Origin of the sequence: Ectopseudomonas guguanensis (assembly GCF_900104265.1) — a bacterium.
Classification (GTDB): Bacteria; Pseudomonadota; Gammaproteobacteria; order Pseudomonadales; family Pseudomonadaceae; genus Aquipseudomonas; species Aquipseudomonas guguanensis.
In genome coordinates this window covers 113593-171263 of sequence record NZ_FNJJ01000011.1, presented here as the reverse complement: position 1 = coordinate 171263, position 57671 = coordinate 113593, and the positions used below count along the sequence as shown (strand labels likewise).

Genomic DNA, 57671 nt, shown 5'->3' with positions numbered 1-57671 from the left:
TCTTTGGGGTCATCGTCCGCTCACTTGTTTGGCCTGCCGTTCAGGGTTCATTCGCTGGGGTCGACGCTGTTGGCCAGGGTTATCGCGCGGTAGCCGTTCGCCGCGGGTAGCAGGGCATAGCTGTAGGAGCGGCCCTTTTTCAGGAACAGCTCGTCGAAGCCGATCAGCTGCTGGTTGTCGGCGTAGGCGGCGAAGGCGATCTTCAGCTCGTTGACCATGCGGCTGCCGGTCTGGTCGCGCTGGATGGTGTCGACCACCACGTGCTGCCCGTCGAGGGTCTTCAACGCCGCCGGCTTGTCGGTGAAGTTGTAGAAGGCGATCTGCGCCTTGCGCGGTTCGTTGACGAACTGGTCGGCGATCAGCAGCAGTTGGCCGTCACGGTAGATCACCGTACTCGCGGTGTTGGCCTTCAGCTCGTGTTCCACCGCCTGGTTGGCCACGGCGATGCGCTGCTTGCCCGGTGCGACGAAGCGATAGCCGCCGAACTGTCCGCTGGTGACCACCTGAGGCTTGTTCTTGCCGCTGAGGGTGACCTCGATGTTGCGTTCGCTGAGGTTGAGCACCCGCACGAAGGCCGAGTTGGCCGGGGCTACCGGGTCATAGAGATCGGCATTGGCATCCTGGGCCTGGGCGGCGGCGCTGGCGACCGTCAGCAGGATGAGCAGTACGCGGGAAAGAAAGGCAGGCATACGACGGGTACCTCTTTTATTGAAGTTGGGCTGTTTCTGGCGTGGCCAGGGCTGAGGGAATCTGGCGTTGAGCGAGCAGGGTGCGCAGGGGGAACTCCCAGATCACCGTCTGCAGCTCACCGCTTTGAGCGGCCGGGCCTGCGAGAAATTCAGTCATTGACTGGAACGGGCCGCGGGCCTCCAGTGCGACGCTGACCAGATCACGCTGCAGGGCCTCCTTGAGAAAGCCGACGAAGTTCCAGTCATCGATACGGGTGTAGCTGGTACCCACCAGCGCCAGCGACACGGCCTCGTCGCCAAACAGGCTGGCAGCCAGGTCGTCGCGGCTCTGCTGCAGGGTTTCGTAGAGCTGGATATGCACCGGCTCGAAATAGCTGGGCGCCAGCCTGGGGTCGAACTTGAGGTAGTTGAGCAGATCGCCGGTCACCGTTTTCTCGCTGACGGCCTGAGTCAGGTAGGGGGTTTCGCCGATCAGTTCGGGAAACTGCCTTGCCAGGGTCCGCGCGGCCAGTTCAGCGCCCCTTGGGCTCCAGTGGGTGTCGTTACGCAGGAACAGCGGTTCATCGGCTGCGGCGCTCAGGTAGGCGCTGCGCAGGTCCACCGCATCGATGCCGTGCTCGCTCAGGCGCTGGCGGAACTGCTCGTACAGGCCACTGATCCGTGGCGAAGGCGCATAGGTGGAGTGGGCGGCGTAGGTGTCCAGCTTCATCGGGACCGGCAGGACGATCAGCCGCGCACCCTGTTGCGCCAACTGCGCGCGCACCTTGTCGATCAGCTCCAGCTGCCGCTCCAGGTTGCCGTCCAGGTCCCTGGGCTGCAGGTATTCCTGGTTGGTGAACAGCCAGCCGTCACGGCCCAGCACCACACCGCTGGCGCCTTCGCGAAAGATCGCGTGCTGGATATTGGCCCACAGCTCGACGGACGGGTCGCGCAGGAACAGTTGCTTGTCATAGAACTGCTCGAACTTGCGCACCAGCTTGCCGTCGAGAAACAGCGACAGGGCCTGGGTCTGGGTACCGGCGAAGGCGAACACCGCCGGCAGCGAGTACAGGAACATGCCGCACAGCATCACGCAGAAGAGAATCCCGTTGATCTTGCTGGCCGAGTTCATCACCGGAAACATGCAGGCATCCTCAGAACTGGAAATACAGGAAGGGTGAGAAGGAGTTCGCCGCCAGGCGGGTCAGCGTCAGCAGGAAGCCGACCCACAGCAGCAGGGCACTGAAACCGCCGACGTGCTGCATGAAGTACCGGTCCTTGCCGGTGCCGGCGTAGTAGCGGATGTTGATGCCGCCGGCGATGACGATCCACAGCAGGGCGATCAGGGTGAAGGTCATGGTCATGGCCGAGGTGCCGAACCAGTAGAGATCCAGCGAGCCGATGCCGTTGAGGCCGATCAGCGCCTGGTAGACCTGCAGGGCGTGCGGCAGGTTGCCGGTGAAGAACAGCGGCATGCAGGACGCCAGCAGGAACATGCAGCGGGCGTTGCGCCAGAAGTTGTAGGGCGTACTGACCTTGGTGGCGATGTCCAGCTTGCGCTCGATCACCATGGCGATGCCGAAGAACAGTCCCCAGAAGATGAAGGCGAAGCTCGGTCCGTGCCAGAGTCCCGACAGCACCATGGTGATGACCAGTCCGACCAGCATGCCGACCAGGCGCTTGCGCACCAGCGGCATGTACACGTAGTCGCGCAGGAAGTCGGCCAGGGTCATGTGCCAGCGTTGCCAGAACTCGGTGATGCTCTGCGCGATATAGGGCTGGTTGAAGTTCTCGGCGAAGCGAAAGCCCATCATCATGCCCAGGCCGATGGCCATGTCGCTGTAGCCGGAGAAGTCGAAGTACAGCTGCAGCGCCGAGATGAACAGGCCGAACCAGGCGTCGGCCATCTGCAGGTCGCCGCCGCCGCTGATGAACAGGGTGTTCATCGGCGCCAGGGAGTCGGCGATCAGCACCTTCTTGATGAAGCCGAGCATGAAGCGGCAGGCGCCGAGGGAGAACAGCTCCAGCGAGTGGGTGCGGTTCTTCAGCTGCTTGTCGATCAGGCTGTAGCGCAGGATCGGCCCGGCGATCAGTTGCGGGAACAGGGCGATATAGGCGGCGAAATCGACGAAGCGATGGGTGGGTTCGGCATTGCGTCGATAGATGTCGACGATGTAGCTCAGCGCCTGGAACACATAGAAGGAGATGCCCAGCGGCAGGATGATGTGTTCCAGGGTGAAGGTATTGATGCCCAGCGGTTCCAGCACCGCCACCAGCACGTCGGCACCGAAGTTGGCGTACTTGAAGTAGCCGAGGGTGGCCAGGTTGCCGATCACGCCGACGGTCAGCAGGCGAAAGGCGATCTTCTTCTCCCCGGCATCGACCCGCGCCTTGATGCGCAGGCCGAACCAGTAGTTCCAGTACGAGATGGCGACGAACAGCAGGAGGAAGTCCGGACGCCACCAGGCGTAGAACAGGTAGCTGCCGAGCACGATCACGTACGAGCGCCAGTGGTCCCTGGCCAGGTAGTAACAGAGCAGGAATACCGGCAGGAACAGGAACAGGAAGACGTTGGAGGCGAAGATCATGCTAGCGCTGCTCTCGGTCAGTAAGTCAGGGTTATGCCCAGCGTCAGTTGGTAGTCATCACCGATTTCCAGCGCACTGCCGGCCTTGAAGTAGCTCAGGCTGGTCAGGGTGTTGAGCTGCACACGCTTGCCGTCGTAGGCCAGCGGGAACATGCGCCAGTAGTGGTTGATGTCGAGCACCTGGCCCAGCCGGGACGAGCCGGTATCGCGCACCACGCCTTCGTCCGTGGTGCGCAGCGGCAACTGCGCCGTGCGGTTGCGCAGGCGCAGATCGCTGACGCGCAGATCCAGGGCGCTGCGGTCGGTGGGCTGGGTTTCCAGCACGATGCCGTAGAAGGCCAGGTTGCTCAGGTTGACGCTGACCAGGTTGCTGACCAGGCGGCTGCTGTAGCCCAGCGGGTCGTTGCGCCGGTCGGACTGGATGCGGTTGAGGGTGAAACCGTCGGTGCCGCTGTCGTCCGGTTTATCGGTGAGGCCGGCGCTGATGCCCACGCGTGGCGTCCAGGGCAGCGTTTCGAAGCGCTTGCCGACATCCGCCACCACGGCCCAGCCGGTCTTGTCGCCGCTGTCGCGCAGGCCGTTGCGCTGGGTGGTTTCCAGGCGGCCATCGAGGGCCGCGAATTCCAGGTGGTAGTCGCTGACCAGCGGTGTCAGATGGCGGGTATCGCCGTGCAGGAACACACCGTAGCGCAGGCCGTCGAAGTCCTGGCGATCATCGGGCGAGCTGCCCGAGTAGTCGTCCTCGTGCAGCAGGCGCGCACCGACCCAGTGATCGGCGTGCCAGCGCCAAGCGTACTCGGCCATCAGGTAGCGGATCTTCTTGTCGCGCGGGTCGAGGCGGTTGTCGTCGGAGTTATAGTAGTAGAACTTCTCGGCCACGGCGACGAAGCCGCTGGCGAAGCTGTCGTTGTAGTCCAGACGCAGGGCTTCGATGCTGTCGTCCCACCAGATGCCGAAGCGATCGCTGAAGCGCTGGCGGCCGAAGGTGGCGGAGAACCTCGGGTCGTCGCCCAGCAGGTTGCGCCGCACGTAGAACTCGCGGGCCTCGCTGTAGGCGTGGCGCCGTCTCGCCAGGGTCTCGTCGTTGCCCTCGTCGCTTTGCAGGGCATTGGGATCGGTGTCGTAGTTGAGCCACAGACGGCCGAAGGCCTCCCACTTGGCCCAGCGCTGCTCGGGCGAATACCAGCGGTAGGACGGCTCGTAGCGCAGGCTGAAGAAGGTACGGCGGTCTTCGCCCAGGCGCGTTTCATCCGGCCCGTAGCCGGTGCGCAGGAACAGCTTGTGCGTCAGCAGCGAAGTGACCGGCTCCAGCTCGGGCGAGGTGACGCTGGTTTCTTCCGCGTGCAGCAGTCCGAGCGGCAGGCAGGCGAGCAGCAGCGCTGCACGGCCAAGGGTATTGGGGGCACTCACAGTGTGGATTCCTCGATAAGACGGTTGCCTTCGGCAGCGGCTATATCGCGCTGTTCGGGCGTGAGCCGGGTGCTGAGCGAGTGCATCAGGTCGGTAGCGCGCTGGTCGCCCAGCTCGTGGGCGGCATAGGCGAAGGCGTAGGCCTTGCCGTTATCGCGGCAGATGGCGCGACCGTAGGTGTAGAGGCGGGCGATGCGCAGCAGGGCGTTCACCGAACCCCGGCGGGCCTCTTCCATGTACAGGGCCAGGGCGCGATCCTGATCGGGCTCGTCGAGCCCGCCCTGGCTGTACAGGTCGCCCTCGAGCAACAGCGCCTCGGGGTACTGCTCGGCCTGCAGCTCGGCGATCAGGCGTTGGCTCAACTGCGGATCGAGGGTGCGCCACAGGACCATGTGCAGGCTGGCGCGCAGTGCCTTGATGCGCTGCGGGGTGATCGGGTTTTCGCGCTCGACCATGCTCAGCGACTGGGTGTCGCCCTGGCGTTGTTCCAGGCGCTGGATCAGGGCCAGCACGGGCTCCGGGTTGTAGCGGTCCGGCGCGGTCATGAGGAAACTGGCCTTGCTCAGCATGGCCGGGCCGAAATCGCGGTCGACGGCGTTGTCCAGCCACTGCAGCACTTCCCGGTCGAGCTGTTCGACCTTGCTGGCATGGGCCTTGGCCTGGAGTTCGCGGGCTTCCTTCTCTTCGTCGGTCTGTGCGCGGGTGGTCGGGCGGTTGTTGTTGAAGGTGCTGATCTCGATGTTGCGGATGTTCGCCACCTGCTGGGCGATGCGGTGCACCAGGTCGACCGGCAGGGCGTTCATGCGCGGCGCCAGGCCTTCGGCGAAGGCGCGAAACTGCACGTTGCGCTGCTCGCCGAGAAACTCGTAATAGCGCTGCACGGCGCGCGGGTCGCTTTCCACGGCCAGCTGGAACCATTTCTCGGCTTCGCTTCGTTCACCATAGCGGGCCGCCGCCACGGCTCTGTACAGCGGCGCGTGGCAGTAGACCAGGCAGGCGCGGTCATAGAGTTCGACCAGGCGGGTGACCTCGTCCTCGGTGAACAGCTCGGGGTAGACCAGGAACACTTCCAGGCGCGTGTCGACGGCGACGAAATCGCGCCCGGGCGTGAACCGACCGAGCGCCTGGCGCATGAAGGCGCGGTTGGCTTCACGCCAGCGCGGCTTGTTGTCCACCAGGCGGGCCAGGGGAATCAGCGCGCCGACGTCCCCGCGGCCATCGGCAAAGGCCTGCTTGAACAGGTCGATGGCCTGCGAGGTGTTCGCCGGGCTGCGGCTGGCCAGCACCTCGCCGAGCAGGCGCGTGGCAGCCAGGTCGCCGCGCGCGGACAGATGGCGCAGGTCTTCCTCGACTTGCGCCTGGCCGTCCTGGAACAGCGCATAACGGACCTGCTCGAGGCTGCGCGCGGCGTGGGCCGAGCTGGCGAGTGCCAGCGTCAGTGCGGTTGTGCAAAGAAGATGTCTGACCGGCATGGCGACCTCAGAACGTCCAGCGCAGGGGCAGGCCGAGTTTGAAGTCGACGGCAGTGGGCAACTGGTAGGCGCTGCGCGGCAACTCCTGCTCCGGCTTGATGGTCAGCTCGACCATCTGGCGCTGGTCGTCGACGCGGCTGCCGACGATCTCGCCGGCGTAGATGTCGTCGCTGCCCAGCACGCGCATCTCGACCGCACGCACGCGCTCGATCTTGTCCATGCGATCGAAGGGTACGCTGGCCTTGACGTGCAGCGGCTGCTCCTGCGGCAGCAGATGCATCAGTTGCTCCTGCTTGTAGGCGAAGCCGTCCATGCGCGGGCGGGGGAAGTACAGGCTGCAGTCGCAGGGGCTGGCGATCACCGTTTCCACGGTGACGCGGCCGAGCAGGGCGGCGGCATCCTGCTCGGACAGGTTGGCCAGGGCGGCGATGTCGGACGGGCTGGTGAGGCTGCTGGCCAGCTGCGTGGACACGCTGGCCAGCGGCTGGCCGGTGCTCACGCTGGTCTGCTCGGGGCCGATCAGGTAGGTGAGGTTGCCGTTCTCCGGCATGCTGAGCACGTAGGCCTCGGCGCTGACCACCGCCTGGGCGGCCGTCATGTGGAAGAACAGCAGGTAGCTCTTGTAGACGATCAGGCTCAGCGCCGCCAGGCCAGCGCCGAGGAACAGCATCGAACCCAGCGCCGCCTTCAGGCGTTCGGTGGGCGTGCGCGAGCTGGCGTGCTTGGTCTTGCGCTCCTTGATGTAGTTCTCGCGCTGCATCACGTTGAACAGGCCGTTGATGTCGGCGATGTCGCCGGACATGTAGGCCGAGATGATGTAGCGCAGGATGTCGCGCTTCTGCCGATCGAGCTCGACGAACTCGGCGCCTACTTCATGGCCGCGCTGGGAGACGATCTTCAGCTTGGTGTCGATGTGCAGGTCGACGGTGTTGAGCTTGAGCTTGATCGAGCCGTGGAGCAGGCTGCCGAGTTTCAGCGGCTGCTCCAGGGACAGGCCGATGCCGCCCAGGGAAATGTCCAGGATCTCGCACTCCACGCCCTTGAGGCCGTGGCCGTCCAGGGTGATGCGGGCGGGAATCTTGGCGCGGACGAACTGGCGCTCGTCGATCGCTTCGTGAACAACGTTTACAGGTAAGACAGTGGTGCTACTCATAGCATTCGCGCCTTTACTTAAGGTTGCGTGAGTTCTAGCAGGACCGAAATGACCCCGAAGAAGATGGCGATGGAGGACAACAGCATCGTCTTCGACGTCCATCGGTTAAGGGCCGCATCGAAGCTGACGCTGCCATTGCTGAGCGTGGTCTTTTGCCGGGTCCAGCTCTGCTGATCCATGTGGAACATGGTGTAAACCTTCATCACCGAGCCGACGATCTGGTTGTAATACAGAACGAAGGGGTACATCGGATGCACCGGGTGCTTGGCGAAGAAGAACAACAGCGTTACCAGCGTGCGCGACAACAGCACCCAGAACAGGTACAGCAGCAGGTACTGGATGCCGAACAGCAGGCCGGCCACCACCGAGGCGCTCAGGCCCATCAGGCAGGTCCACATGGACACGCGCTGGTCGTACAGCACGTACATGGTGAACAGGCCCAGGCGCCCGAAGCCCAGCAGCCGGGTGGCGCGGAAGTTCTGCCGCAGCGAGTTGCCATACCAGCGGTACATCAGTTGCCGGGTCGCGCGCAGGAAGCTGTTGTCTGGTGGATGCTCCACCGTCAGGGTGTGGCTGTCGGGCACGTAGAAGGTGTCCCAGCCGGCGCGCATCAGGCTGAACCAGGACGACTTGTCGTCACCGGTGAGGAACTGGAAGCGCCCCAGCCGCCAGTGATCGAGGAAGTCGGCTTCCACATCCTTGATGAATTCCGGGTTGGTCATCACGCTGGCGCGGAAGAACGACAGGCGCCCGGTCATGGTCAGCACGCGTTTGCTCAGTGCCATCGAGCACATGTTGATGTGCCGCTGGACGAAGCGCATGGTGTGCCACTCCTGCATCAGCTTGCTGCCTTCCACCTCGCAGAACTCGTTGGTGGTGATGCCGCCGACGCTGGGCAGGTAGGCGAACATGCTGACGGCGCGTTCGACGCAGCCGGGCAGCATCATGGTGTCGCCATCGACCACGCCCACCACGGCATTTTCCAGCGGCATCTGCCGCGACAATGCGCGGAAGGCATGCGCCAGGCCGTCGCGTTTGCCGGTGCCGCGGGCGCGCACGATGATCAGCTTGATGTCGTCGCGATCACGGACCTCCTGACGCATGATGTCCTTGATGAAGTTCTCGTCGCCTTTCTCCACGATCGAGGCGATGACGGTGCAGGGCACCGGCATGCGCTGCACTTCCTGGAACACCGACTGGTACACCTTGAAGGTGGTGTGGGTCGGGATGCGGAAGCTGGTGACCACCATGAACATGTGCTCGGGCAGCGCCGCAGCCCCCATGCGCTCGACCGCCTTGCGCATCTGCGGGAAACGCCAGTGCAGGAAGTACATGCCGCGCAGGTAGTGCATGGCGGCGTTGCCGTAACGCCACATGCCCAGCGCGCCGATCAGGAAAATGAATTTCTGATGCGACGGGTCGAGGTAGCTCGGGTCGACCGCTTCCGAGGCAAGGGCGATCAAGGCGATCAGGCACAGCCAACCGCACAGCTTGCCGAAACCGGGTGAGGTTTCGACCCACGTGAATAACCTAGGCATGTGACATGCTTCCTCCAGTGAAGCCGTGTACGAACGTCAGGGGGGTGGCGCTGCAGGCCGTCAGCTGACCGTGGCGTCGGTGCGACCGTAGACATCCTCGAAGCGCTCGATGTCGTCCTCGCCCAGGTAGCTGCCGGACTGGACCTCGATGATCTCCAGCGGGATCTTGCCGGGGTTGGCCAGGCGGTGGACGGCGGCGATGGGGATGTAGGTCGACTGGTTCTCCCAGAGCAGGAAAGACTTGTCGTCACAGGTCACCCGGGCCGTGCCGGAGACCACGATCCAGTGCTCGGCGCGGTGGTGGTGCTTCTGCAGCGACAGGCTGGCGCCCGGCTTGACCACGATGCGCTTGACCTGGAAGCGGCTGCCACTGTCGATGGAGTCGTAGCTGCCCCATGGCCGGTAGACCTGGCAGTGGTTGTGCGCCTCGACGCGGCCCTCGCGGTTGAGGGTGTTGACCACGTGCTTGACGTCCTGCACGCGGTCCTTGTGGGCGACCATCACGGCGTCCTTGGTCTCGACCACCACCACGTCCTTCAGCCCGACCAGGGTCACCAGCTTATTCTCGCTGTGGGCCAGGCAGTCCTGGCTGTCATGGATCATCACGTCGCCGGAGCGGCAATTGCCCTGGTCGTCCTTGTCCTGAACGTCCCACAGCGCGGACCAGGAGCCGACGTCGTTCCAGCCGGCGGCGAGCGGTACCACGCAGGCGCGATCGGTCTTTTCCATCACCGCGTAGTCGATGGAGTTGTCCGGGCAGCAGGCGAAGGCGCTGGGGTCGATACGGATGAATTGCAGGTCGCCCTTGCTGCGGCTCAGCGCCAGCTGGCAGGTGTCGTAGATGTCCGGGTCGTGCCGTTGCAGCTCTTCCAGGTAGCGGCTGCAGCGGAACAGGAACATGCCGCTGTTCCAGACATAGCCGCCTTGCGCCACGAACTCGCTGGCGGTGGCCAGGTCGGGTTTCTCGACGAACTGCTGCACTGCCAGAACGCCGCCAGGCAGCCCGGCGCGGGCGCCGGTCCTGATATAGCCGTAGCCGGTTTCCGGGCGCTCGGCAGGCACGCCGAACAGCACCATCTCGCCCTGCTCGGCGGCCTTGCGTGCCACGCCCAGCGCGCTGTGGAACACCTGCATGTCTTCGATCACGTGATCGGCCGGCAGGACCAGCAGCAGCTCGTCGCGCCCGCTGGCGAGCAGGTGCATGGCGGCGATGGCCACGGCCGGTGCGGTGTTGCGACCGAACGGCTCCAGCAGGATGGTCTGCGCCTCGCCGCCGATGGCGGCGAGTTGCTCGTTGACGATGAAACGATGTTCCTCGTTGCACACCACGATGGGTTTTTCGATGCCCTCGATGGCCAGGCGGCCGAGCGTCTGCTGGAACAGGGTCTGGTTGCCGGTGAGGGCGAGGAACTGCTTGGGATACTGCTTGCGCGAGAGCGGCCAGAGCCTGGAACCGCTGCCGCCGGACAAAATCAGAGGAATCATGCTGTCTCTCCTTGTAAACATCGATTCGGATCGTATGGGCAGTGAACTGGCGACACGCCATAACCAACCGAGCGGCACTCGACCGGTGCCGCCTCTGTTTTTTGTTAGTTGTTTGCTACCAGCAGATACCTTCCCGATTGGCCTGGGTGGGATGCGCCATGAACCCCACCAGGTCGACGATCTGCTTGTCTTCGCCAACGCTTTCCATGACTTCGGCGAAGCGCCGTTCGCCGTTGCCGATGATCAGGACATCGGATTGCGCGACCACCTCGTCGAGCTCCTTGCACAGCAGCGAGGAAACGTGAGGGATCTTCGACTCGATGTATTCCTTGTTGGCACCGAAAACACGGGCGTACTCGACGTTGCTGTCGAAAATGCGCAGTTCGTAGCCCTTGCCGATCAGCATTTCGGCCAGCTCCACCAACGGGCTCTCACGCAGGTCGTCGGTGCCGGCCTTGAAGCTCAGACCCAGCAGGCCGATGCGGCGCTTGTCGTAGTTGGTGACGATGTCGAAGGCTTTCTTCACCTGGGCGGCGTTGCTGCGCATCAGCGAGCTGATCAGCGGCGCTTCCACATCCAGGCTGCCGGCACGGTAGGAGAGGGCACGCACGTCCTTGGGCAGGCAGGAACCGCCGAAGGCGAAGCCGGGCTTCATGTAGTACTTGGAGAGGTTGAGCTTGTGGTCCTGGCAGACCACGTCCATCACCTCGCGGCCATCGACACCGGCTGCCTTGGCGATGTTGCCGATCTCGTTGGCGAAGGTGACCTTGGCCGCGTGCCAGACGTTGCAGGTGTACTTGATCATCTCCGCCACTTCGATGGACTTGCGGATGATCGGCGCGTCCAGTTCGCTGTACAGCTCCTGCAACAGGTCGCCGGACTGTTGATCCAGTTCCCCGATCACGGTCATGGCCGGGAAGTCGTAGTCCTTGATCGCGGTGCTTTCGCGCAAGAATTCGGGGTTGGTGGCCACGCCGAAATCGACGCCGGCCTTCTTGCCCGATGCCGCTTCGATCAGCGGAATCACCACGTTCTTCACGGTGCCGGGCAGCACGGTGCTGCGCACCACCACGGTGTGGCGCTCCTGCTTGTCGCGCAGGGCGGCACCGATCTGCTTGCACACCGATTCCATGTAGCCGAGATCGAGGTCGCCATTGCGCTTGCTCGGCGTGCCGACGGCAATGAAGGACAGCTCGCTGGCCAGAACGGCTGCCGCCACATCGGTGGTGCCGCGCAGCCGGCCGGATTTGACGCCGGCTTCGAGCAGTTCGGCGAGGCCGGGTTCGACGATGGGGGATTTGCCCTGGTTGATCAGGTCGATCTTGGTTTGCGACACGTCGACGCCGATGACCTCATGGCCACGAGCCGACAAGCAACCGGCGCACACGGCGCCCACATAACCCAATCCAAAGATGGTGATTCGCATAGGTCCCTCTCTCATATAGTTGAGTCGGTCGGTTTGGACTGACCAACATCCGTGTTCATTAAGTACGCTCTAAAGATTGCGTAATCGTTACTGCAATCGAATCGGCTGCACTCAATTGGCGCGGATACTAAGTTGGCTGTTTTTGTATTTCAAGCAAAACGTGAACCAAAAGTTCGTGCTTCTTGATGAATTTCTTTTGCTAATTTTTTTATCAATAAAAACAATAACTTAAGTTTCGATATTTTTTAGGCGCCAAAAAATAGTTGTCGCTTTTCGCGCTATTTTTATGGCGTCAGAAAAATATTGCGCATTCTGCTTACTTCTATGGCACCCAGGCGGCGCCTTGCTCGGAAGTTGTGCATGAATTCCGTGCAGGAGTTTCAAGGTATTCGAGAAAGATGCTGCTAATTTGCCATTATCGTAACTATTACATTGCCATTAGTTGATGCTGTTAATTCGCTAGCATTTGACCCACGATGTGACTTGCCAGATTTGCGAGAAGTTCAAGGTCTTTTCAAAACTGTGATTCACGTCAATGTAATGCGCGCTTGGCACAATGCCATTGCCTGGATTAATCTCCAGTCACCGGGCTAACGAAGTGGCCAACAGGCAGGACGCCGACCCCATACACTTCGTTAGCTCGGTATCCCATTCCCTTCGGGCGCAGGCATGCGCTCGGAAGCGACAAAGCCCTCCAGGAGAGGGCTTTGTCGTTTCTGCAGGTCGCATTGCGCGCCTGGTTCGTTGAAGGCACCACCTGCACCGCCCTGGACCGTCACGGCTGAGCGGCCAGACGCTGGCGCCAGGGTTCATATCCGCTGGCGCGGGTGTGGCCTGTGCATCAGTCGGTGCGCTGCAGCTGCGCTTTATCCGGCCGAGGGGCAATGAGGTGCTCCGGCAGGTCGAGCAGGTCGGTATCGTAGGTTTCCAGCGGCGGCGGACGACGCTCGAAGCGGGCGCCGAGCACCAGCAGGCAGGGCGTCAGCAGCAGGGTCAGCACGGTAGCGAAGGCCAGCCCGCCGGCGATGGCGCTGGACAGCTGGGTCCACCACTGCGTCGAGGGCGCGCCGAAGCCGAGGCTCGGCGTGACCAGGTCGACGTTGATGCTGAGTACCATCGGCATCAGGCCGAGGATGGTGGTCACCGCGGTGAGCAGCACCGGGCGCAAGCGCAGGCTGCCGGTTTCCAGGGCCGCCTCGCGCGGCTCCAGGCCCTGGCGGCGCAGCTGGTTGTAGGTGTCGATCAGGATGATGTTGTTGTTCACCACGATACCGGCCAGGGCGATCAGGCCCATGCCGACCATGACGATGCCGAACGACTGGCCGTTGACCAGCAGGCCCATCAAGACTCCGGCGGTGGACAGGACGATGGCCGACAGCACCAGCGCCGCCTGGTAGAGGCTGTTGAACTGGGTCACCAGGATGATCGCCATGAGGAAGATGGCGACGACGAAGGCGGTCATCAGGAAGGTGGCCGCTTCACGCTGGTCGGCATCTTCGCCGGCGAACTTCACCTTGACCTCGGCCGGCACCTCACCGAGCGCTTCGCGCAGTGCCTTGAGGCGTTCGTCCAGGCGCGCACCTTCGGCCAGGTCGGCCTGCAGGGTGATGGTGCGGTCGCCGTCGACGCGGCGCAGGGTGCCGACCTTGGGCGCCGGCTGCAGGTCGACGAAGTTGCTCAGCGGCACCTGGCCGGCCGGCGTATTGAGGGTCAGGCGGCCGAGCTGATCGAGCGAGCGCCAGTTGCCGGGCAGGCGCACGCGGATGTCCACCTCATCGGTGGCATCCTCGGGGCGGTAGGTGGCCAGCTTCAGGCCGTTGGTGATCATCTGCACCGCGTTGCCGACGCTGAGCACGTCGGCGCCGAAGCGCGCGGCGGCCTCGCGGTCGACCTTGATGCGCCATTCGATACCGGGCAGGGCGCGGTCGTCCTCGATGTCGACGAAGCCGCCGAGGTTCTGCATCTCGCCGCGAATGCGCTCGACCCACTGCTCGCCCAGTGCTGGATCCAGCGCGCTGATCTGCAGCTTCACCGGCTTGCCGTCGGTGGGGCCCTGTTCCTGCTTGCGGAACTCCAGCACCACGCCGGGAATGCCGGCGGTGCGCTGGCTCATGTCGGCGAGGATGTCCTTGGCCGGGCGACGCTGGTGCCAGTCGACGAACTGGAACTGCAATGTGCCGATCACGTCGGCGCCGAGTTGGCCTTGCTGGCCTTCCGGCTGGGCCAGGGAGCGCGCATACAGCGCCTTGACCCCGCGCATGCCGAGCACCTGCTTTTCCACCTGCTGGAGCAGGGCGTCCTTCTCCTGCACCGACAGGTCGCCACGGGCGCGCAGCCAGATCTGTGCGCTTTCCGGCTCGACGTCGGGGAAGAACTCCACGCCATGGTTGAAGCGCCCGTAGCCGACATAGATCAGCGCGATCAGCCCGAGCATGCCGAGCAGGGTCAGGCCGGGGCGCTTGAGCAGTGTTGCCAGCAGGTTGCGGTAGGCGTTGCCGGCGCGGTTGGCGCTGGGTGCCTGCGGGCGTGCGCGGCCACCGGTGACGGCGCCGAGTACCGGCAGGAATACCAGCGCCATGGCCAGCGAGGCCAGCAGGCAGAGAATCACGGTGGCCGGCAGGTACTTCATGAACTGACCGACCACGCCGGGCCAGAACAGCAGCGGCAGGAACACCACCAATGTGGTGGCGGTGGAGGCGATCACCGGCCAGGCCATCCGCGTGGCCGCGTTGGCCCAGGCCTGGCGCGGGCTCTGGCCCTGCTGCAGGTAGCGGTCGGCCAGCTCGGAGACGACGATGGCGCCGTCCACCAGCATGCCGGCCACCAGGATCAGGCTGAACAGTACGACGATATTGAGGGTGAAGCCGAGCATCCAGATCAGCAGGATGCCGCTCAGGAAGGCGCCGGGAATGGTCAGGCCGACCAGCAGCGCCGAGCGCATGCCCATGCTCGCCACCACCAGGATCAGCACCAGGACGATGGCGGTCAGCACGTTGTTGAGGAGGTCGCCGAGCATGTTCTGCACCTCCTGCGACTGGTCCATGATGTAGCTGACTTCAACGCCCGGCGGTAGCAGGGGCCTGGCCTGCTCCATCAGCGCCTTGACCTGATCGATGGTCTCGATGATGTTGGCGCCGCTGCGTTTGGACACCTCCAGCACGATGGCCGGCTGGCCGTTGATGCGGGCGAAGCCGGTGGGGTCCTTGAAGGTACGGCGGATGGTGGCGACATCGGCGAAGGTGACCACGCTGTTGCCGACCACCTTGATCGGCATGCGCATCACGTCTTCGAGGTCTTCGATGACGCCTGGCACCTTCATGCTCATGCGCCCGGCGCCGGTATCCAGGCTGCCGGCAGCGACCAGGCGGTTGTTGCGGCTGACCAGGTTGAACAGCTCGTTGTAGTCGATGCCGTAGCTGTCCAGTACCTGCGGGTCGACGACGATTTCCAGCAGGTCTTCGCGGTCGCCGCCGATTTCCACCGAGAGCACCTCGGCGATGCCTTCGATGTTCTCCTTCAGGCGCCTGGCGATGTACACCAGCTCGGTCTCGGCAATCGGCCCGGACAGGCCCACCGACAGCACCGGGAACAGCGCCACGTTGACCTCGTTGACGGTCGGCTCCTCGGCTTCTTCCGGCAGCTTGCTGCGGGCGGTGTCGACCTTTTCGCGCACGTCGGCCAGCGCCACCTTGGCGTCGAAGCCGGCATCGAACTCCAGGGTCACCGAAGCGTGGCCCTCGCTGGAGACCGAGCGCATTTCCTTGACGCCCTCGAGGCTTCGCAGCTCCTGCTCCAGCGGCCGCACCAGCAAGCGTTCGCCATCTTCGGGGCTGATGCCTTCGAGGGTCACCGAAACATAGATGATGGGAATGACCACGTCCGGGTTGGATTCCTTGGGCATGGCGATGTAGGCCACCAGCCCGCCGCAGAGCAGGAACAGCAGGACCAGGATGGTGGTACGGCTACGGTCGAGTGCGGCAGCGATCAGTGCGTGCATCTCAGCTGCCCTCGGTCGCGAGTTGTGTCGTCACCTGCTGGCCGGGCTGGACGAAGCCCTGGCCGAGGGTGATCAGCGCCACCTTTGGCGGCAGGCCGCTGACCCAGGCGCCCTGGTTGTCGACGCTGATCAGCTGTACCTGCGTGAACTCAACGCGCTGCGCATCGTTGACCCACTTGACGCCGTGGCGGCCATTCTCGTCCAGGCTGAGCAGGGCGGGAGACAGGCGATGGGCCATGGCCTCGCCGGTCTGGATATGCAGGGTGGCGCTGGCGCCGGCCAGACGCAGGCCATCCGGGTTGTCCACCTTGACCTCGATGCGGAAGCTGCGCGAGCCGGGGTCGGCTGCGGCAGCGATAAAGTGCAATTCACCGTTCAGCTTACGGCCGTCGAGCAGTTCCACCTTCACCGGCTGGCCCAGCTCGAGCTGGGTCACCTGCTGCTGGGCGATCTGCGCACTGACCTTGAGGCGGTCGATGTCCACCAGGGTCAGCAGGCTCTGGCCGGGCTGAACGAAGTCGCCCAGCTCGACCGCGCGCTGGTCGTAGATACCGGCGAACGGTGCTTTTATCCTGGTGTTGCGCAGTTGCAGGCGGGCGCTGTCGAGCTCGGCGCGGGCCTTGGCCAGCTCGCTTTCCAGGCGCATCAGCTCGTTGGCGGAAATCAGATTGCGCTCACGCAGGCGTTTGGCCGCGGTGACGTCGCTTTGCCGTTGCCGCACATCGGCCTCGCTGCGTGCGACCTGGGCCGGGCGGTCGTCCGGCGAAAGGCTGAGCAGCAACTGGTCGGCGGCGACGCGGTTGCCCTTGTCCTGATCCAGGTTCTGCACGCTGCCGCTGACCTGGGCGCGCAGTTCTACGCGGCGCCAGGCCTCGATCTGCCCCTGCACCACGTGCTGGCGCTGCATGGGCTGCGCTTCCAGCCAGGTCACCTCGACCCGCGCTAACTCTGCGCTCGTGGCCGGTCTGTCGGGTTCGGCTTGGGTGTCGTCGCGGGCGACGAAGCGGTCGCCGCTGAGCAGCCAGAGCAGCAACAGGGTGGCGATGACGACGGCGATGATCCAGGGGCGTTTGCTGAGTTGCGCGAACATGGCGATGGCTTACTCGTTGGTGGCGGGCGCTGCCAGCAGCGCGGCGGCCTGGCCGTGCAGGCCGGCGATGATGAAGTCGGTGACGCGGTCGAAGTAGGCGTCCAGCTCGATGTATTCGGCCCAGGGCGCGAAACCGCCGGAGGCGATGCGCGTCATGACGCCGTTGACGCAGGCCTCCACGCCCCAGATCAGATGCTGGCAGTGGTCCGGGGAGAGCTGCAGGTCGCGGAAGCTGCTCTGCAGCAGGTCGCCGAACAGGCTTATGTACTGACCTTCGAGTTCGATGAACTGCTCGCGGTAGGGTGGCTCCAGGCGCTCCTGAAAGGCCGGGCGGTCACACAGCAGGCAAAGCTGCGCCTGCAGCGGGTCGGCCTGCAGCAGTTCGAAGGCGCGGCGAATGACGCGGCGCATGGCTTGATCCGCAGGCGCGCAGCGGGCGATTTGCTGCAGTTCGGCCAGGTGCTGGCGCGAGCAATCCAGCACCAGGCGCGCGTAGAGCGCTTCCTTGCTGGAGAAGTGCTTGTACACGGTGCCCTTGCCAATGCCGGCATGACGCGCCACCTCGGCGATGGTTACGCGGTCCCAGGAATCATCCTGAAACAGCTGGCGGGCGGCATCGAGCAGGGCGCTTTCGCGTTGCTGGAAGAGTTGATCCTGGTAGCGCATGAGCATTCCACGGAGAGTTGTGACCGGAGGTCATATTATGACTGTCGGTCACGATGCGGCAAGCGGGTAGTTGTAACAAGGCAATTGCTGTGGATGAGCGTCCGCCATGGCGTTGACGATGCGGTCGTGGGGTGCGGTGGTGAATAGTTGGTGCGCACGGCGCACCCTACGCGCGCCAGGCTGACGCCTTCGAGGTTGGCGAAGGTCCTTATGTAGGGTGCGCCCTGCGCACCAGGGGCGCGGCGGTGAATGGTTGGTGCGCATGGCGCACCCTGCGTGCGCCACGCTGACGCCTTCGAGGCTGGCGAAGGTCTTATGTAGGGTGCGCCGTGCGCACCGGAAGCACGGCGGTGAATGATTGATGTGCACAGCGCACGCGCGGCCGTCAGCGCACCACGCTGACGCCTTCGAGGCTGGCGAAGGTCCTTATGTAGGGTGCGCCGTGCGCACCAAGGGCACGGCGGTGAATGATTGGTGCGCACAGCGCACGCAGCCGTCAGCGCGCCAAGCTGACGCCTTCGAGGCTGGAAGGTGTCCTTATGTAGGGTGTGCCGTGCGCACCGGAAGCACGGCGGTGAATGATTGATGTGCACAGCGCATGCGCGGCCGTCAGCGCGCCACGCTGACGCCTTCCAGGCTGGCGAAGGAGGTGTCCTTGGCGGTGAGCAGGAAGTCACGCATGAAGGGGGCGTCGAGCATGTCGCTGCGGATCGCGGCATACAGGGTGCAATACAAGCCTTTTTCGCCCAGGCGCTTGGCGCTGACGTAACCCCGCGAACTGTATTCGTGCAGCGCCCAGTTGGGCAGGCCGCAGACGCCGCGGCCGCTGGCCACCAGCTGCATCATCATCACCGTCAGCTCGGAGGTGCGTACCTGCGCCGGCTCGACGTCGGCCGGTTCGAGGAAGCGGGTGAAGATATCCAGGCGGTCGCGCTCCACCGGATAGGTGATCAGGGTTTCCCTGGCCAGATCCTCGGGCTGGATATAGGCCTTGGAGGCCAGGCGATGCTGGTTGGCGACCGCCAGCTGGGCTTCGTAGGTGAACAGCGGCACGTAGGTGATACCCGCCAGGTCGACCGGGTCTGACGTCACCACCAGGTCCAGGTCGCCGCGGGCCAGCGCCGGCAACGGGGCGAAGGAGAAGCCCGAGGCCAGATCCAGCTCCACCTCCGGCCAGGCATCGCGGAACTGGTCGATGGTCGGCATCAGCCACTGGAAGCAGCTGTGGCATTCGATCGCCATGTGCAGGCGACCCGCAGTGCCGCCGGCCAGGCGCGCCAGGTCACGTTCGGCGCTGCGCAGCAGGGGCAGGGTGGCGTCGGCCAGTTGCAGCAGGCGCAGGCCGGCGCTGGTGAAGCGCACCGGCTTGGTCTTGCGTACGAACAGCTGCAGGCCCAGGCGTTCTTCCAGTTCCTTGAACTGGTGCGACAGCGCCGACTGGGTCAGATGCAGGCGCTCGGCGGCCTCCACCAGGCTGTCGGTTTCGCGCAGGGCGTGCAGGGTTTTCAGGTGGCGTAGCTCGAGCATGGCGGGTCTCTGCGAAGGTTTCAGTCATCCAGATCCGGTGCTGGATGAAAATGCTTCATACAGCCTACATGAGTAAATCTTTAGATCAAGGCGAAAATCTTGAGTTTGTCTCACTCATGGCCGATGCCGAGAATGGCGCCATCTCGATTCATAGTGGAGCGTAAAGTCATGGCCCTGTCCCATTCCCTCGGTTTCCCGCGCATCGGTCGCGACCGCGAACTGAAAAAAGCGCTCGAAGCGCATTGGCGAGGTGAGCTGGATGAAGCCGGGCTGCGTGCGGTCGGCCAGCGTTTGCGCGCCGAGCACTGGCAGTTGCAGAAGGACGCCGGCATCGACCTGCTGCCGGTGGGCGACTTTGCCTGGTACGACCAGGTGCTGGGCCATTCGCTGGCCTGCGGCGTGATTCCCGAGCGCTTTCGCCCGACCGGCGGCAAGCCGACGCTGGAGACGCTGTTCGCCATGGCCCGTGGGGCCGTTGCAAACAAGAGCAGCGGCAACTGCTGCAGCGGCGCGCATGCGCAGGAGCTGACCAAGTGGTTCGACACCAACTATCACTACCTGGTACCGGAATTTGGCGTTGACCAGCAGTTCGCCCTCTGCTGGGAGCAGTTGTTCGAGGAGGTGGAGGAGGCGCACGCCCTTGGTCACCAGGTCAAACCGGTGCTGCTCGGCCCGCTGACCTATTTGTGGCTGGGCAAGGCCAAAGGCGCCGATTTCGACAGGCTGGAGCTGCTCGAGCGCCTGCTGCCGGTGTATGGCGAAATTCTCCAGCGCCTGGCTGGGCAAGGTGTGGAGTGGGTGCAGATCGACGAGCCGATCCTGGTACTGGACCTGCCGCAGGATTGGAAGAACGCCTTCGAGCGCGCCTACAACCTGATCCAGCGCGAACCCTGCAGGAAGCTGATCGCCACCTATTTCGGTGGCCTGGAAGACAACCTCGGTCTGGCCGTCAATCTACCGGTGGATGGCCTGCATATCGATCTGGTGCGGGCGCCGGAGCAGTATCCGACCATTCTCGATCGGCTGCCTGCTTATAAGGTGTTGTCGCTGGGTGTGGTCAACGGGCGCAACGTCTGGCGCTGCGATCTGGACAAGGCCCTCGAAGTATTGCGTCATGCTCACGAACGCCTGGGGGAGCGCTTGTGGGTGGCGCCGTCCTGCTCGCTGCTGCACAGCCCGGTGGACCTGGCCCGTGAAGATCTGCTCGATGCCGAACTGAAGAGCTGGCTCGCCTTCGCCGTGCAGAAGTGCCAGGAGGTCGCCGTGCTCGGTCGGGCACTGGAGGCGCCGGGCGACGCCGCTGTGCAGGCGGCGCTGGAAGCCAGCCGTGCGGTACAGGCCGCACGTGCTGCATCGACGCGCATTCACAAACCTGAGGTGCAGGCGCGTCTGGCAGCGATCCTTCCGCGTCATGCCCAGCGCCAGTCGCCCTTCGCCGAGCGCATCGGCAAACAGCGCGAGCGCCTGCAGTTGCCGCTGCTGCCGACTACCAGCATCGGCTCTTTCCCACAGACTTCGGCCATTCGCCTGGCACGCCAGGCGTTCAAGCAGGGCAAGCTCAGCGCGGCCGAGTACACCGAGGCCATGCACGGCGAAATTCGCCATGCGGTGCAGGTGCAGGAGTGCCTCGGCCTGGATGTGCTGGTGCACGGCGAGGCCGAGCGCAACGACATGGTCGAGTACTTCGCCGAGCAGCTCGACGGCTATGCCTTCACCCGCTTCGGCTGGGTGCAGAGCTATGGTTCGCGCTGCGTCAAACCGGCGGTGATAGTCGGCGACCTGAGTCGCCCGCAGGCCATGAGCGTGGAGTGGATCAAATACGCCCAGAGCCTGACCGACAAGGTGGTGAAGGGCATGCTGACCGGCCCGGTGACCATGCTGATGTGGTCCTTCCCGCGCGAGGACGTTGCCCGCGAAGTACAGGCCAGGCAACTGGCGATGGCGATTCGCGACGAGGTGATGGATCTGGAGGCGGCCGGCATCAGGATCATCCAGATCGACGAGGCGGCGTTTCGCGAAGGGCTGCCGCTGCGTCGGGCCGCCTGGCAGCATTACCTGGACTGGGCCACCGAGGCCTTCCGCCTGACCGCCAGCGGCGTGCGTGACGAAACCCAGATCCACACTCATATGTGCTACAGCGAGTTCAACGATGTGATCGAGGCCATCGCGGCGATGGATGCCGACGTGATCACCATCGAAACCTCGCGTTCGGACATGCAGTTGCTGGAGGCCTTCGAGCGCTTCGATTATCCCAACGAGATCGGCCCGGGCGTCTACGACATCCACTCGCCACGGGTGCCGGACAGCGCCGAGATGGCCAACCTGCTGCGCAAGGCGGCGCGGCGTATCCCGCTTCAGCGGCTGTGGGTCAACCCTGATTGCGGCCTGAAAACCCGCGCCTGGCCGGAGACCGAGGCAGCGCTGGTGAACATGGTCGCAGCGGCCCGGCAGTTGCGTGCCGAGCTGGCCTGATGCTCCGGACTGTCGCGGCTGAAACCCCCGAGGGGCTTCATGGCGCGACGCTCTGCACGGGGCTTCTCGTCACCGTGCGGCTGACCGTTCGTCCTCCTTCATCAAACTGTCATGCTTGTGTGGCAGCGCCGTCGAACGACTTTCACCAGAATCGCGCTCCACTGGGGGTTTGCGTTTCTGGTGTTTTTCATGCGTGCATTCATTTTTGTGGTCGCCATGCTGTGCGGCCTGCCGTCTTTTGCGGCCAACCGTTGTGATCTTTCCGAATCGACGCGATACGCCGATGTCGGCGACGTGCGCCTGGCCTACCAGAGCGTCGGCAGCGAGCATGACCCGGCTCTGCTGTTGGTCATGGGCCTGGGCGGGCAACTGATCCATTGGCCTGACGAGGTGGTCGAGCGCCTCTGCCAGCAGGGCTTTCGCGTGGTGCGTTTCGACAATCGCGATGTCGGCCTGAGCACCTGGCGCAAGCCGGCGCCGAGCATCAATCTGCCTTATGAGGTGCTGCGCTACCGGCTGGGCCTGTCGCTCGGTGCGCCTTATCACCTGCGCGACATGGCCGGCGATGCCCTGGGGCTGATGGACAGTCTCGGTGTCGATGCCTTCCATGTGCTGGGCGCGAGTATGGGCGGGATGATCGCCCAGCATCTGGCGGATCTGGCGCCGCAGCGGGTATTGAGCCTGACGCTGGTGATGACCAGTTCGGGCGCGCAAGGCTTGCCAGCGCCCAGCGATGCCCTGGTTGCCCTGTTGGCGCGCCGCGAGGCCGGCAGCCGTGAAGCAGCCCTGCAGCAGCAGGCCGATCTGCTCGCGGCGCTGGGCAGCCCGTCGGTGCATGATGACCGCGCCTTGCTCCTGCATCAGGCCGAGGTGGCCTACGACCGTGCCTTCAACCCCGAGGGGGTGCAGCGCCAGTTGCTGGCGATTCTTGCCGAATCGAGTCGGGTCGAGCTGCTCAATCGCCTGACAGTGCCGACCCTGGTGGTACACGGCACGGCCGACCCGCTATTGCCGGTGATGCACGGCGTGCATGTGGCCGCGCATATCAAGGGCGCCGAACTCAAGCTGATTCCGGGGCTGGCGCATCGTTTTCAGGATGCCTTCAAGGAACCGCTGCTGGCCGCGGTGTTGCCGCATCTTGCAGCGCATCGGGGCGATCTGGGGCTGGCGCGCTTGTAGTTCACAGCTCCTGGTTGTGCTTGATCGCTTCGCGGCGCTGCAGGTTGTCGATGTGCTCGCTGCTGTGGCGCAGCAGCTTGTCGGCCATGGCCATGCGCTCGATGTAGCGCGTGATGCTCTGCTCGGCATCGTGGCGGGAGAGGAAGGGGCCTTCCAGCGTGCCTTCGCGGGTGGCGAAGAAGTACTGGCCGTTGACGGCGCTCAGTCGTGAACTGCGGTAGTGCGTGCCGGGATGCGGGTCGACGGTACGTTGGCCGAACATGGCGAAAGCTCCATCTGAAGGGGCTGGATGATCTGAGTCTACTGCGAGCGAAGCGGCGCGTTTGGCAAAACGACAGATGGTCGATTTTGTCGGCCTGTTATCGTTTTTTAGCCGATTTTATGGATTTTTGGCGCCGGTCGATTGGCGGGTTGCGCGCATCGAACGGTACAGTTGCGTGCGACTACCAGGCTGAACTGTTGCTGTGTCGGTGTCCTGACCTCTCCTAGAATGGCCTGCTGCGGTCGACCTGCTCTGTCGACCGCCTGCCAGAGGTCGCCATGCACATTTCCTCCGGCCGTTGGGTATACGGCCTGCTGCTCGCCCTGATCACTTCGCTGCTCTGGGGCATCCTGCCAATCAAGCTCAAGGAAGTTCTCCAGGTCATGGACCCGGTCACGGTCACCTGGTATCGCCTGGCCGTAGCCGGTTCGCTGTTGCTGGCCTATCTCGCCGCGAGCCGCCGCCTGCCGAGCTTTCGCCCGCTCGGGCGCAAGGGTGGCTGGCTGCTGGCCCTGGCCATCGGCGGGTTGACGGCCAACTACGTGCTGTACCTGGTCGGGCTCAATCTGCTCAGCCCCGGGACCACGCAACTGGTGATCCAGGTGGCGCCGATCCTGTTGCTGATTAGCAGCCTGTTCGTCTTTCGCGAACGCTTCAGCCTGGGCCAGGCACTCGGCCTGATGGTGATGTTGCTGGGCTTCGGCCTGTTCTTCAATCAGCGCCTGGGCGAGTTGCTGACGTCGCTCACCGCCTACACCACCGGCGTGCTGACCGTGCTGGCCGCTGCCTTCGTCTGGACTTTCTACGGTCTGGCGCAGAAGCAACTGCTGACCTCGTGGAGTTCGATGCAGGTGATGATGGTCATCTACCTGGCCTGCGCGCTGCTGCTGACACCTTGGGCGCATCCCTTGCAAGTGCTGCAGCTGAGCCCGCTACAAGGCTGGCTGCTGCTGGCCTGTTGCCTGAATACCCTGGTGGCTTATGGCGCCTTCGCCGAGGCACTGGCGCACTGGGAGGCCTCAAGAGTGAGCGCGACCCTGGCGCTGACGCCGCTGGTGACCTTCGTCTCCGTGGCCCTGGCCTCGACCTGGTGGCCGGACCACGTGCTGCCCGAGCAGGTCAACTGGATCGCCTACGCGGGCGCCGTGGTGGTGGTGCTGGGCTCGGCGCTCACCGCGCTTGGCCCATCGCTGATGGCCGCAATGCGGGCGCGCAAGGGCAGGCGCCTGGCCTGATGCCGATCATTTAAGGCTGTGCGTCTCTTGTAGGGTGCGCCGTGCGCACCTGTGACGCTGGCGCCGGTATCCCGGTGCGCGCGGCGCACCCTACGCATGTATTTCCTGCAGGGCAGGGTTCAATCCAGCGGCAGCTCGGTGGTGCGTTTGACCTCGCTCATGGCGATGTGCGAGTGCGCTTCGTGCACGTGCGGGCGTTGCAGCAGGTGGTCGCGCAGGAAACGCTCGTAATCGGCGATGTCCTTGGCTACCACCTTCAGCAGGTAGTCCGAGCCGCCGGCCATGCTGTAGCACTCCAGCACCTGCGGGTAGCCGACCACGGCCTGCTCGAATTCGTCCAGATTGCCGCGGCCGTGGGCCGACAGCTTGATGTCGACGAAGATGGTGATGCCGAAGCCCAGGCGTTTGTGATTGAGCAGGGCGACCTTGCGCTCGATCAGCCCTTCTTCCTGCATGCGATGGATGCGGCGCCAGCATGGCGATTGCGACAGCTCGACTTTCTCGGCCACCTCGGCGGCGGAGAGGTCGGCATTGTGCTGCAGCAGGCGGAGAATCCGCCGGTCGATGGGACTGAGCTTGTCCTGCATGATTGTTTCCATTTTCTTGTGATTGTTGGAAGGATCATGCGAAGTATTGTCTCGGCTACCCGAAAATAGAAAGAAAAAAGCGGAACCCTCCGGTCATGCTTTAGGCAAATCCGGCGCAGCGATCCTGCGACCGGATTCAACGGAGCGTGTCTACCGTCGCGCTCCCCGTGCTCGCCATAAGAATAAAAGGAGCGCTCCATGTCACTGGCCGAAATCCGCCTGGATGACAAATACCGCCTCGCGACTGGTCACCTCTACCTGACCGGCACTCAGGCGCTCACCCGCCTGCCCATGCTGCAGAAGCAGCGTGATGCCGCCTTCGGACTCAATACCGCCTGCTTCATCTCCGGCTATCGCGGCTCGCCCCTGGGCGGCCTGGACAAGAGCCTGTGGGACGCGCGCGAGTACCTCAAGCAGAACCACATCCACTTCCAGCCCGGCGTCAACGAAGAGCTGGGCGCCACCGCAGTGTGGGGCAGCCAGCAGGCCAACCTGTTCCCCGGCGCCCGCTATGACGGCGTGTTCGCCATGTGGTACGGCAAGGGCCCGGGCGTCGACCGCAGTGGTGATGTGTTCAAGCACGGCAACTCGGCCGGGGTTTCCAAGCATGGCGGCGTGTTGCTGCTGGCCGGCGACGACCATGGCTGCAAGTCCTCGACCATTGCCCACCAGAGCGAGCACGCCTTCATCGCCGCCTCGATTCCGGTGCTCAACCCGGCCAACGTCCAGGAAATTCTCGACTACGGCATCATCGGCTGGGAGCTGTCGCGCTACAGCGGCTGCTGGGTGGCGCTGAAGACCATCGCCGAGAACGTTGATTCCTCGGCCGTGGTGGATGTCGATCCGCTGCGCATTCAGGTGAAGATTCCCGAGGATTTCCAGCTGCCGGAAGACGGCGTGCACATCCGCTGGCCCGATCCGCCCCTGGCGCAGGAAAAGCGCCTGAACATGTACAAGATCTACGCCGCGCGCGCCTTCGCCCTGGCCAACAACCTCAACCAGATCAAGCTGGATTCGCCCAACCCGCGTCTGGGCATCATCACCACCGGCAAGTCCTACCTCGACGTGCGCCAGGCCCTGGATGACCTAGGCCTGGACGAAGCACTGTGCGCCAGGGTCGGCCTGCGCGTGCTCAAGGTCGGCATGAGCTGGCCGCTGGAGCCGGTTTCGGTGCACCAGTTCGCCGAGGGGCTGGACGAAATCCTGGTGGTGGAAGAGAAGCGCAGCGTCATCGAGGACCAACTGACCGGCCAGCTCTACAACTGGCCGGTAGGCAAGCGTCCACGGGTGGTCGGCGAGTTCGATGAACAGGGTAATTCGCTGCTGCCGAACCTGGGCGAACTGACTCCGGCGATGATCGCCCGGGTGATCGCCAAGCGCCTTGCGCCGATCTATAGCAGCCCCACCATCGAGGAGCGCCTGGCCTTCCTCGACGCCAAGGAAAAGGCCCTGGCTGCGCCCAAGCACAAGACCGTACGCACCCCGCATTTCTGCTCCGGCTGCCCGCACAACAGCTCGACCAAGGTGCCGCAAGGCAGCCGCGCCCTCGGTGGTATCGGCTGCCACTACATGACCCAGTGGATGGATCGCAGCACCGACACCTTCACCCAGATGGGCGGCGAGGGCGCCACCTGGATCGGCCAGGCGCCATTCACCGACACGCCGCACGTGTTCCAGAACCTCGGTGACGGCACCTACTTCCACTCCGGCCATCTGGCCCTGCGCGCGGCCGTGGCCGCCGGGGTCAACATCACCTACAAGATCCTCTACAACGACGCGGTGGCCATGACTGGCGGCCAGCCCATCGACGGCGAGCTGCGTATCGACCAGCTCAGCCAGCAGGTGCACGCCGAGGGCGTCAAGCGCATCGCCCTGGTCAGCGACGAGCCGGACAAGTACCCGACCCGCGCCACCTTCGCGCCGGGCGTGACCTTCCATCACCGCCGCGAGCTGGACGCCGTGCAGCGCGAGCTGCGCGAGTTCAAGGGCGTATCGGTGATCCTCTACGACCAGACCTGCGCCACCGAGAAACGGCGTCGGCGCAAGCGCGGCAAGATGGTCGACCCGGCCAAGCGCGCCTTCATCAACCCGGCGGTGTGCGAAGGCTGCGGCGACTGCAGCGTGAAATCCAACTGCCTGTCCGTGCTGCCGCTGGAAACCGAACTGGGGCGCAAGCGCGAGATCGACCAGAGCGCCTGCAACAAGGACTTCAGCTGCCTGGAAGGCTTCTGCCCGAGCTTCGTCACCGTGCATGGCGGCAGCCTGCGCAAGCCCGAGGCCGTTGGCCTGGGCGCGCTGTTCATCGCCCTGCCGGAGCCGAAACAACCGGCCCTGAGCCGACCCTGGAACATCCTCCTGCCCGGTGTCGGCGGCAGCGGCGTGACCACCGTCGGTGCCCTGCTGGGCATGGCCGCGCACATCGAAGGCAAGGGCTGCACCGTGCTCGATCAGGCCGGCCTGGCGCAGAAGTTCGGCCCGGTGATCACCCACATTCGCATCGCCGCACGGCAGAGCGACATCTACGCGGTGCGCATCGCCGCTGGGGAAACCGATCTGTTGCTGGGTTGCGATCTGGTGGTGTCTGCCAGTGAAGAGGCACTGGCCAAGCTCAACGACAAGATTGCCCATGCGGTGATCAACAGCCATGAGGCGCCTACCGCCGAGTTCACCCGCAACCCGGATGCCCAGGTGCCCGGCGCTGCGATGCGCGAGGCGATCAGCGAGGCAGTGGGCGAGGGCAAGACCCGCTTCGTCGATGCCACGCGCCTGGCCACCCGCCTGCTCGGCGACAGCATCGCCACCAACCTGTTCATGCTCGGCTACGCCTACCAGAAAGGGTTGGTACCGGTATCGGCCGAGGCGATCAACAAGGCCATCGAACTCAATGGCGTGGCCATCGAACTCAATCAGCAGGCGTTTCTCTGGGGCCGTCGCGCTGCGCACGATCTGGCCGCGGTGGAGAAAGTCGCCGCGCCCAAGGTGGTCGAGGCGCCGCATTGCAGCACGCTGGAGGAAATCGTCAGGGACCGCATGCAGCGCCTGACCGCCTACCAGAACGCCGCCTATGCCGAGCGCTATCGCGAACTGGTCGAGCGCGTGCGCAAGGTCGACTCCGATGCCGAGCAGCGCCTGAGCAAGGCCGTGGCGCGCTACTACTTCAAGCTGCTGGCCTACAAGGACGAGTACGAAGTGGCGCGGCTGTACAGCGATGCGACCTTCCGCAAGCAGCTCGAAGCCCAGTTCGAAGGCGGCTACCGCCTGCAGTTCCACCTGGCACCGAGCTGGCTGAGCAAGCCGGACGCCGCCACCGGCGAGCCGCGCAAGCGCAGCTTCGGGCCCTGGATGCTCAAGGCCTTCGGCGTACTGGCACGCTTCAAGTTCCTGCGTGGCAGCGTGCTCGATCCGTTCGGCCACAGCGCCGAGCGCCGTCTGGAACGCGAGCTGATCGAGGAGTACGAGGCCAACGTGGCCTACCTGCTCGCCGAGCTCAATGCCGGCAACTACCGCACCGCGGTGGCGCTGGCCGAGATTCCCGAGCAGATCCGCGGCTACGGTCACGTCAAGGAAGCGGCGCTGGCCAAGGCGCGCGAACAGGCGACGCAGCTCAAGGCGCGCCTGACCGTCAGCGAAATCGCCGCGGTGCAGCTGTTCGAACCAGCTGCCTGACGAATCACCCCTTGCCGTCCTCTTCCTTTCCCCTGAGGGGAGAGGGCGGCCTTTTACATGATCACGGAGCGCTTTTTGTGGGAGCGGCTTTAGCCGCGAATGGCCTGTGAAACCCCTAAAAAGCATCGCGGCTAAAGCCGCTCCCACGGGGTAACCGTGCGTACAACACCAGTAAGGGCAGCCGTTTGGCGTGCCCAGATTTGAGGAAACAGCATGTCCGTCTTCGCCCACGTCGACTTCGATCAGCACGAGCAGGTGGTCTACGGCCACGACAAGGCCAGCGGCCTGAAAGCCATCATCGCCATCCACGACAGCACGCTCGGCCCGGCGCTGGGCGGCTGCCGCATGTGGAACTACGCCACCGACGAGGAGGCGCTGCGCGACGTGCTGCGCCTGTCGCGCGGCATGACCTACAAGTCCGCCCTGGCGCGCCTGCCGCTGGGCGGCGGCAAGGCGGTGATCATCGGCGACCCGCACACCGGCAAGAGCGAGGCGCTGTTCCAGGCCATGGGCGATTTCGTCGACAGCCTCGGCGGGCGCTACATCACCGCGGCGGACTCCGGCACCGGCGTGGCCGAGATGCGCATCATGGCCGAGCGCACCCGCCACGTCGCCGGCGCCGGCCAGCGCGAGGCCTTCGGTGGCGGCAGTCGTGACGGCGATCCATCGCCGTCCACCGCCTATGGCGTGTTCATCGGTATCCAGGCGGCGGTGGCGCATCGCCTGGGGCGTCAGGATCTCTCCGGCATCCGTGTGGCCATCCAGGGCGTGGGGCAGGTCGGCTTCGGCCTGGCCAAGCTGCTCAAGGAGGCCGGCGCGCAGCTATGGGTGACCGATATCCAGGCCGCCAACGTGCAGCGCGCGGTCGCCCAGCTCGGCGCCACCGCCGTCGGCCAGCACGACATCTACGGTCTCGACGTGGATGTGTTCGCGCCCTGCGCGCTTGGCGCCATCGTCAACCTGCAGACGCTGGAAGCGCTGCGCGCGCCGATCATCGCCGGCGCTGCCAACAACCAGCTTGCCGACGCCAGCCTGGCCGAGGTGCTGCGGCGCCGCGAGTGCCTGTACGCGCCTGATTACGCGATCAACGCCGGCGGCATCATCGACGTCTGCTACGAGCGCACCGGTGGCAGCGCGGCCCAGCTCAAGGCACATATCGAAGGCATCGGCCCGACCCTGACGGAAATCTTCCAGCGCGCCGAACGTGAAGGCGCGACCACCGCGGCGATTGCCGACCGCATGGCCCGCGAGCGCCTGCAGGGCGGTCTGTGAGCCATGCATAGGCAATAACGCTGGTGCGCACGGCGCACCCTACTAGCTGAGGTGCGTCGCGCGCACCAAGCGGGGTGGCCCGACCACCCCAGGCTTCTGACTTTTTCACAACAACAAGAGGGCAAGTCCCGATGAGTCAAGACAGCATCGCCGCCGGCACCTTCGCCGGTGCCTCCAGCAGCGCCGGCCGAGGCTTGTGGTCCTCGCGCTGGGTGTTCTTTCTCGCCGCCACCGGCTCGGCCGTGGGCCTGGGCAATATCTGGAAGTTCCCCTATATCACCGGGCAGAACGGTGGCGGCGCCTTCGTCCTGGTCTACCTGGCGTGCATCCTGGCCATCGGCATTCCGCTGCTGATGACCGAAGTGATGATCGGCCGTCGCGGCCGTGCCAACCCGGAAGGCGCCTTCGCCGCACTGGCCAGGGAGGCGCGGGCGAGTCGGCATTGGCGCTGGCTGGGCACGCTGGTGGTGCTGACCGGCTTTCTCATCCTCAGTTTCTACACGGTGATCGCCGGTTGGGCCGTGGCCTACACACCCACGGCCATGACCGGCGGTTTCACGGCCCTGAACGGGGAGAGCAGTGGTGCGCTGTTCGGCGCCATGCTGGCCGACCCCTGGAAGTTGGTCGGCTACGGCAGCCTGGTGCTGGTACTGACCCTCGGTATCGTCGCCTTCGGTGTGCGCGGCGGCCTGGAGCGCTCGCTGCGTTTCCTCATGCCGGGGCTGTTCGTCCTGCTGCTGGTGCTGGTGGGCTACGCCGCCACCACCGGGCATTTCATGCAGGCGGTGCACTTTCTCTTCGACGCCGACTTCAGCAAGCTCAGCGCCGCGGGCGTGCTGGCCGCGCTGGGCCATGCCTTCTTCACCCTGAGCCTGGCCAGCGGCGCGATGATGGCCTACGGCTCCTACCTGCCGGCCGGCACCTCGATCGCCAGGACCGCGCTGCTGGTGGCCCTGGCCGATACCGGCGTGGCATTGCTGGCCGGCCTGGCGATCTTTCCGCTGGTATTCGCCAATGGCCTGGAGCCGGGCGCGGGGCCGGGGCTGATCTTCGTCACCCTGCCTATCGCCTTCGGCCAGATGCCCCTGGGCCAGCTGGTGGGCGGGCTGTTCTTCATCATGCTGGCGATCGCCGCGCTGACCTCGGCGATTTCCCTGAGCGAGCCGACCATCGCCTGGCTGACCGAGAAGTTCGGCATCAGCCGTTTCAAGGCGGTGGCGCTCAGCGGTATCGCCCTGTGGCTGCTGAGCCTGGGCACGGTGCTGTCGTTCAATGCCTGGAGCGAGGTGACCCTGCTGGGCAAGACCTTCTTCGACAGCCTGGACTTTCTCACCAGCAACCTGCTGATGCCGCTGGGCGGCCTGGCCACCGTGCTGTTCGCCGGCTGGGCGCTGAGCCGCAAGCTGGTGCAGGAGTCCATCGGCATCGAGCAGCCGCAGTTGTTCGCGCTGTGGTGGCAGGTGCTGCGCGTGATCACCCCGCTGGGAATCCTGGTGGTGTTCCTGCACAGCCTCGGGCTGTTCTGAGTGAGGCAGCGCCCACCCCCGAGGCGGATGGGCTCGATGTGGACTCGTCGCGCTTTTGTCGCGCTGCAAGCTTGGCTGCGGCATGACAAAAGCGCGCGACGCCGCTAAGATGCGCCCGGCCTTTGCGACACCGCTCGCTGGGCTGGGTCCCCTTAGTTCAACGGATAGAATAAGCCCCTCCTAAGGGCTAGATGCTGGTTCGATTCCAGCAGGGGACGCCATCGATTTTTTCTCGGATGCTCCCACATCCTCCCGAATAAGACGGGAACTAAGACAAACCGGCCATTCGAGCCGGTTTTCTTTTGCCTGAATATGTTGGTTCGATATGGGAGCGTACTCCCTACCAGCCTGACAATGCAGGTTAGCCCTTCGAGTCCCAGCCATTCACCTGGCCATCATCTAGGGTGATGCGCAGTCCGTACCGGTTTTTGCCCTGCGGGTAGTATTTCCAGACCTCGCGAGTCTTCGTCTTCAGGTACTTCTGGTCTACAGCGGCGGGGCGACCAATGGAGTCTATTAGCTGATCTTCACTCATTCCCTCCCAGATCGAACCCTTGAGGATCGCTTGCACGGTGGACTCATTGCTGTATTTCTTGCGGAGATAGGCGATCCGTGCAGCGTGCTGGCTTTTTTTGATGAAAACATAGGAAACACCGCCAATGATCAGCGCACCGAGCACGAACGGCCATGCTCCGGCGTCAGTGATCTTCTGGAAAACCAATACCGGTATCCCAACGAAGATGCCCAAGAAAAGAAGGGCACGCTGTTCTTTTGCGGAAATCTTGGCCATTCCGGCTTCCTTGCTGTTGGTTTGTCCGGGAGTCTAAACCAGGAGACAAGTAGCGACCATGGATCAGGCTCTGAGCCGAATCAGACGCCGATCCTGGGGCTTTTCCAAACTGGGCTGTTCAAGATTTTTCGTCGAAGAGCGATGGTCGCGCCCCAGGACTATCTGAGCTGTCCTGAGCTTCCAATTGCGGTATGGGGTATTCGATCTGTTGCTGCTCTTGGTCATCGCGGTAAATCTCCTAAAATTTGAGGAGCTTAGCTTTCAGGCCAGTATGGCGAGGCCATCGTGGCGCACCGTGCGGATATGCGGTGCTCGTGCGGCCTGACCAAAAAGCTACTGGAAGAGTTGGAGCAACTGACGGATCACCGCGACCTGGCAGAGTCACTGGGCGAGATGATGCGCAGCCCGGACGCCTTCGGGAACGACCGGCTGAGCGACCTTTACCACAAGATCATTGCGCTACCGAACCGCACCAAGATCATGCGAGAGCTGGCCGAGACGCTGAAGACACTGATCACCCTAGAGCGCCAGGCCTACAACCTCGACGAGCAGGAGCATGAAGAACCCTACGAGGAACGGTTGCGACGATTGTTGGGGGGATGGCTAAGGCGGCGGTCTCACTGGTAATGAATGGGCGCTGATAACCCTATGGTGCCTAACGATAAGTACAGCGAGCTGCTGAGGAAAAGAACGCTTGAATACTTTCGAACAGTGTGTTTCGGGGCTTGAGGCCGTTGTCGAGGATGGCAAAAGGCTGGCATGATCTGTTCCCATTGAGAACGAAAGGAAGTTGATCAATGGGCCTTCAATGGAATGAGTTCGAGCTACCGGGTAAGAAGCTTCCGCAATGGAAGCGCACCTTTGCCGTAGATCAAGAGACCGGCCAGGTTTTCGTAGCCGCAGCCCTTACTGGCGATGCCGAGTACCTCGTGTGGGCCTGCGCATCTAGTGATGGTATGCCTACCTATACCCGAAACGATCACTACTACGTTCCTGCGGAATGGATGGCGAGCGAGTTTTCGCACACCAAGCCTATGTGTGAAGCCATTACGGCTGCCGCCGATAATTAATTTTCTCTTGCAATAACTCTAACTTTTTATTTTGGAGTCTTGTATGGCATTGCTGCAAGAAGAACCGTGGTTCAAGGATAAGATGGATAGGGAGGGCGTGGCTAAGTTCCTGACCAACTATCTGGATACCAACGAAGACTTAAAGGTTCTGAATGTGAATGCCCCCTGGGGGGCTGGTAAAACATTCTTCTTGCAGAACTGGCATGACGCATTACTTCAGGAGCGTGCGGTTATCTACTTCAATGCATGGACGCATGATTATGCAGGTGATGCTTTTGTAGCACTCACCGCAGCAATCAATGATGCGCTTCTCGAGTTCATCCCAACCGGAAAGGCTGAGGAAGCTCTACGTGATTTCAGAAGTAAAGCGACTAGCGTAATTCTGGCTGCTACACCTGCATTGGCCAAGGGGGTTATTAAGAAGTTTACAGGGGTAGACGTTGCAGCAATAACTGAGAAAATTGACTCCGAAGCACTTGCAGATGCTGCTGAAAAAGCCCTGGATAATCTGCTGCAAAGTAATAAAGAAACAATGCAGGTCGTTGAGAATTTCAAGGTTCGATTTGCAGCATTAGCTTTAGAGGCAGCTGCCAATCAAGCTGTTAAGTACGAGACAGAATCACGCCCGCTCTACATCTTCATAGATGAGTTAGATCGATGCAGACCAACTTTTTCCATCGAGCTACTGGAAAGAATTAAGCATTTTTTTGATGTCGAAAATTGCAAGTTCATTATTGCGTGCGATGTTGCTCAGCTCAGGCACTCCATAGGTGCGATTTATGGGGTGGGTTTTGAAGGTGATAAATATCTCAAAAGGTTCTTTGATGCTGAGTACTCGCTAAGCTTTGATAACACCGAGAAGTGGTTGCAGGCCCAGGAGTTAAATTTTGGTAGTGTGTCTTTGCCACCTATAAGGCTTCATGATATTCGGCATAGATATTCGGCGAGTGGCGATAGAAACTTTGTTGCTCCCGCCTCAGACGCGGTTCTGGCTGGGCAGTATAACCTGAATGAGCTTCAGGCTATTTTGTATTCCATATCTTCTACTTTCAAGCTAAAGCCGCGTGAGTTGGAGAAATGCCTTAGGCAGCTAAAAGCTATTAGCTCTTCGGTTAAGCCTGCAGCTGTAGAGATTTTTTTCGCTTTCTACCTAATCGTCCTGAGAGATGAGGCACCGCACCTCTACAGAAGGGTTGTTGCGCACAATGATCCTGATGCATGGCAGGAAATATGTAAAACCTATCCCGCCAGATCTTTGTATTATGGAGGTAGCAATGAGGAGGTACATAGTACTGCTAAGCGCTATTTTACATGTCTTCACTCGACGGCAGAGTCTATGCGCGAAATGATTCATGCTGACAATCAGCATAATACACTACACTCTCACGTGATTTGGCTTTTCAATGGTCCTAATTGCATTGCAATGATGAAGCAATATCTGGCGCTGGTGGATCTTTCCCATAGCCTTGAATGACTTTGTATCTTTGCCTTGATTGTGTGTTGATTAGGTGCCTTTGTGAAAAATGCAGTGCTGTTGCTTCTTGTTTACTCGACTGTTGTTACGGTGTTCCTGATCGCATATTTTTTGCCAATTAGGCAGGCGCTCGGTCGTTTGTTTGGAGGGATGAACTTTGCACAGAGATTTATATTGGCCTTTGCGTTTTTTACCATAGTGGCTGTGGTTGGTGTTTTTGTATTGCTCTTATGGCTGAAAATCGACGTGACCACCAATCTGGGTCAGGTAGGTGACTTTGTTGGTGGAATACTTAATCCAATACTTAGCTTTCTTGCTCTTATTGCTATTGTTTCTTCGATATCGCTGCAGGAAAAAGAGCTATCCTCAACAGTCGAGTCACTGCGTGCGCAAGAGTTGATTTTTAAGACTCAAAATTTTGAAAGTTCATTTTTTAATTTGCTTTCTATGCAGCGTGAGCGGCGTTCAGAGCAAAAAATAGATGTGGATGGAAAAATTGTTAGTTCGTATTCGTATGTTGCTGACCTTATTTATGATGAAAGAAAGAAGATAAATGCTGATGCGATTGGGTGGCGTAAAAGTTTATCTGCGGCAAAGACGGCTCTTGAGGATATGGAAGCTCGCGATAGTAGTATTATGCTTTTAGAGCAATTTTCTATTCTGACTAAAATGATCGAGAATGCGCGCATGAGTGGTGAGCAGGTTAAGTACTATATGACGCTTGCGTATTCGAGCTTAGATGCTAATGAAGCACTTGTTCTTGTTAATTATTCGGTTTATCGTAAGAGGGTTAGGCGCATGTTAAAGCAGAATTTATCTATCAGTGTGACGCCATCTTATTTTATTGCGCCTGTACTCTCTGCTTATTATGACTGTGACTAATTGCTTTTGCAGGTAGCGCTGGGTGGTTGGCGCTAAATTATTAGAATATATCAGATACTAAACTATGCTGAGGATTTCCGGGGCGGCACCACCCACGAAAAGGAGTTCGACCATACCCATTCTTCGCTACCTCTGCGTTGCCCTCGCTTCCGCCCTGGTGGCCGCTTATGCGGCCATCTGGCTTGCCGGCCCTGCGCCGCTGGAACGTACCGCCACCACCATTCCGCCACTGCGTTTTGCCTAGGGTGACAATCTGGTCATCTGGGGCGGTTGGCGCGCCGTTGAGGGCGACGCCTACGGCACTACCAACGGTGTTGAGATCATTTGTAACCGCGAGCGCCAGACTTGCCTGGAGGCGCATGCCTCGTTGCTGAACCACACCGAGGGGCAGGATCTGGAGGCGCAGGCATTCGCCTACGAGGTGAGCGCGTGGGATGACCAGCACCTGGTGGCGATCAGCAAGGACGGCATGGGCGAGTGCCTCGATCGCATCCTTAACGTAGACTTGGTGGGCGAGGGCGCCACGCTGGAATGGCGCCCAGGCGAGGGTGACTGCCAGGGGGATATCGGCAAGGCCATGTTGGTGGGCGACCTGCTTTAGCGAGCGGTTTGCCGGCGAGCGAGGGTTGCCTGGGCGCGGCGGGCGAGCCGGTAGCTGATGAAATCGCTCACTATGAAGCGGCCGAACGCGATGGATGCGGCAAACGCGCTTACTCCAATGATGAAATCGCCGACGTTGAATTGATACACCGAGACGGTGAAATACAACGCGCCAACTACACCTATGGTCATTGCGGCAACGGCACTCCAGATCGCGGCGAATTTCTCGAAGCCGCCGATGACGACCTCGGGCTTATCGCTCCCTTCCGGCACCTCCAGGTGTCGGCATAGGCTGCGAAGCTGCGGCTTAGTCCAATTGCCGTCTTTATCCAGCGCTAACAAGAACTCCATTTTTGATCGGCTGGTGGTGACGCCAGACGCGATGCGGAATGCCTCCAGCTCGATGGACGTTTCCAAGTAATGGGACAAGTCTGGGTTTTTGGCGACGCTGGAGCGCAGAGCCTTTAGTCGCTCAAGAGGCTTACGCACGAAGTGTTTGTCGTGTGCCTCGAAGGCGCTGAGCAGCGGTGCGATCAGCTTGGGGAAGAGAGACAGCACTGTTACGGCTGCAGTGAATAGCGGCGCGTACTGGCTACCGATCAGGGCTTGAGCTTGTTGGAGCAGATCCATTTAAGGGCAACGTCCTTGATAAAAGGTGGCTGTTTGCCCGCTGGGGCGCAGGCTGCCAAGCTGCGGGCTGGCTTGCATATTCCAGAGTGGCGGTAAGGTCTGCGGACAACTGCCAATGACGGAGTATGCAGATGAGTATCGATGTGAACACGGCTGTAGGGGAGCAACCGGCGGAGCGGGTTGCGCAGCCGGATAGGGATTGGGTGACGCCAGAGGAGCGGTTGTTGCTGCGGTTTTACCGCAAGCTCGATGCGGGTGAACAGGCGTTTATGCGCCGGTGTATTGCTCGGCGGCGTCGGGCAGTTGTCTGTGAGTTACTTGGAATGTCGCTGACCCCCTGTAGGGTCGATCTATCGGTTGACAGCTTGCACTCTGAAGCCTTCCACACAGGAGAGCGTCACCATGTCAAGAATCAAAGCCGAGCACGAAGTCCGCCGCCCTGGCGAGCGATACCTCGATGATGTGGCTGGCCCCGTCAGAGTAGGGCGCTACACCCGGAGCGATGAGCTCTGGATCTACTATCGTGGAACCGTGCAGGAGCGGCCATGCGAGATACGCATGGCCGCTATCCGTGATGAGCTTCTAAGCGGAGTGGATAGTCGGGAAGAAGGCGGGTCTTCCTTGGTCACCTTGGTTCGAGAAACTAGGCCGCTGGCGCGGCCGGAGCGGTGATCCATCCGCGACAGCGCGACAACCCAGCAATGGCGCGACCTCTAGCGATTTTTTATCCGCGACACCGGGCACTCTGTCGCGGATAGAAAAACGTCGCAGCCCAGCAGTGACGCGGGTTGTCGCGTTGATAAAACTACCTTCCAGAGCGTTGGCTTTGATGGAGGCTAGATACCCTATATCCCGGGTATGTTTCGAATTATCTCGGCTTTCAGGTAAGTCAGCAGAACACCGAATGACCACGAAGCTGTCGGCTTAAACACGTTCTCTCTGGCTTTGTTCCAGATGGTGTCGTCTTTGATGCTGTCGGCGAAGTCATGACCATTCCAAGTGAGCCGCCAAAGGACGATCATTGCAGGGATACCGCGTTGTAATGGACCAACAGCACCTTCTGCTAGACCGGCCTCAATCAGCAGATTTGCATGGTAATTGAAGGCCTGCTGGTCAACATCGGACAGTTCCTGGCGAGGCGCGGTCTCAACGGCCAGAACAATTTTCCTTATCAGATCCATGTCGCGTTTCATGCTTTCCTCGGTTTGTGAGCACCATTCGGGGTTCAACCTAAAGACAGTAGTCGATCCATCCGATGGTGAAATTGCGAGTTAAGCAGAGGTACTTCGGGTTTTAGGGGTACGTTTGGGGGTATGCAATGAATATCGAAACGCTAAATGCTAGACATGGCTTGGTCTTGAGTGGCTATGTTCGATTCCAGCAGGGGACGCCATCCTGATTGCTTTCCTTCGCGTTCAGCGAGCGCTCGTCGCAACGCGCTGTTCCACACGTATTCCTCGATCACCTGCAGCCATGTTGGTCATCCGCTGATGCCACGGCGGCATGATGCCGTGCGGCCATTTCAAATTGTCGGCAGGGCCTCGCCAAATCAAGGCGTCTCGCCATTATTGTAATGAGAACTGTTTGCATGCACGATTGGCGCTCCTTGCCAATGAGCGTGACCTCACATGGAATGTTCTCGACAGTCATTGCCGGCGCCAGGCCGGAGAGGTTCCCGGCGGTCTTTTGCAGCGAATGCGCCTGCCTATGACCATTCTGCTGCGGTCCTTGACCGCAAGGCTTTGCTGGCGGCCTATCAGGCTCAGCGTCATGCGTTGCTCAATCTGGCGACGCGAGTTCTGGGCTGTCGCAGCAGGGCCGAGGATGTGCTGCAGGATGCTTTTCTCAAGTTGTGGGAGGGCGGTCTCAAGCTGTCTCGGGTCGAGTCGCCCGAGCGCTACCTGACGCGCCTGGTGCGTAATCTGGCCATTGATCATCTGCGCCGCCTGCAGCTGGAGCAGCGCTATGGTGCCGCCGCCGAACTGGCCGATCTGCAGCCCTCGGAAATTTCCCCGGAGCAGACCGTAGGCGGGCAGCAGGCGGTGCGCCAGTTGCTCGATGCGCTGGCCGAGCTGACCCCGCGCATGCGCCGGGTGTTCAAGCTCAGTCAGCTCGATGGCCTCACCCAGCGCGAGGTGGCGACTCAACTGGGTACCTCGCCAGCGCTCATCAATCTGATTCTGCGCGATACCCTAGGGCATTGCCGTGTTCGTCTCGACGGGCAGTGCGCTCGCAACTGCCCCCTGGCCAAGAGGTTCTGAATGAAGCTGCTGCGTCTGGTTTTCCAAGAATATCGCTGGTCCATCGCGCTGGTGCTGGGGCTCAGCCTGGGCAGCGCATTGCTCAGCGTGGCGGTGATTGCCTTCATCAATCAGCGCATGCTCACCCCGGCGAGCAATCCGGGCGCGGCGCTGGGGCAGTTCGTCGCCTTGCTGGCCTTGCTGCTGGTGCTGGCTTCGGCAGCGCAACTGTCGCTGACGGCGCTGGGCCACCGCTTCGTCTATCGCATGCGCCGCGCTTTGGTGAAGCGGGTGCTGGACACCAGCATCGAGCGTCTGGAGATCATCGGTGGTTCCAACATCATCGCCAGCCTCTCCAGCGACATCCGCAACATCACCCTGGCCTTCGTCCATCTGCCCGAACTGATCTATGGCAGCGTGCTGACGCTGGCGGCGTTCGCCTATCTGGCCTGGCTCTCGCCGGGGCTGTTCGTCACTACGCTTTTGTGGATGAGCTTCACCCTCGGCGTAGGCTGGCTGCTGGTCGGGCGGCTCAATCATCACCTGCGCATGCTGCGTGAGTCCGAGGATCGTCTGTACGGCGACTACCAGGCGGTGATCGACGGGCGCAAGGAGCTGACCCTTAACCGCGACCGCGCACAGCGGCTGTACGAGGACGAGTTCGACCTCAGCGCGCGCGCCTATCGCGATCACGTGACCCTGGCCGACCGTTACCACGGCCTGGCCAGCAACTGGGCCAACATCATGGTGCTGGGCACCATCGGCCTGGTGTTCTACCTGGCCAACGGCCTGGGTTGGGCCTCCACGGCGGTGGCCTCGACCTATGCGCTGACCATTCTGTTCATGCGCACGCCATTGGTTTCGGCGGTGGCGGCGATTCCGACGCAGATCGCCGGGCGCGTGGCGCTGGACAAGGTCGAGTCGCTGGCGCTGGCACCGCATGTGGAGGCGTTCGAGCATCCAGCCGACCCCTTGAGCGGACATTGGCAGGTGCTGGAACTGCATGAGGTGGAGTATCGCTATCCGGCACAGGACGGCGAGCCCGGCTTCGACGTGGGCCCGGTCAGCCTGCGCCTTGAGCGCGGCGAGACGGTGTTTCTGGTCGGCGGCAACGGCAGCGGCAAGTCGACTCTGGCGCGTTTGCTGACGGGCCTGTACATCCCGCAGCGCGGCGAGGTTCGTGTCGATGGCCGGGTGCTCGGACCGCAGGAGTGGCCGGCCTACCGTCAGCTGTTCGCATCGGTGTTCACCGACTATCACCTGTTCTCGCAGCTGCTTGGCCCGCACGGCGTGGCTGCATCGGATGAAGAACTCGAGCACTGGCTGGGCAGTTTGCACATGCGCCACAAGGTGCAGGTGGCGGCGGGGCGCCTGCGGGATACACGTCTGTCCGCCGGTCAGCGCAAGCGTCTGGCCTTGCTCCTGGCGTTGCTCGAAGCGCGCGACGTCCTGCTGCTCGACGAATGGGCCGCCGATCAGGATCCGCTGTTCCGTCAGGTGTTCTATCGCGAGCTGCTGCCGCAGTTGAAGGCCGCCGGCAAGACCGTATTCGCCATCAGTCACGACGATCATTACTTCGACCAGGCCGACCGCCTGCTGAAGATGGATGGTGGGCAGCTCCACGAACTGCAGGGCGAGCATCGTGCCCGCGCCAGTCGCAACGCGCTGCTGGAGATTGGTGGCGCCGCTCATTCCTGAGCATTGACTGTCCTCGTTGCGCCCGCATGATGCGGGCGCAGTCGTTTTTGCCGAAGTGATTTCACATTCCGCAGGCAATCGCCCTAAACATTCCTTCCCCTCGTTCGTCAGTGTTAATGAGAATGTTTTCCAGTTCATTCCGGCTGGCGAACCGCCCATTCAGCACGCAGATATCGGGAGGATTTATGGGGCTCGTTTACGACTATATCGGGGTTGGCTTCGGGCCCTCGAACCTGGCTCTGGCCATCGCCACCGAAGAGTTCGCCCAGCGCAGCGGGCGAGAGCCCAACGTCTGCTTCATCGAGCGCAAGCCTGCCTTCAGCTGGCATGAAGGCATGCTGATCGACGGCTCGAGCATGCAGATCTCCTTCCTCAAGGATCTCGCCACGCTGCGCAACCCCGCCAGCCGCTTCACCTTCATCAGCTACCTCAAGGCATGCGGGCGCCTGGAGGATTTCATCAACCTGAAGACCTTCTATCCCAGCCGTGAAGAGTTCAACGACTACCTCGGCTGGGCTGCCGATGCGTTCGCCGGGCAGGTGCATTACGGCGAAGAGGTGACCAGCATCGAGCCGTTCTACAGCGCCGGCACCTGTGCCGGCGTCGAGGTGGTTTCGCGCGGTGCGGACGGGCAGAGCACGCGGCGCCGCGCGCGCAACCTGGTGCTGGGCATCGGCGGTGTGGCGCAGATTCCGACGGCCTTCGCCGGCATGACTGACCCGCGCATCGTGCATTCCTCGCGTTATCTGGGCGCGCTCGATGCCATGCTGGGCGATGGCAGTCGTCCGCGCCGTGTCGCCGTGATCGGTGGCGGGCAGAGCGCCGCAGAAATCTTCCATGACCTGGCATGCCGCTTCCCGCAGATCGAGGCCAGCCTGCTGGTGCGTGGCGGCAGCCTCAAGCCGTCGGACGACAGCCCGTTCGTCAACGAGATCTTCAATGCCGACTTCACCGACCGCATCTTCGCCCAGGATCCCGCGCAGCGCGCACAGATGCTCAGCGAGTACCGCAATACCAACTATTCGGTGGTCGATCTGGAGCTGATCGAGAAGATCTACCACCTGTTCTACCAGCAGAAGGTCCGCGGCCAGCATCCTCACCGCTTGCTTACCCATCGCGAAGTCATGGCCGTTGCCGCCGATGACGGCGGCGTGGAGCTGACCCTACGCAATACCCTGGGTGGCGATCAGCATCGCGAGCGTTTCGATGCGGTGATCCTCGCTACCGGTTATCGCCGCGACTATCACCGCACCCTGCTGGCGGGATTCGCCGACTACATCGAAGGCGATGCGGTCGATCGCCAATATCGTCTGCCGCTGCGGGCGGACTGTCAGGCGCAGATCTTCCTGCAGGGCGGCTGCGAGGGCAGTCATGGCCTCAGCGACACCCTGCTGTCGGTGCTGGCCATGCGCTCCGAGGAGTTGGTCGCCTCGATGTTCGTCGAGCCCGCCGGCACGCAGGTGCGCGATTCGCTGCGTCTGGCCGCAGGCTCGCTCAGCTGATCGACAGACGCAGTTTTCCTTCTTCCGCAAGCGGTCGGCAGCCACTGCCGGGCCGCTGTGCAGGCACGAGTTTTCACGGGTGACGAGATGAGATCGATGGTGGATCAGGCGCAGCACTTTGCCGACATTCTGGATTATCACGCCGAGCGCGTGCCGGGCCGTGTGGCCATCCGGCATATCGTGGCGGATCAGGGCGAGCCGCTGCTGACGACCTATGCCGAGCTGCGCGAGCAGGCGCTGGCTGTCGCCGGCCTGCTGCAGCGCATGGGCTGTGAGGCTGGCGAGCGTTGTGTGCTGATGCTGCCTAGCGGCGCCGACTATGCCGCCGCCTTCTTCGGTTGCCTGTACGCCGGTGTGATCGCGGTGCCGGCCTTTCCGCCGGAGAACAACCGGCAGATGCACATCGAGCGCCTCACCGGCATTCTGCTCGATGCCCAGCCCATGGTGGTGCTGGCGCCGCGCGAGGTGATCCGGCGTTGCCAGGCCGACCTGCAGCCGCTGCTCGCGCCCGAGGCGCAGATGATCGCCATCGAGGACGTCGATGCCCACGACCGTGCCGGCTACCAGCCACGGCTGATCAGCAGCGATGCGCTGGCCTTCCTGCAATACACCTCGGGTTCCACCCGTGCGCCCAAGGGGGTGATGGTCAGCCACGCCAACCTGCTGGCCAACGAGCGCAGCATGAGCCGCGGCTTCAGCGCCAGTCGCGAGGAGTCCTGGGTCAGCTGGCTGCCGCTGTATCACGACATGGGGCTGATGGCCGGGCTGCTGCTGCCGATCCTGCATGGCGGCACCCTGACGTTGATGGCGCCGAACTTCTTCCTCGCCAGGCCGGCGCGCTGGTTGCAGGCCATCAGCCAATACGGCGGTACCTTCTCCGGCGGGCCGGATTTCGCCTATCGCCTGTGCGCCGAGCGCGTGCCGCAGAGCAGCCTGGAGGCGCTCGATCTGAGCAGCTGGCGCCTGGCGTTTTCCGGCTCCGAGCCGATCCGCCTGGATACCCTGCGGGCCTTCAGCCAGCGCTTCGCGGCGGCGGGCTTCAGTGCCGAAGCGCTGGCGCCGAGCTACGGTCTGGCCGAAGCGACGCTGTATGTGTGCGTCGATGCCGCCGAGCGTGAGCCGCAGGTGCAGACATTCGCCAGCAACACATTGGGCCAGGCGGACAGCCGTTTGCCGGCCTGTGGCTGGAGCGATGCCGAGCACCCGCTGCGCATCGTCGAGCCGCAGACGCTGGAGGTTCTGGGGGACGATCAGGTCGGTGAGATCTGGATCGCCGGGCCGAGCATCGCCCAGGGCTACTGGCGCAACCCCGAAGCGACCGCCGAGGCCTTCGTCGAGCGTGATGGCCAGCGCTGGCTGCGCACCGGCGATCTGGGCGTGGTACGCGAGCGTCAGCTGTTCATCGCCGGGCGCCTGAAGGATCTGATCATCCTCAATGGCCAGAACCATTACCCGCAGGATATCGAGCAGGCGCTGGAGCAGGACATCGAGCTGCTGCGCCAGGGGCGTATCGCCGCATTCGCTGTCACCGACGAACAGGGAATCGAGGGCGTCGGCCTGGCGCTGGAGATCAGCCGCAACGTGCGCAAGCTGATCAGCGCCGAGATGATCTGCCAGCGCATCGCCGACGGCATGGGAGAGCGCTTCCAGCTGGCGCCGCAGCTGATCCTGCTGCTCGAACCGGGCACCTTGCCACGCACCACCAGCGGCAAGCTGCAGCGCTCGGCCTGCCGCAGCGGCTGGCAGAACGGCAGCCTGGCCACCTTCGCGCAGTGGTACAAGGGGCGCCTGCAAGGGGCTGATGCGACCAGTTCGGCGCCGCAAGCCAGCGCCGTGCTGCCGCAGGTTCTGCAGGCCTGGCAGGAGGTGCTGGGCTGCGCGGAACTGGGGCAGGGCGACCACTTCTTCGCGCGTGGCGGCGACTCGGTGGGCGTGATGCAGGTGCTGGCGCGTCTCAACGCCGAGCTGGGGCTGGAGCTGCAGGCCGACAGTCTGTTCGAACGGCCACGTCTGGGGGATTTCAGTGCCTGGGTCGCGGCGCAGCCGCGCACGGCCCGGCAGGTGCCACCCCTGCAGGCCGAGGTGCGTGACGCGCAGTGCGCGCAATCCTATGCGCAGCAGCGCCTGTGGTTTCTCGAGCGTCTGCAGGGTGACGCCAGCGCCTACCGGTTGGGCGGTGAGCTGCGGTTTCAGGGCCGGCTCGACGAGGCGGCGCTGCAGCGCAGCTTCGATGATCTGGTCAGTCGCCACGAGAGCCTGCGCACGCGCTTCGCCGCTGGCGAAGAGGACGGCGTGCCGCTGCAGCGTATCGATCCACCCTTTACGGTCGACCTGGCGCATTTCGATCTGCGTGGCGAGGCAGATGGCGAGGCGGCACTGGCGCGCCTGCGCGAGGAACGGATGAACCTGCCGCTGGATCTGCAGCAAGGGCCCTTGTGGCATCTCGCTCTGGTGCGGGTGAGCGAGGGCGATCAGCGCCTGCTGCTGGTGATGCACCACATCATCTGCGACGGCTGGTCGATTCAGGTACTGATCCGCGAGTTCGCCGAGCTCTACGCCGCCCATGTCCTCGGCCAGGCGCCGAACCTGCCGGCACTGCCGGTGCAGTACGCCGACTACGCCATCTGGCAGCGGCGCTGGCTGCAGGCGGGCGAGGGCGCGCGTCAGCTGGATTACTGGAAGCAGCAGCTGGGTGATGAGCAGCCGTTGCTGCAACTGCCCGCCGACCACCCGCGCCCGGCGCGGCAGAGCCACCGCGGCGCGCGCCATGCCATCCGTCTCGATGAGGCGCTGAGCCAGCGCCTGCGCGCCCATGCCTCGGATCAGGGCGTCACCTTGTTCATGCTGCTGCTGGCCGCCTTCAAGGTGCAGCTGCAGCGCTACAGTGGCCAGCGCGATATCCGCGTCGGCGTGCCCAGTGCCGGGCGCGTGTGCCGGGAAACCGAGGCGCTGATCGGCTTTTTCGTCAACACCCAGGTGCTGCGCAGCGAGTTCGGTGGCGAGCACAGCTTCGCCGATGTCGTGGCGCAGGTGCGGGCGGCGGCCCTCGGCGCGCAGGATCACCAGTTGCTGCCGTTCGAGCAATTGGTCGAGGCGCTGGCGCCGCAGCGCAGCCTGAGCCACAACCCGCTGTTTCAGGTGAAGTTCACCCAGCAGTTCGCCCTGGCCCAGGATCTGGCCCTGCCTGGCGTGACCCTCAGCGCGAGTCAGCTGGACGAGCAGGCCGCGCACTTCGATCTGGGGCTGGATATCATCGACCTGCCCGAGGGCATCGAGGCCGCCTTCACCTATGCGCAGGATCTGTTCGAAGCGCCGCGCATCGCTGGTTTCGCCGCCGATTTCGAATATCTGCTGGAGCAATTGCTGGCGCAGCCACAAGCGCCGCTGGCCAACCTGCAACTCGCGGCGCAGCCGGCGCAGGTTGTGGGCGTCGAGCGCAGGTTCGCCGCTGCGACCGTGCTCGATCTGTGGCTGCCGCAGGTGCACGGCGAGGCCGTGGCATTGATGCACGACGGCGTGCCCTTCAGCTTCGCGGCACTGGAAGCCCAGGCCAATCAGCTGGCGCAGCACCTGCTTGCCCTGGGCGTGGCACCGGAGCAGCGCGTCGGGCTGTGCCTGCAGCGTTCGCCGGCTTTCGTCATCGGCCTGCTGGCTGCGCTCAAGGTCGGCGCTGCCTTCGTGCCACTCGATCCGGCCTGGCCGGCGCAGCGTCAGGCGTTCGTCCTGGCCGACAGTGCCTGTGTGGTATTGCTCTGTGAGTCCGCGTCGGTGCAAGGCTTCAATGGCCCGCAGCTGGACTTCAGCGCCGATGCGCCGTGGCGTCAGCAGACCAGCGAGGCGCCAGCGGTGCCGGTGCACCCGCAGCAGGCGGCCTATCTGATCTACACCTCCGGCACCACCGGCCAGCCCAAGGGGGCGATGATCAGCCATGCGGCCCTGGCCGACTATGTGCAGGGCCTGCTGGAACAACTGGCCCTGGCGCCCGAGGCGAGCATGGCGATGGTGTCCACCGTTGCGGCCGACCTGGGCCATACCGTGCTGTTCGGCGCGCTGTTGTCCGGGCGTACCCTGCACCTGCTGAGCGCGGAAACCGTGGCCGATGCCGATAGCCTGGCGGACTACCTGAGCACGCAGCAGGTCGGCATCCTCAAAATCGTGCCGACCCACCTGGCCGGTCTGCTGCAGGCCGGCGCAGGTGAGCGTGCGATACCTGCGCATGCCCTGATCTTTGGCGGCGAGGCGCTGCCGGCCGAGCTGGTGAAGGAGGTCAAGCGTCTGCGCCCGCAGTGCCGGGTGATCAACCACTACGGCCCCAGTGAGGCCACGGTCGGTGTGCTGACTCACGAGGTCACGGACGCCGAGCTGGCAGCGTTGAGCGGCGTGGTGCCGATTGGCCGGCCTTTGCCCAACGTGCGCGCACTGATACTGGATGCGGCCCTGACGCCGCTGCCGCAAGGTGCGGTTGGCGAGCTGTACCTGGGTGGGCCTGGTCTGGCGCGCGGCTATCTCGATCGTCCGGGGCTGACGGCGGCAAGCTTTCTACCTGATCCCTTCGCCAAGGGTGAGCGCCTGTATCGCACCGGCGACCGTGCGCGCCTGCTGGCCGACGGGCGTATCGAATTTCTCGGGCGTGGTGACGACCAGGTCAAGGTGCGCGGCTACCGCGTCGCCCTCGGCGAGATCGTGGCGCAGTTGCGTGGCCTGGCGGGCGTCGCCGATGCCCATGTGCAACTGGACGAACGCGGCCAGTTGCTCGCCTATGTGGTTGCGCAGGACTCTTCTCTCGATCCCGCGCAGGTGCAGGCGCAACTGGCCGAGCGTCTACCTGACTATATGCTGCCGAGCCATGTGCTGCTGCTCGAACGCTTCCCGCTGACCGCCAATGGCAAGCTCGACCGTCAGGCGCTGCCGCAGCCGCAGGCGGCAGAGCAGGGCTTCGAGGCGCCGCACGAGGGCGTCGAAGCGCAGCTGGCAGCGCTCTGGCAGCAGGTGCTGAAGGTCGAGCGCGTCGGCCGTCACGACAACTTCTTCGCCCTTGGCGGCGACTCCATCCTCAGTCTGCAGATCATCGCCCGGGCGCGACGCCAGGGCATTCGCCTGACGCCCAAGCAGCTGTTCGAGAAGCAGAGCATCGCCGAACTGGCGCAGGTTGCCGTCGTCGCAGAGGCGTCGGCGGCACCCGCAAATACCAGCGCGGAGGTGACGCACGCCTTTGCCCTGACGCCGATTCAGGCGCGCTTCTTCGCCCAGCCTCCGGCGCGCATCGGCCACTGGAACCAGTCCTTGCTGCTGGCGGCGGACGAGCCGCTCGACGCCCGTGAACTGGAGCAGGCGCTGCAGGCCGTGGTGCGTCACCACGCCAGCCTGCGCCTGAGTTTCCAGCGCGATGCGCAGGGCAACTGGCAGCAGCGCTATCGTGACGTGCAGCCGACGCAGGAGCTTTTGTGGGTATGCCAGGTGGCCGCCAACGACGACCTGCCGGCGCTGTGCGACGAGGCCCAGCGCAGCCTGGATATCGAGCGCGGCCCAATGCTGCGCGCGGTACTGGCGCAGTTGCCGGACGGGCGTAATCGACTGCTACTGGCCGTTCACCACCTGGCGGTCGATGGCGTGTCCTGGCGCGTGCTGCTCGAGGATCTGCAGCAGGCCTACGCGCAGCGACTGGCCGGGCAGGCGATCAGTCTCGCGGCCGTTGCGACCAACTTCCAGCAATGGTCGGCGCATCTGCAGGCCCTGGCCGGCAGCCCGCAGTTGGCGGCACAACTGGAATACTGGCAGGGCTTCAGCGCCGCCGACGCCTGCCTGCCCTGCGACCGCCCCGAAGGCAGCGCCAAGGTCGCCGATGCCGGCCAATTGCAGCTGCAGCTCGATGCCGCCACCACTGCGCGCCTGCTCGGCGAAGTGCCGGCGGCGTACCGCACGCAGATCAACGATGTGTTGCTGGCGGCGCTGGCCCAGGCCTTGTGGCAGTGGAGTGGGCGCCGGCGTACGGTGATCGGCCTCGAGGGCCATGGCCGCGAGGACGATCAGCTCGACCTGAGCCGCACGCTGGGCTGGTTCACCAGTCTGTACCCCGTGGCGCTGCAGGCTGGCGATGACCTCGGTGCGACCCTCAAGCAGGTCAAGGAGGGGCTGCGTCAGGTGCCGGACAAGGGCATCGGCTACGGCGTGCTCAAGTACCTGGCCAAGGCTCCGCTGGAGGAGCTGACGGGCCAGGGGCTGACCTTCAACTACCTGGGCCGTTTCGATGACCAGGCCGCTGGGCGCTGGCGTCTGGCCGATGAAGCGAGCGGCGCGCCACGCGACGGCAGCGGCCCGCTGGCCAATGCCCTGGCCATCGACGGTCAGGTGCGTGGCGGTTGCCTGCAACTGATGCTGACCTACAGCCGTGCGCGCTTCGAGACGAGCACCGTCGAGCGTCTGCTGGATCTGTACGAGCAGGCGCTGCGGCAGTTGATCGAGCATTGCTGCGCGCCCGGAGCCGGTGGCCTGACACCTTCCGATTTCCCTCTGGCAACGCTCGGCCAGGCGCAACTCGACGCCTTGCCTCATGCGCCGCAGCAGATCGAGGATCTGTTCCCGCTGGCGCCGATGCAGCAGGGCATCCTCCTGCACAGCCAGCTGGAGCAGGGCAGCGGCATCTACCTGATGCAGGACCAGTACGCCGTGGCCAGCGCCCTGGATGTGGAGGCCTTCACCCATGCCTGGCAGCAGGTGGTGCAGCGTCACCCGGCGCTGCGCACGGCCTTCTGCAATCTGGAAGGGACGCCGCATCAACTGGTGCTGCGCCAGGTGCCTTCGCCCGTGCAGTTCCTCGACTTCAGCGAGCTGCCGCGCGATGAAGCCGAGGCCAGGTTGCAGGCGATCCTGCGCGAGGAGCGTCAGCGCGGCTTCGATTTCACCCAGGCGCCTTTGCTGCGCCTGCGCCTGGTGAAGTTCGCCGAGGCCGATCTGCGCATCGTGCAGAGCCATCACCATGTCCTGATCGACGCCTGGTGCCGCGGCCTGATGCTGGCCGAGTTCTTCGCCCAGTACCGCGCTCGCCTGCTTGGGCGCAGCCTGCAACTGCCGCCGGCGCGACCCTATCGCGACTTCATCGCCTGGCTCGCACGCCAGGACGAGGCGTCCAGTCGTCGCTACTGGCGAGACGAGCTGGCCGGCTTCGACACGGTCACGCCACTGCCTTATCGCCGCCAGCAGGGCGAGGCGGGCATGCATGACGTCAGCCTCGCGCTCGATGCCGAGCAGACCCGCGCGCTGGCCGAGCAGGCGCGGCGTCATCAGCTGACCGTCAACACCTTCGTTCAGGCGGCCTGGGCGCTGCTGCTGATGCGCTACAGCGGGCGCGACGACGTGCTGTTCGGCGTCACTGTGGCCGGGCGCCCCACTGAGCTTGAGGGCATCGAAGAGGCGCTGGGGCTGTTCATCAATACCTTGCCGCTGCGCGTCCGAGTGCCGGGCGCGGGCGCGACCGGGCTGCAATTGCTGCAAGCGCTGCAGGCGCAGAACGCCGGCATGCGTCAGCATGAGCAGTTATCCCTGGCCGAGGTGCAAAACCTCGCCGACACCCCGCGTGGCCAGCCGCTGTTCGACAGCCTGTTCGTGTTCGAGAACGTGCCGCTCGGTGGCGAGGTGCAGGAGGCCGTCGAAACCTACCGCATCACGCCGCTGGCCAACCGCACCCACACCAACTATCCGTTGACCGTGGTGCTGCTGCCGGGTGCCAGCTTGACCCTGCAACTGAGCTTCGATACCCAGCAGTTCGCCGTGGTCGACATGCAGGTAGTGGTCGGGCATTTCCGTCGTCTGCTGCTGCAGCTGAGCGAGGCGCCGCAGCGTCCCTTGAGCGAGCTGCGCCTGCTCGATGACAGCGAGCGCGAATCCCTGTGTCAGCTGGGCCAGGGCGAGATGCAGCCGCAATGGTATGCGCAGAGTTACCTGGCGCGCTTCGAGGCGCAGGTCGAGCAGCAGGGCGCACGTACCGTCGCCCGCTGCCAGGGGCAGACGCTGTCTTATTTCGAACTCAACGAGCGGGCCAACCGTATCGGTCATGGCCTGATCGAGTGTGGTGTGCAGTTCGATGACGTGGTGGCGCTGTATGCACCCCGTGGTCTGCCACTGCTGAGCCTGATTATCGGCGCCTTCAAGGCCGGTGCTGCCTACCTGGCGCTGGACGAGCGCCATCCGCCGGCGCGCAGCGCACGCATGCTGGCCAGCAGCGCCGCGCCGGTGCTGATCACCCTGCGCGAGCAGCTGGCGCAGGTTCAGGCGATGCTCGCCGAACTGCCGCAGCCGCCGCGCGTGCTGGTCTATGAAGACATGCTGGAGCACAGCCGCCGCGACAACCCCGGGCGCTACGCCGGCTCCGAGCACCTGGCTTACCTGATCTACACCTCCGGTTCCACCGGCGAGCCAAAAGGGGTGATGGTCAACCAGCGCGGCATGCTCAACAACCAGTTGGCCAAGGTGCCTTACCTGCAACTCGGTGAAGCGGACGTGATCGCCCAGACCGCTGCCACCGGCTTCGATATCTCGGTCTGGCAACTGCTCACCGCGCCGCTGTTCGGTGGCGCGCTGGAGATCATCCCCGATGCCATCACCCATGATCCGCAGGCGCTGCTGGCGTGCGTCGCTGCCACCGGGGTAAGCGTGCTGGAGGCGGTGCCGGCGGTGATCGACGGCATGCTCGACGCGTCGCCCGTGGCGCTGCCGGCGCTGCGCTGGCTGTTGCCCACCGGCGAGGCGCTGAGTCATGAGCTGGCCACGCGCTGGTTCGCCCGCTACCCGCAGGTGCCGATGATCAACGCCTACGGCCCGGCCGAATGCGCCGATGATGTGGCGCTGTACCGCCTGCATGCGTCGCCGCCACGGCGACAGCCCATCGCCATTGGCCTGCCGACCGACAACAACCGCCTGTACGTGCTGGGGGGTGACCTCGAGTTGTTGCCCGCTGGCGTGGTCGGCGAGCTGTATATCGGTGGCACCGGCGTGGGCCGTGGCTATGCCGCGCGCCCGGGGCTGACGGCCGAACGCTTCGTGCCCGACCCCTTCGGCGCACCGGGCCAGCGCCTGTACCGCAGTGGCGACCTGGCGCGCTGGAACGCCGAGGGCCAGCTCGAATACGTCGGCCGGGTGGACTTCCAGGTGAAGATTCGTGGCCAGCGCATCGAGCTGGGCGAGATCGAAGCCTGCCTGCTGGCCAGCGCGCCCTTGCGCCAGGCCGTGGTGGTCGCCCACGAAGGGGCAGCCGGTACGCAACTGATCGCCTATGGCGTGGCCGAGGCCGGCCAGCAGGTCGAGGTACAGGCGCTGCGCGAGGCCCTCGCTGCGCAGTTGCCGGCCTTTATGGTGCCGGCGCAGATCATCCTGTTGCCGCGCCTGCCGCTCAACGCCAACGGCAAGCTGGATCGCCGCGCACTGCCGGCGCCACAGGCGCCGGTGCGCAGCGTCGAGGCGCCACAGGGCGAGCTGGAGCAGCACCTGGCGCAGCTCTGGCGCGACCTGCTCAAGGTGGAGCAGGTCGGCCGTCACGACCACTTCTTCGAACTCGGCGGCCACTCGTTACTGGCTACCCGCCTGCTGGCCCTTATCCGCGAAACGCGCGGCGTCACGGTACCGCTGGCGCAGGCCTTCGAGGCCACCACCGTGGCCAGCATGGCCAGCCTGATCCGCGGCCTGGAAAGCCAGGCCCTCAACGATGAACGCCTGGATGCGCTCGACGACCTGATGAGCGCTCTGGAGGAAATTCAGTGAATCTGTTGCATGACAAAGCCCTGCTGCTGTCGCGTCGCTTTCTCGGCCTGGGGCCGCAGCAGCGCCGAGCCTTCCTCGACAAGCTGCGCGAGCAGGGGCTCGACGCCTCGGCGCTGCCGATTCCGCCGGGAGCGGCCGATGCCGAGGGCAGCGTGCTGTCCTACGCGCAGCAGCGCCTGTGGTTCCTCGAACAGCTGCAGCCGGGCAATAGCGCCTATCACCTGCCGGGCGCCCTGCAGTTGCAGGGGCCGCTGGACGAGGCTGCGTTGCTGGGCGCCTTCAGCGATCTGGCGCAACGTCATGCGAGCCTGCGCACGCGGTTCTTCGCCGATGCCGACGGCAACCCGCGCCAGTGCGTCGACGCGGCGCCGGCACTGACCCTGGAACCGCTGCAGGGCGATGACTTTGCCGCCCTGGCGCGTGAGTTCGCCCAGCGCCCGTTCGACCTCGAACAGGCGCCGCTGTGGCGCATCGGCCTGCTGCGCGAGGACGAGCAGCGGCATGTGCTGCTGGTCTGTTTGCACCACATCATCGCCGACGGCTGGTCGATCCAGCTGTTGTTGACCGAGCTGGCGCAGTTCTACCGCGCGCGCGTGCAGGGCGAGCCTGCCGCACTCGCCGAGCTGCCGCTGAGCTACGCCGACCATGCCCTGTGGCAGCGCGCCTGCCTGGATGCCGGTGAAGGCGAGCGGCAACTGGCCTACTGGCGTGAGCAACTGGGCGACGAGCAGCCGTTGCTGGAGCTGCCTTGCGACCATCCGCGCCCGGCGCAGCAGAGTTTTCGTGGCGCGCGCCTGGCCTTTCGCGTGGAGCCCGCGCTTGCCGCGCGCGTGCGCGAGCTGGCGCGGCAACAGGGCTGCACGCCGTTCACCGTGCTGTTGGCGGCCTACAAGGTGTTGCTGCATCGCCTGAGCGGCCAGCGCGACCTGCGTGTCGGCGTGCCCATTGCCGGGCGTACGCAGAGCGAAACCCAGGGGCTGATCGGCTTCTTCGTCAATACCCAGGTGCTGCGCAGCGAACTGAGTGGCGAGCAGAGTTTCGAGCAACTGCTGGCGCAGGTGCTGCGTACGGCGCAGGGTGCCCAGGCGAATCAGGCGCTGCCCTTCGAGCAACTGGTCGAGGCATTGCAGCCCGAGCGCAGCCTCAGCCACAACCCGCTGTTCCAGGTGCTGTACAACCACCAGCAGCGCCCGCAGAACAGCCTGCAACTGACGGCCGATCTGCGTGCCGAGCTGATCGCCCTGGACAGCGGCAGCGCGCAGTTCGACCTGGCGCTGCACACCTGGGAAGGTCCGGGCGAGGAGCTGGCCGGCAACTGGAACTACGCCCTGGATCTGTTCGAGGCGGCCACCGTCGAGCGCCTGCATCAGCGCTTCATTCGCCTGCTGGAGCAGTTACTGGAACAGCCGCAACTGGCCATTGGCGAGCACCGCCTGGACGATGATCAGGATCGCCTGGCGCTGACGAGCTTCAATGCCATCCGCGTCGATTACGGCTCGGTCGAGCCGGTGCACCGTCAGTTCGAGAAGCGCGTGCAGGCGCAGCCGCAGGCCATCGCCCTGGTGTTCGGCGAGCAGTGTCTGAGCTACGCCGAGCTGGACCTGCGCGCCAACCAACTGGCCCACCATCTGCAAAAGCTTGGCGTAACTCGCGACACCTTGGTGGGTGTGGCGGCGCAGCGTTCGGTGGAGATGGTGGTAGCGCTGTACGCCATCCTCAAGGCCGGCGGCGCCTACGTGCCGATGGACCCGGAATACCCGGCCGAGCGTCTGCGCTACATGCTCGAAGACTCTGGTGTGAGTTTGTTGCTGAGCCATGACGCGGTGATCGACGGCCTGCCGCAGGTCAGCGGCGTACAGGTGCTCAATCTCGATCATCTGGATCTTTCTCAAGAGCCGCAGACCGCGCCCGAGGTGGACATTCACCCCGAGCAACTGGCCTACCTGATCTACACCTCCGGCTCCACCGGCAAGCCCAAAGGGGCCGGCAACAGCCATGCGGCGCTGTACAACCGCCTGGCCTGGATGCAGGAGGCTTACCAGCTCACGGCGGATGATCGGGTGCTGCAGAAGACCCCGTTCAGTTTCGACGTGTCGGTGTGGGAATTCTTCTGGCCGCTGATCACGGGCGCGCGCCTGGTGATGGCGCAGCCGGGCGATCATCGCGATCCCGCCAAGCTGGTCGAGCTGATCGGGCGCGAGAGCATCAGCACCTTGCACTTCGTGCCCTCGATGCTGGCGGCCTTTGTCGGTCATGGCGAGCTGCACGGCTGCGAGAGCCTGCGGCGCATCGTCTGCAGCGGTGAAGCGCTGCCGGCGGAACTGGCCAGCAGCACGCGGCAACTCTTGCCGCAGGCCGAACTGTACAACCTGTATGGCCCGACCGAAGCGGCCATCGACGTGACCCACTGGCGCTGCAGCGGCCAGGAGCGGCGCAGCGTGCCAATTGGTCGGCCGATCGCCAATTTGCAGATTCATATCCTCGACGAACGCCTCAATTCGCAGCCCATCGGCGTGGCCGGCGAGCTGTATATCGGTGGCGTCGGCCTGGCGCGGGGTTACCACCGTCGTCCGGGACTGACCGCCGAACGCTTCGTCGCCAGCCCCTTCGGCGATGGCCAGCGCCTGTATCGCAGTGGCGACCTGGCGCGCTGGACCGAAGAGGGCGTGCTGGAGTACCTCGGCCGCATCGACCATCAGGTGAAGCTGCGCGGCCTGCGTATCGAGCTGGGCGAGATCGAGGCCGCGCTGCTGGAGCATCCGGCGCTGCGTGAGGCGGTGGTGCTGGTGCGTGATCAACAGCTGGTGGCCTATGTGGTCGGCGGCGATTACGACGAGGTCGAGCTGCGGGCGCGGCTGAAACAGCGACTGCCCGAGTTCATGGTGCCGAGCTACTTCGTCCCGCTCGAACGTCTGCCGCTGTCGCCCAATGGCAAACTGGAGCGTAAGGCGCTGCCGGAACCGCAGCGCATCCAGCGCGATTACCAGGCGCCGCGCCCCGGGCTGGAAAGCCAGCTCGCAAGCATCTGGCAGGAGCTGTTGGGTGTAGAGCGGGTAGGGCGCGACGACAACTTCTTCGAGCTGGGTGGCGATTCCATTCTCAGCCTGCAGATCATTGCCCGTGCCCGCCGTCAGGGCATCGAGCTGACGCCACGGCAACTGTTCGAGCGTCAGAGCATTGCCGAGCTGGCCCAGGTCGCAACCCGCAGCGCCGAGACGTCGGGCTGCGTCATCGACAGTCAGCGCGACATCCCGTTGACACCGATCCAGCACTGGTTCTTCACCCAGCCGATGAACAATCGTCAGCACTGGAACCAGTCGGTGCTGCTCAGTGCACGCGAGCCGCTGCAGACACAGCGGCTCCACGCTGCCCTGCAGGCCGTGCTGGAGCAGCACGACGCCCTGCGCCTGCGTTTCGAGCAGCAGGGCGACAGCTGGCGCCAGCGCTATGCGGCCGAGGCCGAAACGCTCGAACTGCGCGTCGAGCGCTGCAGCCTGGCCGAGCTGAGCGCGCTGTGCGACGAGGTGCAGGCCAGCCTCGATCTGAGCCATGGCCCGCTGCTACGCGCCGTGCTCGTGCAGTTGCACGAAGGCGGCGAACGCCTGTTGCTGGTGGTCCACCATCTGGTGATCGATGGCGTTTCCTGGCGCATCCTGCTCGATGACTTGCAGCGCGCCTACGCGCAGCTGGGCGTGGGCGCTGCTGCCGATCTGGGGCGCAAGAGCAGTGCCTGGCAGAGCTGGAGCGAGCGCCTGGCGGCCTATGCATCCAGCCCCGAAGTGGCCGCCGAACGCGCTTACTGGCAGGCACTGCCGACTGATCGCGGGTTGCCCTGCGACCACCCGCAAGGCCGCAATCTGACGGCCTGCGCCGAACGTCTGGAGGTGCAGCTCGACCCCAGCACCACCGAGGCGCTGCTGACACAGGCACCGGCGGCGTACCGCACGCAGATCAACGACCTGCTGCTCAGCGCACTGGCCCATGCCCTGCGTGACTGGAACGGGCAGGCGCAGACCCTGATTGCCCTCGAAGGCCATGGCCGCGATGCGCTGTTTGAGGAGCTGGATCTGAGCCAGACCCTGGGCTGGTTCACCAGCCTCTACCCGCTGTTGCTGCAGGCCGGTGATGACTGGGATGCGACCCTCAAAAGCACCAAGGAAAACCTGCGTCAGGTACCGCGCGGCGGCATCGGTTACGGCCTGCTGAAATACCTGCAGGGCGAGGACCTGCCGGCGCTGGATGACGCGTTGCTGTTCAACTACCTGGGCCGCCTGCAGACCAGCGGGCAGTTGTTCGCTCTGGCCGAGGAAGCGTCCGGCGCGCAACGCGACGCCAGCGCACCGCTGGCCTGTGCCCTTGCTCTGGACGGTCGCGTCACGGGCGACTGCCTGCAGTTCACCTGCACCTTCAGCCATGAGCGCTTCGACCGCGAGCGCATCGTCGAACTGCTCGAGGCGTACCGCTGCGCGCTCGTCGAGCTGGTGCAGCACTGCCGCACGCAGGCGGCCGTCACCCCCAGCGATTTCCCCTTCGTGCCGCTCAGCCAGGCCGACCTCGACAGCCTGCCGCTGCCGGCCCGGCAGATCGAGGATATCTATCCGCTGACGCCGATGCAGCAGGGCCTGTTGTTCCACAGCGAACTGCAGGCGGCCGATGGCGCCTACGTCAACCAGCTCAGCCTGGAGGTCGAGGGCTTGCCGGTGGCGCGTTTCAAGGCGGCCTGGGCGACTGCTCTGCAGCGCCATCCGCTGCTGCGCGCAGCCTTCCTGCGTCTGGGCGCGGATCAGCAGGCGGTGCAACTGGTGCAGCGCGAGACGCAGCTGACGATTCGCGAACTGGAGGGGAGCGACCTCGATCTTCAGGCACTGCTGCGTGAGGAGCGCGAGACGCCATTCGACCTGACGCGGCCACCGCTGATGCGCCTGGTGCTGGTACGCCTGGGCGAGGGACGTCATCAACTGATCTGGACCCTGCACCATATCCTGCTCGACGGCTGGAGCAGTGCCGCGCTGCTGGCGCAGGTACTGCAGGACACGCGCGGCGAGGGCGGCGCGCACGAGGTCGGGCATTACCCGGATTACCTGGCCTGGCTGCAACGCCAGGATCTCGCCGGCAGCGAGGCGTTCTGGCGTGAGCAGCTGCAGGGCTTCGATGAGCCGACGTTACTGACTGGCAGTCTGCGCAGCGAGTTGTCTGCAAGCGGCAGCGGCGTGCATATCCTGAACCTGCCGCGTGCTGAACTGGAAGCCTTTGCCAGGGCTCGACGCATCACCCTCAATACCCTGATCCAGGCGACCTGGACGCTGCTTCTGCAGCGTTATTGCGGGCGCCGTCAGGTGGCCTTTGGTGCCACCGTAGCGGGGCGGCCGGCGAGTGTGGCGGGCATCGAACACATGCTTGGCCTGTTCATCAATACCCTGCCGGTGGTGCAGGCGCCGCAGCCGCATGAGCCTGTCGGCGACTGGCTCGACGCGCTGCAGGTGCACAACCTGGCGCTGCGCGAGCACGAGCAGGTGCCGCTGTTCCGCCTGCAACAATTGGCCGGCCACGCCGGGCGCGAGCTGTTCGATACCCTGCTGGTGTTCGAGAACTACCCGGTAGATCAGGTGCTGCAGGGGCAGGGCGATGGCCTGCGCTTCACCAATCTGCAGGCGCACGAGCAGACCCATTACCCGCTGAGCCTGGCGGTAATGGCCGGCAACGAACTGCAGGTGCACTGGCATTATCAGCGCGCGCATTTCAACGACCGGCAGATCGCCGGCATGAGTCGCCAGTTCGAACGACTGCTGCAAGCCCTGTGCGCCGATGCGCAGC

General features: G+C 63.9%; 35 protein-coding genes and 1 tRNA gene (2 of these 36 only partly in view). 17 read left to right on the top strand and 19 right to left on the bottom strand.

The window, feature by feature from the left end:
* The 14 genes from BLS61_RS16810 to metR all read right to left on the bottom strand — a co-directional run.
* Positions 1 to 13 carry the 5' portion of an alginate O-acetyltransferase AlgX-related protein gene (locus BLS61_RS16810; RefSeq protein ID WP_090432769.1) on the bottom strand. It extends 1406 nt beyond the left edge of the window, so the window shows 13 of its 1419 coding nt (coding positions 1–13); its start codon is at positions 11 to 13; its stop codon lies beyond the left edge, outside the window.
* 34 nt (positions 14 to 47) lie between these two features.
* Positions 48 to 689 (bottom strand): alginate O-acetyltransferase AlgF, encoded by a 642-nt coding sequence (locus BLS61_RS16805; protein WP_090432767.1) that lies wholly within the window; start codon positions 687 to 689, stop codon positions 48 to 50.
* 16 nt (positions 690 to 705) lie between these two features.
* Entirely contained in the window at positions 706 to 1812 is a 1107-nt protein-coding gene (locus tag BLS61_RS16800) for an alginate O-acetyltransferase (protein ID WP_090432765.1), read from the bottom strand.
* Between the two features lie 10 nt (positions 1813 to 1822).
* Positions 1823 to 3256, bottom strand: coding sequence for an MBOAT family O-acyltransferase (locus BLS61_RS16795; protein ID WP_090432762.1), 1434 nt, complete (start codon positions 3254 to 3256; stop codon positions 1823 to 1825).
* Positions 3257 to 3273: 17 nt separating this feature from the next.
* The gene (locus BLS61_RS16790; protein ID WP_090432760.1) at positions 3274 to 4665 is read right to left on the bottom strand and encodes an alginate export family protein; all 1392 of its coding nucleotides are present in this window, start codon (positions 4663 to 4665) and stop codon (positions 3274 to 3276) included.
* The gene (locus tag BLS61_RS16785; RefSeq protein ID WP_090432758.1) at positions 4662 to 6137 is read right to left on the bottom strand and encodes an SEL1-like repeat protein; all 1476 of its coding nucleotides are present in this window, start codon (positions 6135 to 6137) and stop codon (positions 4662 to 4664) included. Before BLS61_RS16785 ends, BLS61_RS16790 begins: the two co-directional genes overlap by 4 nt.
* Before the next feature lie 7 nt (positions 6138 to 6144).
* Positions 6145 to 7290: a PilZ domain-containing protein gene (locus tag BLS61_RS16780; RefSeq protein WP_090432756.1), complete on the bottom strand. Its 1146-nt coding sequence runs from the start codon at positions 7288 to 7290 to the stop codon at positions 6145 to 6147.
* 17 nt (positions 7291 to 7307) lie between these two features.
* Positions 7308 to 8828: a glycosyltransferase gene (locus BLS61_RS16775; protein ID WP_090432754.1), complete on the bottom strand. Its 1521-nt coding sequence runs from the start codon at positions 8826 to 8828 to the stop codon at positions 7308 to 7310.
* A gap of 60 nt (positions 8829 to 8888) precedes the next feature.
* Positions 8889 to 10313, bottom strand: a complete 1425-nt coding sequence (locus tag BLS61_RS16770) for a mannose-1-phosphate guanylyltransferase/mannose-6-phosphate isomerase (protein ID WP_090432752.1) — start codon at positions 10311 to 10313, stop codon at positions 8889 to 8891.
* Positions 10314 to 10428: 115 nt separating this feature from the next.
* The gene (gene algD / locus BLS61_RS16765) at positions 10429 to 11739 is read right to left on the bottom strand and encodes a GDP-mannose 6-dehydrogenase (protein ID WP_090432750.1); all 1311 of its coding nucleotides are present in this window, start codon (positions 11737 to 11739) and stop codon (positions 10429 to 10431) included.
* A gap of 841 nt (positions 11740 to 12580) precedes the next feature.
* Positions 12581 to 15736, bottom strand: a complete 3156-nt coding sequence (locus BLS61_RS16760; RefSeq protein WP_090432748.1) for an efflux RND transporter permease subunit — start codon at positions 15734 to 15736, stop codon at positions 12581 to 12583.
* 1 nt (position 15737) lies between these two features.
* Positions 15738 to 16826: an efflux RND transporter periplasmic adaptor subunit gene (locus BLS61_RS16755; protein ID WP_090432746.1), complete on the bottom strand. Its 1089-nt coding sequence runs from the start codon at positions 16824 to 16826 to the stop codon at positions 15738 to 15740.
* Positions 16827 to 16835: 9 nt separating this feature from the next.
* Positions 16836 to 17492 carry a TetR/AcrR family transcriptional regulator gene (locus BLS61_RS16750; protein ID WP_090432744.1) on the bottom strand — a complete coding sequence of 219 codons (657 nt, stop codon included), beginning with the start codon at positions 17490 to 17492 and terminating at the stop codon, positions 16836 to 16838.
* A gap of 609 nt (positions 17493 to 18101) precedes the next feature.
* Positions 18102 to 19019, bottom strand: a complete 918-nt coding sequence (gene metR, locus BLS61_RS16745) for a transcriptional regulator MetR (RefSeq protein WP_090432742.1) — start codon at positions 19017 to 19019, stop codon at positions 18102 to 18104.
* Between the two features lie 168 nt (positions 19020 to 19187).
* Between metR and metE the strand changes: the two genes are divergently transcribed.
* Together metE and BLS61_RS16735 are read left to right on the top strand one after the other, a co-directional pair.
* Complete coding sequence (gene metE / locus BLS61_RS16740) at positions 19188 to 21491, top strand: 5-methyltetrahydropteroyltriglutamate--homocysteine S-methyltransferase (protein WP_090432740.1); 2304 nt, start codon at positions 19188 to 19190, stop codon at positions 21489 to 21491.
* A gap of 189 nt (positions 21492 to 21680) precedes the next feature.
* On the top strand, positions 21681 to 22670 hold the full coding sequence (locus tag BLS61_RS16735) for an alpha/beta fold hydrolase (protein WP_090432738.1): 990 nt from the start codon (positions 21681 to 21683) through the stop codon (positions 22668 to 22670).
* Position 22671: 1 nt separating this feature from the next.
* Here BLS61_RS16735 and BLS61_RS16730 read toward each other — a convergent pair whose 3' ends face one another.
* Positions 22672 to 22932 carry a DUF6316 family protein gene (locus tag BLS61_RS16730; protein WP_090432736.1) on the bottom strand — a complete coding sequence of 87 codons (261 nt, stop codon included), beginning with the start codon at positions 22930 to 22932 and terminating at the stop codon, positions 22672 to 22674.
* A 278-nt stretch (positions 22933 to 23210) separates the two neighbouring features.
* On the opposite strand from BLS61_RS16730, the gene BLS61_RS16725 reads away from it, so the two are divergent.
* Positions 23211 to 24167: a DMT family transporter gene (locus tag BLS61_RS16725; RefSeq protein ID WP_090432730.1), complete on the top strand. Its 957-nt coding sequence runs from the start codon at positions 23211 to 23213 to the stop codon at positions 24165 to 24167.
* 119 nt (positions 24168 to 24286) lie between these two features.
* On the opposite strand, the gene BLS61_RS16720 is transcribed toward BLS61_RS16725, so the two are convergent.
* On the bottom strand, positions 24287 to 24754 hold the full coding sequence (locus tag BLS61_RS16720; RefSeq protein WP_090432729.1) for an Lrp/AsnC family transcriptional regulator: 468 nt from the start codon (positions 24752 to 24754) through the stop codon (positions 24287 to 24289).
* Between the two features lie 198 nt (positions 24755 to 24952).
* Here BLS61_RS16720 and BLS61_RS16715 point away from each other — a divergent pair, with 198 nt between their 5' ends.
* The 4 genes from BLS61_RS16715 (at position 24953) to BLS61_RS16700 (ending at position 31439) form a co-directional block, all read left to right on the top strand.
* A complete protein-coding gene (locus BLS61_RS16715; RefSeq protein ID WP_090432728.1) occupies positions 24953 to 28420 on the top strand; it encodes an indolepyruvate ferredoxin oxidoreductase family protein in 3468 nt (1155 codons plus the stop codon).
* Between the two features lie 213 nt (positions 28421 to 28633).
* A complete protein-coding gene (locus BLS61_RS16710) occupies positions 28634 to 29692 on the top strand; it encodes a Leu/Phe/Val dehydrogenase (protein WP_090432727.1) in 1059 nt (352 codons plus the stop codon).
* Between the two features lie 131 nt (positions 29693 to 29823).
* Positions 29824 to 31218: a sodium-dependent transporter gene (locus tag BLS61_RS16705; protein WP_090432726.1), complete on the top strand. Its 1395-nt coding sequence runs from the start codon at positions 29824 to 29826 to the stop codon at positions 31216 to 31218.
* 146 nt (positions 31219 to 31364) lie between these two features.
* Positions 31365 to 31439: transfer RNA gene (locus BLS61_RS16700), tRNA-Arg, on the top strand.
* 140 nt (positions 31440 to 31579) lie between these two features.
* Here the strand turns inward: BLS61_RS16700 and BLS61_RS16695 are convergent.
* Complete coding sequence (locus tag BLS61_RS16695; protein WP_244157971.1) at positions 31580 to 32008, bottom strand: hypothetical protein; 429 nt, start codon at positions 32006 to 32008, stop codon at positions 31580 to 31582.
* Positions 32009 to 32293: 285 nt separating this feature from the next.
* Here BLS61_RS16695 and BLS61_RS16690 point away from each other — a divergent pair, with 285 nt between their 5' ends.
* The 5 genes from BLS61_RS16690 to BLS61_RS23905 all read left to right on the top strand — a co-directional run bounded on the left by BLS61_RS16690 (position 32294) and on the right by BLS61_RS23905 (position 36035).
* Entirely contained in the window at positions 32294 to 32635 is a 342-nt protein-coding gene (locus BLS61_RS16690; protein WP_090432724.1) for a hypothetical protein, read from the top strand.
* Positions 32636 to 32805: 170 nt separating this feature from the next.
* A complete protein-coding gene (locus BLS61_RS16685) occupies positions 32806 to 33078 on the top strand; it encodes a hypothetical protein (RefSeq protein WP_090432722.1) in 273 nt (90 codons plus the stop codon).
* 43 nt (positions 33079 to 33121) lie between these two features.
* Complete coding sequence (locus BLS61_RS16680; RefSeq protein ID WP_090432720.1) at positions 33122 to 34552, top strand: KAP family P-loop NTPase fold protein; 1431 nt, start codon at positions 33122 to 33124, stop codon at positions 34550 to 34552.
* A gap of 42 nt (positions 34553 to 34594) precedes the next feature.
* Positions 34595 to 35434 (top strand): hypothetical protein, encoded by an 840-nt coding sequence (locus tag BLS61_RS16675; protein WP_139205569.1) that lies wholly within the window; start codon positions 34595 to 34597, stop codon positions 35432 to 35434.
* Positions 35435 to 35801: 367 nt separating this feature from the next.
* On the top strand, positions 35802 to 36035 hold the full coding sequence (locus tag BLS61_RS23905) for a hypothetical protein (protein WP_244157970.1): 234 nt from the start codon (positions 35802 to 35804) through the stop codon (positions 36033 to 36035).
* Here BLS61_RS23905 and BLS61_RS16665 read toward each other — a convergent pair.
* Positions 36032 to 36664, bottom strand: a complete 633-nt coding sequence (locus BLS61_RS16665; protein ID WP_090432715.1) for a hypothetical protein — start codon at positions 36662 to 36664, stop codon at positions 36032 to 36034. The genes BLS61_RS23905 and BLS61_RS16665 overlap by 4 nt on opposite strands.
* A gap of 845 nt (positions 36665 to 37509) precedes the next feature.
* Positions 37510 to 37857 (bottom strand): DUF2513 domain-containing protein, encoded by a 348-nt coding sequence (locus BLS61_RS16655; RefSeq protein ID WP_090432711.1) that lies wholly within the window; start codon positions 37855 to 37857, stop codon positions 37510 to 37512.
* Between the two features lie 435 nt (positions 37858 to 38292).
* Between BLS61_RS16655 and BLS61_RS16650 the strand changes: the two genes are divergently transcribed.
* From BLS61_RS16650 to BLS61_RS16630, 5 genes are all read left to right on the top strand, one after another.
* The gene (locus BLS61_RS16650) at positions 38293 to 38925 is read left to right on the top strand and encodes a sigma-70 family RNA polymerase sigma factor (protein ID WP_090432709.1); all 633 of its coding nucleotides are present in this window, start codon (positions 38293 to 38295) and stop codon (positions 38923 to 38925) included.
* Positions 38926 to 40602 carry a multidrug ABC transporter permease/ATP-binding protein gene (locus BLS61_RS16645; protein ID WP_090432707.1) on the top strand — a complete coding sequence of 559 codons (1677 nt, stop codon included), beginning with the start codon at positions 38926 to 38928 and terminating at the stop codon, positions 40600 to 40602.
* A gap of 185 nt (positions 40603 to 40787) precedes the next feature.
* A complete protein-coding gene (locus BLS61_RS16640) occupies positions 40788 to 42104 on the top strand; it encodes a lysine N(6)-hydroxylase/L-ornithine N(5)-oxygenase family protein (RefSeq protein ID WP_090432705.1) in 1317 nt (438 codons plus the stop codon).
* Between the two features lie 96 nt (positions 42105 to 42200).
* A complete protein-coding gene (locus BLS61_RS16635; RefSeq protein ID WP_090432703.1) occupies positions 42201 to 51857 on the top strand; it encodes a non-ribosomal peptide synthetase in 9657 nt (3218 codons plus the stop codon).
* Positions 51854 to 57671 carry the 5' end (the start) of a non-ribosomal peptide synthetase gene (locus BLS61_RS16630; RefSeq protein ID WP_090432701.1) on the top strand. 10166 nt of this gene lie beyond the right edge of the window, so 5818 of the gene's 15984 nt are visible here — the first part of the coding sequence; the start codon lies at positions 51854 to 51856; its stop codon lies beyond the right edge, outside the window. The genes BLS61_RS16635 and BLS61_RS16630 overlap by 4 nt, the downstream gene beginning before the upstream one ends.

Bases quoted from the DNA above. Each gene is read 5' to 3' on its own strand.
- BLS61_RS16635 (WP_090432703.1), top strand. From the start codon at position 42,201: ATGGTGGATCAGGCGCAGCACTTTGCCGACATTCTGGATTATCACGCC.
- BLS61_RS16655 (WP_090432711.1), bottom strand. From the start codon at position 37,857: ATGAAACGCGACATGGATCTGATAAGGAAAATTGTTCTGGCCGTTGAG.
- BLS61_RS16640 (WP_090432705.1), top strand. From the start codon at position 40,788: ATGGGGCTCGTTTACGACTATATCGGGGTTGGCTTCGGGCCCTCGAAC.
- BLS61_RS16760 (WP_090432748.1), bottom strand. From the start codon at position 15,736: ATGCACGCACTGATCGCTGCCGCACTCGACCGTAGCCGTACCACCATC.
- metE (WP_090432740.1), top strand. From the start codon at position 19,188: ATGGCCCTGTCCCATTCCCTCGGTTTCCCGCGCATCGGTCGCGACCGC.
- metR (WP_090432742.1), bottom strand. From the start codon at position 19,019: ATGCTCGAGCTACGCCACCTGAAAACCCTGCACGCCCTGCGCGAAACC.
- BLS61_RS16785 (WP_090432758.1), bottom strand. From the start codon at position 6,137: ATGCCGGTCAGACATCTTCTTTGCACAACCGCACTGACGCTGGCACTC.
- BLS61_RS16755 (WP_090432746.1), bottom strand. From the start codon at position 16,826: ATGTTCGCGCAACTCAGCAAACGCCCCTGGATCATCGCCGTCGTCATC.
- BLS61_RS16715 (WP_090432728.1), top strand. From the start codon at position 24,953: ATGTCACTGGCCGAAATCCGCCTGGATGACAAATACCGCCTCGCGACT.
- BLS61_RS16795 (WP_090432762.1), bottom strand. From the start codon at position 3,256: ATGATCTTCGCCTCCAACGTCTTCCTGTTCCTGTTCCTGCCGGTATTC.
- BLS61_RS16805 (WP_090432767.1), bottom strand. From the start codon at position 689: ATGCCTGCCTTTCTTTCCCGCGTACTGCTCATCCTGCTGACGGTCGCC.
- BLS61_RS16665 (WP_090432715.1), bottom strand. From the start codon at position 36,664: ATGGATCTGCTCCAACAAGCTCAAGCCCTGATCGGTAGCCAGTACGCG.
- BLS61_RS16750 (WP_090432744.1), bottom strand. From the start codon at position 17,492: ATGCGCTACCAGGATCAACTCTTCCAGCAACGCGAAAGCGCCCTGCTC.
- BLS61_RS16710 (WP_090432727.1), top strand. From the start codon at position 28,634: ATGTCCGTCTTCGCCCACGTCGACTTCGATCAGCACGAGCAGGTGGTC.
- BLS61_RS16770 (WP_090432752.1), bottom strand. From the start codon at position 10,313: ATGATTCCTCTGATTTTGTCCGGCGGCAGCGGTTCCAGGCTCTGGCCG.
- BLS61_RS16695 (WP_244157971.1), bottom strand. From the start codon at position 32,008: ATGGCCAAGATTTCCGCAAAAGAACAGCGTGCCCTTCTTTTCTTGGGC.
- BLS61_RS16735 (WP_090432738.1), top strand. From the start codon at position 21,681: ATGCGTGCATTCATTTTTGTGGTCGCCATGCTGTGCGGCCTGCCGTCT.
- BLS61_RS16705 (WP_090432726.1), top strand. From the start codon at position 29,824: ATGAGTCAAGACAGCATCGCCGCCGGCACCTTCGCCGGTGCCTCCAGC.
- BLS61_RS16650 (WP_090432709.1), top strand. From the start codon at position 38,293: ATGGAATGTTCTCGACAGTCATTGCCGGCGCCAGGCCGGAGAGGTTCC.
- BLS61_RS16685 (WP_090432722.1), top strand. From the start codon at position 32,806: ATGGGCCTTCAATGGAATGAGTTCGAGCTACCGGGTAAGAAGCTTCCG.
- BLS61_RS16720 (WP_090432729.1), bottom strand. From the start codon at position 24,754: ATGCAGGACAAGCTCAGTCCCATCGACCGGCGGATTCTCCGCCTGCTG.
- BLS61_RS16680 (WP_090432720.1), top strand. From the start codon at position 33,122: ATGGCATTGCTGCAAGAAGAACCGTGGTTCAAGGATAAGATGGATAGG.
- BLS61_RS16800 (WP_090432765.1), bottom strand. From the start codon at position 1,812: ATGTTTCCGGTGATGAACTCGGCCAGCAAGATCAACGGGATTCTCTTC.
- BLS61_RS16645 (WP_090432707.1), top strand. From the start codon at position 38,926: ATGAAGCTGCTGCGTCTGGTTTTCCAAGAATATCGCTGGTCCATCGCG.
- algD (WP_090432750.1), bottom strand. From the start codon at position 11,739: ATGCGAATCACCATCTTTGGATTGGGTTATGTGGGCGCCGTGTGCGCC.
- BLS61_RS16730 (WP_090432736.1), bottom strand. From the start codon at position 22,932: ATGTTCGGCCAACGTACCGTCGACCCGCATCCCGGCACGCACTACCGC.
- BLS61_RS16725 (WP_090432730.1), top strand. From the start codon at position 23,211: ATGCACATTTCCTCCGGCCGTTGGGTATACGGCCTGCTGCTCGCCCTG.
- BLS61_RS16775 (WP_090432754.1), bottom strand. From the start codon at position 8,828: ATGCCTAGGTTATTCACGTGGGTCGAAACCTCACCCGGTTTCGGCAAG.
- BLS61_RS16780 (WP_090432756.1), bottom strand. From the start codon at position 7,290: ATGAGTAGCACCACTGTCTTACCTGTAAACGTTGTTCACGAAGCGATC.